General features: G+C 67.4%; 51 protein-coding genes and 1 pseudogene (2 of these 52 only partly in view). 35 read left to right on the forward strand and 17 right to left on the reverse strand.

Features of this window, described 5'->3' with window-relative positions:
* On the reverse strand, positions 1 to 784 hold the 5' end (the start) of the coding sequence (locus tag FHR56_RS04760; RefSeq protein WP_160947815.1) for a 3-hydroxyacyl-CoA dehydrogenase/enoyl-CoA hydratase family protein. 1,589 nt of this gene lie to the left of the window's left edge; the window shows 784 of its 2,373 coding nt (coding positions 1-784); its start codon is at positions 782 to 784; the stop codon falls past the left edge of the window.
* A 34-nt stretch (positions 785 to 818) separates the two neighbouring features.
* Positions 819 to 1,451, reverse strand: coding sequence for a TetR family transcriptional regulator (locus FHR56_RS04765; RefSeq protein ID WP_160947814.1), 633 nt, complete (start codon positions 1,449 to 1,451; stop codon positions 819 to 821).
* A gap of 214 nt (positions 1,452 to 1,665) precedes the next feature.
* On the opposite strand from FHR56_RS04765, the gene ndk reads away from it, so the two are divergent.
* The 11 genes from ndk (at position 1,666) to FHR56_RS04820 (ending at position 13,988) form a co-directional block, all read left to right on the forward strand.
* The gene (gene ndk, locus FHR56_RS04770) at positions 1,666 to 2,091 is read left to right on the forward strand and encodes a nucleoside-diphosphate kinase (protein WP_002812972.1); all 426 of its coding nucleotides are present in this window, start codon (positions 1,666 to 1,668) and stop codon (positions 2,089 to 2,091) included.
* 35 nt (positions 2,092 to 2,126) lie between these two features.
* Positions 2,127 to 3,308, forward strand: a complete 1,182-nt coding sequence (gene rlmN, locus FHR56_RS04775; protein ID WP_160947870.1) for a 23S rRNA (adenine(2503)-C(2))-methyltransferase RlmN — start codon at positions 2,127 to 2,129, stop codon at positions 3,306 to 3,308.
* Complete coding sequence (gene pilW, locus FHR56_RS04780; RefSeq protein WP_160947813.1) at positions 3,295 to 4,113, forward strand: type IV pilus biogenesis/stability protein PilW; 819 nt, start codon at positions 3,295 to 3,297, stop codon at positions 4,111 to 4,113. Before rlmN ends, pilW begins: the two co-directional genes overlap by 14 nt.
* Positions 4,110 to 4,985, forward strand: coding sequence for a RodZ domain-containing protein (locus FHR56_RS04785; protein WP_160947812.1), 876 nt, complete (start codon positions 4,110 to 4,112; stop codon positions 4,983 to 4,985). Before pilW ends, FHR56_RS04785 begins: the two co-directional genes overlap by 4 nt.
* A gap of 64 nt (positions 4,986 to 5,049) precedes the next feature.
* Entirely contained in the window at positions 5,050 to 5,688 is a 639-nt protein-coding gene (locus tag FHR56_RS04790) for a tetratricopeptide repeat protein (protein WP_160947811.1), read from the forward strand.
* Positions 5,688 to 7,043, forward strand: coding sequence for an outer membrane protein assembly factor BamB (gene bamB, locus FHR56_RS04795; protein ID WP_160947810.1), 1,356 nt, complete (start codon positions 5,688 to 5,690; stop codon positions 7,041 to 7,043). The genes FHR56_RS04790 and bamB overlap by 1 nt, the downstream gene beginning before the upstream one ends.
* Positions 7,044 to 7,061: 18 nt before the next feature.
* The gene (gene der / locus FHR56_RS04800; RefSeq protein WP_160947809.1) at positions 7,062 to 8,459 is read left to right on the forward strand and encodes a ribosome biogenesis GTPase Der; all 1,398 of its coding nucleotides are present in this window, start codon (positions 7,062 to 7,064) and stop codon (positions 8,457 to 8,459) included.
* A 7-nt stretch (positions 8,460 to 8,466) separates the two neighbouring features.
* On the forward strand, positions 8,467 to 9,072 hold the full coding sequence (locus FHR56_RS04805; protein WP_160947808.1) for a molybdenum cofactor guanylyltransferase: 606 nt from the start codon (positions 8,467 to 8,469) through the stop codon (positions 9,070 to 9,072).
* The gene (gene glp / locus FHR56_RS04810; RefSeq protein WP_160947807.1) at positions 9,069 to 10,286 is read left to right on the forward strand and encodes a gephyrin-like molybdotransferase Glp; all 1,218 of its coding nucleotides are present in this window, start codon (positions 9,069 to 9,071) and stop codon (positions 10,284 to 10,286) included. Before FHR56_RS04805 ends, glp begins: the two co-directional genes overlap by 4 nt.
* A 51-nt stretch (positions 10,287 to 10,337) precedes the next feature.
* Positions 10,338 to 11,474 (forward strand): molybdopterin-synthase adenylyltransferase MoeB, encoded by a 1,137-nt coding sequence (moeB, locus tag FHR56_RS04815; protein ID WP_160947806.1) that lies wholly within the window; start codon positions 10,338 to 10,340, stop codon positions 11,472 to 11,474.
* Positions 11,475 to 12,137: 663 nt separating this feature from the next.
* Positions 12,138 to 13,988 (forward strand): monovalent cation:proton antiporter-2 (CPA2) family protein, encoded by a 1,851-nt coding sequence (locus FHR56_RS04820; RefSeq protein WP_160947805.1) that lies wholly within the window; start codon positions 12,138 to 12,140, stop codon positions 13,986 to 13,988.
* A 288-nt stretch (positions 13,989 to 14,276) separates the two neighbouring features.
* Here FHR56_RS04820 and FHR56_RS04825 read toward each other — a convergent pair whose 3' ends face one another.
* Positions 14,277 to 15,050 (reverse strand): alpha/beta fold hydrolase, encoded by a 774-nt coding sequence (locus FHR56_RS04825; RefSeq protein WP_160947804.1) that lies wholly within the window; start codon positions 15,048 to 15,050, stop codon positions 14,277 to 14,279.
* Positions 15,051 to 15,052: 2 nt separating this feature from the next.
* The gene (locus FHR56_RS04830) at positions 15,053 to 15,349 is read right to left on the reverse strand and encodes a DUF1244 domain-containing protein (RefSeq protein ID WP_017913743.1); all 297 of its coding nucleotides are present in this window, start codon (positions 15,347 to 15,349) and stop codon (positions 15,053 to 15,055) included.
* A 50-nt stretch (positions 15,350 to 15,399) separates the two neighbouring features.
* Here FHR56_RS04830 and folD point away from each other — a divergent pair, with 50 nt between their 5' ends.
* The 6 genes from folD to FHR56_RS04860 all read left to right on the forward strand — a co-directional run bounded on the left by folD (position 15,400) and on the right by FHR56_RS04860 (position 24,690).
* Complete coding sequence (folD, locus tag FHR56_RS04835) at positions 15,400 to 16,311, forward strand: bifunctional methylenetetrahydrofolate dehydrogenase/methenyltetrahydrofolate cyclohydrolase FolD (RefSeq protein ID WP_160947803.1); 912 nt, start codon at positions 15,400 to 15,402, stop codon at positions 16,309 to 16,311.
* 284 nt (positions 16,312 to 16,595) lie between these two features.
* Entirely contained in the window at positions 16,596 to 18,053 is a 1,458-nt protein-coding gene (gene guaB / locus FHR56_RS04840) for an IMP dehydrogenase (protein ID WP_160947802.1), read from the forward strand.
* Between the two features lie 126 nt (positions 18,054 to 18,179).
* Positions 18,180 to 19,745: a glutamine-hydrolyzing GMP synthase gene (gene guaA, locus FHR56_RS04845; RefSeq protein ID WP_160947801.1), complete on the forward strand. Its 1,566-nt coding sequence runs from the start codon at positions 18,180 to 18,182 to the stop codon at positions 19,743 to 19,745.
* Between the two features lie 511 nt (positions 19,746 to 20,256).
* Entirely contained in the window at positions 20,257 to 20,778 is a 522-nt protein-coding gene (locus FHR56_RS04850) for a hypothetical protein (protein ID WP_160947800.1), read from the forward strand.
* A gap of 61 nt (positions 20,779 to 20,839) precedes the next feature.
* Complete coding sequence (locus tag FHR56_RS04855) at positions 20,840 to 23,941, forward strand: N-6 DNA methylase (protein WP_221441926.1); 3,102 nt, start codon at positions 20,840 to 20,842, stop codon at positions 23,939 to 23,941.
* Positions 23,938 to 24,690 (forward strand): Fis family transcriptional regulator, encoded by a 753-nt coding sequence (locus tag FHR56_RS04860; RefSeq protein ID WP_160947798.1) that lies wholly within the window; start codon positions 23,938 to 23,940, stop codon positions 24,688 to 24,690. Before FHR56_RS04855 ends, FHR56_RS04860 begins: the two co-directional genes overlap by 4 nt.
* A gap of 696 nt (positions 24,691 to 25,386) precedes the next feature.
* Here the strand turns inward: FHR56_RS04860 and FHR56_RS04865 are convergent.
* Positions 25,387 to 27,822 (reverse strand): DUF2309 domain-containing protein, encoded by a 2,436-nt coding sequence (locus FHR56_RS04865; RefSeq protein WP_184502421.1) that lies wholly within the window; start codon positions 27,820 to 27,822, stop codon positions 25,387 to 25,389.
* Positions 27,813 to 29,417 (reverse strand): proton-conducting transporter membrane subunit, encoded by a 1,605-nt coding sequence (locus FHR56_RS04870; RefSeq protein ID WP_160947289.1) that lies wholly within the window; start codon positions 29,415 to 29,417, stop codon positions 27,813 to 27,815. The genes FHR56_RS04865 and FHR56_RS04870 overlap by 10 nt, the downstream gene beginning before the upstream one ends.
* A gap of 107 nt (positions 29,418 to 29,524) precedes the next feature.
* Between FHR56_RS04870 and FHR56_RS04875 the strand changes: the two genes are divergently transcribed.
* The 3 genes from FHR56_RS04875 (at position 29,525) to FHR56_RS04885 (ending at position 32,767) form a co-directional block, all read left to right on the forward strand.
* Complete coding sequence (locus FHR56_RS04875) at positions 29,525 to 30,415, forward strand: LysR family transcriptional regulator (protein ID WP_160947288.1); 891 nt, start codon at positions 29,525 to 29,527, stop codon at positions 30,413 to 30,415.
* Between the two features lie 167 nt (positions 30,416 to 30,582).
* Positions 30,583 to 31,038 carry a helix-turn-helix domain-containing protein gene (locus FHR56_RS04880; protein WP_184502422.1) on the forward strand — a complete coding sequence of 152 codons (456 nt, stop codon included), beginning with the start codon at positions 30,583 to 30,585 and terminating at the stop codon, positions 31,036 to 31,038.
* A 43-nt stretch (positions 31,039 to 31,081) separates the two neighbouring features.
* Positions 31,082 to 32,767, forward strand: a complete 1,686-nt coding sequence (locus tag FHR56_RS04885) for an FAD-dependent monooxygenase (protein WP_160947287.1) — start codon at positions 31,082 to 31,084, stop codon at positions 32,765 to 32,767.
* A gap of 69 nt (positions 32,768 to 32,836) precedes the next feature.
* Here FHR56_RS04885 and FHR56_RS04890 read toward each other — a convergent pair whose 3' ends face one another.
* Together FHR56_RS04890 and FHR56_RS04895 are read right to left on the reverse strand one after the other, a co-directional pair.
* A complete protein-coding gene (locus FHR56_RS04890; protein ID WP_019796255.1) occupies positions 32,837 to 33,292 on the reverse strand; it encodes an acetyltransferase in 456 nt (151 codons plus the stop codon).
* 278 nt (positions 33,293 to 33,570) lie between these two features.
* Complete coding sequence (locus tag FHR56_RS04895; protein WP_160947286.1) at positions 33,571 to 34,347, reverse strand: class I SAM-dependent methyltransferase; 777 nt, start codon at positions 34,345 to 34,347, stop codon at positions 33,571 to 33,573.
* Between the two features lie 110 nt (positions 34,348 to 34,457).
* Between FHR56_RS04895 and FHR56_RS04900 the strand changes: the two genes are divergently transcribed.
* Positions 34,458 to 35,345, forward strand: coding sequence for a LysR family transcriptional regulator (locus FHR56_RS04900; protein ID WP_184502423.1), 888 nt, complete (start codon positions 34,458 to 34,460; stop codon positions 35,343 to 35,345).
* Between the two features lie 98 nt (positions 35,346 to 35,443).
* Here the strand turns inward: FHR56_RS04900 and FHR56_RS04905 are convergent, their stop codons facing one another.
* A complete protein-coding gene (locus tag FHR56_RS04905; RefSeq protein ID WP_160947284.1) occupies positions 35,444 to 35,710 on the reverse strand; it encodes a hypothetical protein in 267 nt (88 codons plus the stop codon).
* A 329-nt stretch (positions 35,711 to 36,039) separates the two neighbouring features.
* On the opposite strand from FHR56_RS04905, the gene FHR56_RS20575 reads away from it, so the two are divergent.
* Complete coding sequence (locus tag FHR56_RS20575; RefSeq protein ID WP_237473205.1) at positions 36,040 to 36,276, forward strand: hypothetical protein; 237 nt, start codon at positions 36,040 to 36,042, stop codon at positions 36,274 to 36,276.
* Between the two features lie 72 nt (positions 36,277 to 36,348).
* Here FHR56_RS20575 and FHR56_RS04915 read toward each other — a convergent pair.
* Positions 36,349 to 36,831, reverse strand: a pseudogene (locus tag FHR56_RS04915) (zinc-binding dehydrogenase); the annotation flags it as partial.
* A 14-nt stretch (positions 36,832 to 36,845) separates the two neighbouring features.
* Here FHR56_RS04915 and FHR56_RS04920 point away from each other — a divergent pair.
* The 3 genes from FHR56_RS04920 (at position 36,846) to FHR56_RS04925 (ending at position 40,154) form a co-directional block, all read left to right on the forward strand.
* A complete protein-coding gene (locus FHR56_RS04920) occupies positions 36,846 to 37,268 on the forward strand; it encodes a glycine betaine ABC transporter substrate-binding protein (RefSeq protein ID WP_202406981.1) in 423 nt (140 codons plus the stop codon).
* A complete protein-coding gene (locus tag FHR56_RS20480; RefSeq protein ID WP_202406980.1) occupies positions 37,268 to 37,459 on the forward strand; it encodes a glycine betaine ABC transporter substrate-binding protein in 192 nt (63 codons plus the stop codon). Before FHR56_RS04920 ends, FHR56_RS20480 begins: the two co-directional genes overlap by 1 nt.
* Before the next feature lie 568 nt (positions 37,460 to 38,027).
* On the forward strand, positions 38,028 to 40,154 hold the full coding sequence (locus FHR56_RS04925) for an ATP-binding protein (RefSeq protein WP_260400242.1): 2,127 nt from the start codon (positions 38,028 to 38,030) through the stop codon (positions 40,152 to 40,154).
* Between the two features lie 167 nt (positions 40,155 to 40,321).
* On the opposite strand, the gene FHR56_RS04930 is transcribed toward FHR56_RS04925, so the two are convergent.
* Together FHR56_RS04930 and FHR56_RS04935 are read right to left on the reverse strand one after the other, a co-directional pair.
* Positions 40,322 to 41,230 (reverse strand): NAD(P)/FAD-dependent oxidoreductase, encoded by a 909-nt coding sequence (locus tag FHR56_RS04930; RefSeq protein ID WP_160947282.1) that lies wholly within the window; start codon positions 41,228 to 41,230, stop codon positions 40,322 to 40,324.
* A gap of 2 nt (positions 41,231 to 41,232) precedes the next feature.
* Complete coding sequence (locus FHR56_RS04935; protein WP_160947281.1) at positions 41,233 to 41,676, reverse strand: Rrf2 family transcriptional regulator; 444 nt, start codon at positions 41,674 to 41,676, stop codon at positions 41,233 to 41,235.
* A 316-nt stretch (positions 41,677 to 41,992) separates the two neighbouring features.
* On the opposite strand from FHR56_RS04935, the gene FHR56_RS04940 reads away from it, so the two are divergent.
* Positions 41,993 to 42,412, forward strand: a complete 420-nt coding sequence (locus FHR56_RS04940; protein ID WP_160947280.1) for a hypothetical protein — start codon at positions 41,993 to 41,995, stop codon at positions 42,410 to 42,412.
* On the opposite strand, the gene FHR56_RS04945 is transcribed toward FHR56_RS04940, so the two are convergent.
* On the reverse strand, positions 42,334 to 43,911 hold the full coding sequence (locus tag FHR56_RS04945) for an MASE1 domain-containing protein (RefSeq protein WP_237473201.1): 1,578 nt from the start codon (positions 43,909 to 43,911) through the stop codon (positions 42,334 to 42,336). The two genes, FHR56_RS04940 and FHR56_RS04945, sit on opposite strands and share 79 nt — an antisense overlap.
* A gap of 370 nt (positions 43,912 to 44,281) precedes the next feature.
* Here FHR56_RS04945 and FHR56_RS04950 point away from each other — a divergent pair, with 370 nt between their 5' ends.
* Positions 44,282 to 44,647, forward strand: coding sequence for a nuclear transport factor 2 family protein (locus FHR56_RS04950; RefSeq protein WP_160947279.1), 366 nt, complete (start codon positions 44,282 to 44,284; stop codon positions 44,645 to 44,647).
* A gap of 84 nt (positions 44,648 to 44,731) precedes the next feature.
* Here FHR56_RS04950 and FHR56_RS04955 read toward each other — a convergent pair whose 3' ends face one another.
* Positions 44,732 to 46,081, reverse strand: a complete 1,350-nt coding sequence (locus FHR56_RS04955) for an Nramp family divalent metal transporter (RefSeq protein ID WP_160947278.1) — start codon at positions 46,079 to 46,081, stop codon at positions 44,732 to 44,734.
* A gap of 149 nt (positions 46,082 to 46,230) precedes the next feature.
* Here FHR56_RS04955 and mntR point away from each other — a divergent pair, with 149 nt between their 5' ends.
* The 3 genes from mntR (at position 46,231) to orn (ending at position 47,865) form a co-directional block, all read left to right on the forward strand.
* Positions 46,231 to 46,695, forward strand: coding sequence for a manganese-binding transcriptional regulator MntR (mntR, locus tag FHR56_RS04960; RefSeq protein ID WP_019798789.1), 465 nt, complete (start codon positions 46,231 to 46,233; stop codon positions 46,693 to 46,695).
* Positions 46,692 to 47,192, forward strand: a complete 501-nt coding sequence (tadA, locus tag FHR56_RS04965; RefSeq protein ID WP_160947277.1) for a tRNA adenosine(34) deaminase TadA — start codon at positions 46,692 to 46,694, stop codon at positions 47,190 to 47,192. Before mntR ends, tadA begins: the two co-directional genes overlap by 4 nt.
* A gap of 100 nt (positions 47,193 to 47,292) precedes the next feature.
* Entirely contained in the window at positions 47,293 to 47,865 is a 573-nt protein-coding gene (gene orn / locus FHR56_RS04970) for an oligoribonuclease (RefSeq protein WP_043092079.1), read from the forward strand.
* Positions 47,866 to 47,961: 96 nt separating this feature from the next.
* On the opposite strand, the gene FHR56_RS04975 is transcribed toward orn, so the two are convergent.
* The gene (locus FHR56_RS04975; RefSeq protein WP_160947304.1) at positions 47,962 to 48,924 is read right to left on the reverse strand and encodes a mechanosensitive ion channel family protein; all 963 of its coding nucleotides are present in this window, start codon (positions 48,922 to 48,924) and stop codon (positions 47,962 to 47,964) included.
* Complete coding sequence (gene ppsA, locus FHR56_RS04980) at positions 48,924 to 51,299, reverse strand: phosphoenolpyruvate synthase (protein ID WP_160947276.1); 2,376 nt, start codon at positions 51,297 to 51,299, stop codon at positions 48,924 to 48,926. The genes FHR56_RS04975 and ppsA overlap by 1 nt, the downstream gene beginning before the upstream one ends.
* 145 nt (positions 51,300 to 51,444) lie before the next feature.
* Between ppsA and FHR56_RS04985 the strand changes: the two genes are divergently transcribed.
* The 3 genes from FHR56_RS04985 to FHR56_RS04995 all read left to right on the forward strand — a co-directional run bounded on the left by FHR56_RS04985 (position 51,445) and on the right by FHR56_RS04995 (position 53,468).
* Positions 51,445 to 52,266 (forward strand): pyruvate, water dikinase regulatory protein, encoded by an 822-nt coding sequence (locus FHR56_RS04985; protein ID WP_160947275.1) that lies wholly within the window; start codon positions 51,445 to 51,447, stop codon positions 52,264 to 52,266.
* Positions 52,267 to 52,403: 137 nt separating this feature from the next.
* Positions 52,404 to 52,910 carry a DUF1249 domain-containing protein gene (locus FHR56_RS04990; protein WP_160947274.1) on the forward strand — a complete coding sequence of 169 codons (507 nt, stop codon included), beginning with the start codon at positions 52,404 to 52,406 and terminating at the stop codon, positions 52,908 to 52,910.
* A gap of 69 nt (positions 52,911 to 52,979) precedes the next feature.
* Positions 52,980 to 53,468 (forward strand): 8-oxo-dGTP diphosphatase, encoded by a 489-nt coding sequence (locus tag FHR56_RS04995; RefSeq protein WP_160947273.1) that lies wholly within the window; start codon positions 52,980 to 52,982, stop codon positions 53,466 to 53,468.
* 478 nt (positions 53,469 to 53,946) lie between these two features.
* On the opposite strand, the gene FHR56_RS05000 is transcribed toward FHR56_RS04995, so the two are convergent.
* A complete protein-coding gene (locus FHR56_RS05000; protein ID WP_160947272.1) occupies positions 53,947 to 54,705 on the reverse strand; it encodes a 3-hydroxybutyrate dehydrogenase in 759 nt (252 codons plus the stop codon).
* Positions 54,706 to 54,848: 143 nt separating this feature from the next.
* Between FHR56_RS05000 and FHR56_RS05005 the strand changes: the two genes are divergently transcribed.
* Both FHR56_RS05005 and phaE read left to right on the forward strand, forming a co-directional pair.
* Positions 54,849 to 55,463 carry a CDP-alcohol phosphatidyltransferase family protein gene (locus FHR56_RS05005; protein ID WP_017909499.1) on the forward strand — a complete coding sequence of 205 codons (615 nt, stop codon included), beginning with the start codon at positions 54,849 to 54,851 and terminating at the stop codon, positions 55,461 to 55,463.
* Positions 55,464 to 55,508: 45 nt separating this feature from the next.
* Positions 55,509 to 56,343, forward strand: the 5' portion of a protein-coding gene (gene phaE / locus FHR56_RS05010; RefSeq protein ID WP_160947271.1) for a class III poly(R)-hydroxyalkanoic acid synthase subunit PhaE. It continues 284 nt past the right edge of the window; the window shows 835 of its 1,119 coding nt (coding positions 1-835); it begins with the start codon at positions 55,509 to 55,511; its stop codon lies off the right edge, out of view.

Below are 56,343 nucleotides of genomic sequence, written 5' to 3' on the forward strand. Positions count from 1 at the left end.
TCGGCAGGGTGTCGCCCATGGTCTTGATCACGTGGGCCATGGTGTCCAGGCCGACCACGTCGGAGGTGCGGTAGGTGGCCGACTTCGGACGGCCGACCAGCGGGCCGGTGAGGCCGTCGACCTCGTCGAAGCCCAGGCCGAACTGCTCGGTGTGGTGGATGGTGGACAGGATCGAGAACACGCCGATGCGGTTGCCGATGAAGTTCGGGGTGTCCTTGGCGTAGACCACGCCCTTGCCCAGGGTGGTGACCAGGAAGCTCTCCAGGCCTTCCAGCACCGCCGGCTCGGTGTGCTTGGCCGGGATCAGCTCGGCCAGGTGCATGTAGCGCGGCGGGTTGAAGAAGTGCACGCCGCAGAAGCGGTGGCGCAGTTGCTCCGGCAGCACGTCGGACAGGGCGTTGATGCCCAGGCCGGAGGTGTTGGAGGCCAGCACCGCGTGGTCGGCCACGAACGGCGCGATCTTCTTGTACAGGTCCTGTTTCCAGTCCATGCGCTCGGCGATGGCTTCGATGATCAGGTCGCAGCCGCGCAGCTGCTCCAGGCCGGAGTCGTAGTTGGCCGGGGTGATGGCCTCGGCCAGCGCGGTGCTGGCCAGCGGCGCCGGGCTGAGCTTGGTCAGGTTGGCGATCGCCTTGAGCACCACGCCATCGGCGGGGCCTTCCTTGGCGGGAAGATCGAACAGCACGGTGTCGACGCCGGCGTTGGTCAGGTGCGCAGCGATCTGCGCGCCCATCACGCCCGCGCCCAGGACGGCGGCACGGCGGACTAGCAGGGGATTGGACATAGCGATCAGCCTCTGTGGGTCAACGTTTGCGGGATCAGGGAGCCGAGTGGGCGAGGAAGCCGGCTTCGGCGAAACGGATGAGTTCGCGGGCGGCGTGGGCGCGATGCGCGCTCTCGCTGACGCCGGCGGGGCGCTTGATCAGGCCGAAGTCGGCCATGGCGTAGGTCAGGGCGCCGGCCAGGAAATCCAGGCGCCAGTACAGCTCCTGCTTGCTCAGTCCTGGAACGCAGGCGGCAATGGCCTTGCCGAACTCGCGCAACACGTGGCCGTAGTGGTCGGACAGGAACTGGCGCAGGCTGTCGTTGTTCTCGGCATAGGCGCGGGCGATCACCCGCACGAAGGCGCCGCCGCTCTGCCGCTCCTGGGCCATGGCCAGGGCCGGCTCGACGAAGGCGGCCAGCACCGGGCCGAGCTGGCCGGGATGTTGCCGCTGCGCGGCCTCCAACTGCGCCATGCGCGCGGCGGTCATTTCGTCCATGCGCCGCCGGAACACCTCGTTGACCAGGTTTTCCTTGGACCCGAAGTGGTAGTTGACCGCAGCGATGTTGACGTCGGCCTGGCTGGTGACCTGGCGCAGCGAGGTGCCGGAAAAGCCGTGCTGCGCGAACAGGTCCTCGGCCGCGCTGAGGATGCGGTCCTTGGTCGAGAAGTGCGCTTGCTTTGCCATGCGGCCGCCAGAATCAATCAAACGATTGTTTGAGTCTAGGCCTGGCCGGCAGTGGCGTCATGCTGCTGTGCAGCACGATTCAGCCTGGCCGTGCAAAGCCGGCGCCGATTGGATAGAATTGTCCATCGCAATTCTGGCTAAGCCCGCGTTTTGACGCGGGTTTTTTTCATGTTAACCTCGGGCCTTCAGTGGCCCGCCCAACGGAGAACTTCCCATGGCGCTGGAGCGCACCCTGTCCATCATCAAGCCCGATGCCGTCGCCAAGAACGTCATCGGCGAAATCTACTCGCGCTTCGAGAAGGCCGGCCTGAAGGTCGTGGCCGCCAAGTACAAGCAGCTGTCGCGCCGCGAGGCCGAGGGCTTCTACGCCGTGCACCGCGAGCGTCCGTTCTTCAACGCGCTGGTCGAGTTCATGATCTCCGGCCCGGTGATGATCCAGGCGCTGGAAGGCGAGAACGCCGTGGCCGCGCACCGCGACCTGCTGGGCGCCACCAACCCGAAGGACGCTGCGCCGGGCACCATCCGCGCCGACTTCGCCGATTCGATCGACGCCAACGCCGCGCACGGCTCGGATTCGGTCGAGAACGCTGCCAACGAAGTGGCGTATTTCTTCGCCGCCACCGAAGTGGTTTCGCGCTAAGCGAGGTCGTCGTGAACGAGGTCGTCCATCCTCCCTTGGCCATCGCCGATCCCGTGCGGACCGGCGCGGCGGCCAAGCAGAATCTGCTCGACCTCGATCGCGAGGGCCTGGAGCGTTTCTTCGCCGAGACCCTCGGCGAAGCGCGCTACCGTGCCCACCAGGTGATGAAGTGGATCCATCATCGCTACGTCACCGACTTCGACCAGATGACCGACCTCGGCAAGGCGCTGCGCGCCAAGCTGCAGCAGCATGCCGAGGTCGTCGTCCCCAACATCGTGTTCGACAAACCTTCCGCCGACGGCACCCACAAGTGGCTGCTGGCGATGGGCGTGGACGGCAAGAACGCGATCGAGACCGTGTACATCCCCGACAAGACCCGCGGCACGCTGTGCGTGTCCTCGCAGGTCGGCTGCGGTCTCAACTGCACCTTCTGCTCCACCGCCACCCAGGGCTTCAACCGCAACCTGTCCACCGCCGAGATCATCGGCCAGGTGTGGGTGGCGGCGCGGCACCTGGGCAACGTGCCGCACCAGATGCGCCGTCTCACCAACGTGGTGATGATGGGCATGGGCGAGCCGCTGATGAATTTCGACAACGTCGTGCGCGCGATGAGCGTGATGCGCGACGACCTGGGCTATGGCCTGGCCAACAAGCGCGTGACCCTGTCCACCTCGGGCCTGGTGCCGCAGATCGACCGCCTGTCCAGCGAGAGCGACGTGTCGCTGGCGGTGTCGCTGCATGCGCCCAACGATGCGCTGCGCGAGACCCTGGTCCCGCTCAACAAGAAGTACCCGATCGCCGAACTGATGGCCGCCTGCGCGCGCTACCTGCGCGCCAACAAGCGCCGCGAGTCGGTGACCTTCGAATACACCCTGATGAAGGGGATCAACGACCAGCCCGAGCACGCGCGGCAGCTGGCGCGGCTGATGCGCCAGTTCGACAACGCGGTGCAGTCGGCCAACGCCGGCAAGGTCAACCTGATCCCGTTCAATCCGTTCCCCGGCACGCGCTACGAGCGCTCCGGCGAGACCGAGATCCGCGCGTTCCAGAAGATCCTGCTGGACGCGCAGGTGCTGACCATGGTGCGGCGCACGCGTGGCGACGACATCGATGCGGCCTGCGGGCAGCTCAAGGGGCAGGTCATGGACCGCACCCGCCGCCAGGCCGAGTTCAAGCGCGAATTGCAGACGCGGGCGGATCGGGATGCGGCGGCGTAGCCAACGGCGTTCCCTCGCGGTGGTGGCGATCGCAGTGCTGGCCTTGCCGGGCTGCAACTGGATCGCCGCCAAGACCGGTACGGTGCGCACCGCCGAGCAGGTGCAGCCGCATTATTCCTTCCGCGACAACCGTGCGGTGAAGGCGCGTGTCGCCTTGCAGGAGCAACTGGGCCTCGCGGCCAATGGGCTCGCCTCCAACGACCTGGACGCGGCGCAGACGCACGCGCGCAAGGCGCTTTCGTTGGACGCCGATTCGGTGGACGCCTTGACCGTGCTGGCAGTGGTCGCCGATCGCCGTGGCGATGCTGCGACCGCCGGCGGCTACTACCGCAAGGCCGCCGAGCTGGCGCCGAGCAATGGCGCGACCTTGAACAACTACGGCGCCTGGCTGTGCGCGAACGGTTCGCCGGCCGAGTCGCTGACCTGGTTCGACCGCGCGCTCGCGCTGCAGGACTACGCCACGCCGGCCTCGGCCCTGGCCAACGCCGGCGGCTGCGCGCTGCAGGTCGGCCAGCGCGAGCGCGGCGTGCGCGACCTGCGCAAGGCGCTGGACCTGGATCCGGACAACGCGTACGCGCTCGAGGCGATGGCCCGCAACGAGGTCGCGCAAGGGCGCTTTTTCGAGGCGCGGGCCTTCTCCGAACGGCGCCTGGCGGCTGCGCCTGCCACCGCTTCCGTGTTACAACTTGCTATTCAGATTGAGCAAAGGCTGGGCGACAAGGCTGCCGCCGGCCGTTACCAACAGCGGTTGCGCAAGGAGTTTCCCGACGCCGCGACCACGACACCCGGGGCTAGTGCATTGTGATCAGTGATTCCAATCCGAACGCTTTCGATGGCGCCAAAGGCTGCGGGCAACAGCTCCGCGAAGCGCGCGAAGCGGCGGGCCTGAGCATCGACGACGTCGGCAGCCGACTGCGCATGCCGGTGCATGTGGTGCAGGCACTCGAGTCGGAGCAGTGGCAGCGCCTCGGCGCGCCGGTGTTCGTCCGCGGGCAGCTGCGCAGCTATGCGCGCCTGCTCGGCGTCGATCTGGAGCCGTTGCTGCAGACCGCGCAGATCGCGCCGGTGCAGCCGGTCGAATTGATCAGCCACACGCATACCCCGCCGCTGCGGCGCATGCTCGAGAACGCCACCCGGCGCATGGTCTACGTGGTGATCACCGCCGGACTGGCGGTGCCGGTGTGGTACGCCACCCGCAGCCATTTCGCCGACGACAGCGGTCCCAGCACCGCGTCGCTGGACGTGGTGCCGGGCGCGCCGGGCAGCACCGCCGCCGCGACCGCAACGCCTGTCGCCGGTAACCCCGCGCCGGCACCGGCCGCGCCGGCGGCCGCCGCACGGCCGGCACCGAACGCTGCGCCGTACATCGCCTCGCTGACGCCGATGCCGCGTCCGGCGGCGGAGCCGGAGAAGAACAGCCTGAGCCTGTCGTTCCAGGGCGACAGCTGGGTGCAGATCCTCGCACCCGACGGCACGCCGGTGGAGAAGGCGTTGCTGAAGGCCGGCGAGAGCCGCACCTATGCGCCGGGCCAGGTCGGGCGCGTGGTGCTGGGCAATGCCTCCGCGGTCCAGGTTCAGCATGCCGGGAGTACCGTGGACCTGACCCCGTTCAGGCGCGCGAACGTGGCGCGCTTTGCGGTATCCTCTGACGGTTCCGTGGTGCCCGCCTCCGAGTGACGGCGGCGCGGTTCCTCACTTTCCACATTTCATGTCCCGTCGCAGCGGCGGGGCGAGAGTACGCATGGCGATTGACGACCTGCTCGACGAGCACGAACAAAGCGAACGCGTCCGCACTTGGCTCAGGAAGAACGGCGCCGGCCTGATCGGCGGCATCGTGCTGGGCCTCGGCGCGATCATCGGCTGGCAGTGGTGGACCAAGCAGCGGTCCAACGACCTGGCCCAGGCCAATGCCCGCTACGAAGCGGTGCTCAAGAGCATCCAGGCCAATCAGCTGGACAAGGCCGCCAAGGACATGGCGGAACTGCAGAAGGGCTCGGCCAACATCTATGCCGAACTGGCGGCGCTGCGCCTGGCCAAGGCGCAGGTCGATGCCGGCAAGTCCGATGCCGCGCTGAGCACGCTGCGCGCGCTCAAGGCCGACGGCGAAATGAAGGTGCTGGTCGACCACCGCGTGGCCCGGCTGCTGATTTCCGGCGGCAAGCCGCAGGACGCGCTGCCCCTGGTGGCCTCGGCCACCGACGCGCAAGGCCTGGAAATTCGCGGCGATGCGCTGATCGCGCAGGGCAAGCGCGACGCGGCGCGCGATGCGTACAGCAAGGCGCTGACCAGCCTGGACGTGGCCTCGCCGCAGCGGCGCGTGGTCGAAACGAAATTGATGGATGCGGGCGGCAGCGTGCCGAATGCCGCGGAGCCGATCTGATGAAGGTAGTCATGTTCAAGCGTGTCGCCACCGTGGCCCTGCTGGGTCTGGCGCTGTCCGGCTGCACCACCGTCAAGGGCTGGTTCGCCGGCAAGGATGCGGCCGCCAAGAAAGCCGCCGAGCCGGCCGAACTGGTGAAATTCACCCCGTCGGTGAAGGTGGTGAAGCTGTGGTCCACCGACGCCGGCAAGGGCGAGCGCCGCATCGGCGTGCGCCAGCATCCGGTGGTGGCCGACGGCAAGGTGTATGCGGCCGCGACCTCCGGCACGGTCTACGCACTGGATCTGCAGACCGGCAAGACCCTCTGGGAATACGACGCCAAACAGGCGCGCAAGCAGCAGCTGTCGCAGGTCGAGGACCAGCCGAAGAGCCAGGTCGAGAGCGAGTCCGGCAAGAACCTGTCCAAGGACGAGCGCGCCGCCTACAAGCAGCGCCTGCGCAACGAGAAGCAGCAGGCCAAGGAGCGCAAGCGGCTCGAGAAGAAGCGTCCGCTGCCGCGCTTTGCCGGCGGTCCGGGCGTGGGCGACGGCCTGGTGGTGGTCGGTGCGCTGGACGGCGAGGTGATCGCGCTCGATGCCGCCAACGGCACCGAGAAGTGGCGCGCCAAGGTGCCCAACGAAGTCATCGCCGCGCCGGTGATCGCGCAGAACATGGTGTTCGTGCGCAGCAACGACGGCCGCACCACCGCCTTCGATGCGGCCACCGGTCAGCAGCGCTGGTTCAATGCGCAGGAACTGCCGAGCCTGACCGTGCGCGGCAACGCGCCGGTGGTGGCGGGTCCGGGCGTGCTGTTCATCGGCAACGACGACGGCACCCTGGCCGCGCTGGCGATGCAGGATGGCCGCGTGCTGTGGGAGCAGACCATCGGCGTGCCGGAAGGCCGTACCGAACTGGAGCGCATGTCCGACGTCGACGGCGCGCCGGTGCTCGACGGCACCACGCTGTACGCGACCAGCTTCAAGAACGAGACCGTGGCGCTGGAAGGTCCCAGCGGCCGCCCGCTGTGGAACCGCGATCATGGCGGCGCCGGCGGCGTCGGCGTCAGCTCCGGCAACGTGGTGGTGGCCGACAACGCCGGCACCGTGTGGGCGCTGGACAAGGCCTCCGGATCGGCGATGTGGTCGCAGCCGGGGCTGGCGCGTCGCTCGCTGACCGGCGTGGCGATCCAGGGCGATTACGCCGTGGTCGGCGACTACAAGGGCTATCTGCACTGGCTGCGGCTCGACAACGGCGAGTTTGCCGCGCGCGAGCGGGTCGGACGCCAGCCGCTGGTGGCGCAGCCGGTGGTCGCGGACGGAATCCTGCTGATGCAGAACACGAAAGGCGACCTGACCGCGTTCCGGTTGGGTCAATAACAAGAGAAGGATGTCGCGATGCTGCCGCTGGTCGCCCTGGTTGGACGGCCGAATGTCGGCAAGTCCACGCTGTTCAACGCGCTGACGCGCAGCCGTGACGCGCTGGTCCACGACCAGCCCGGCGTCACCCGCGATCGCCACTACGGAGTGTGCCGGCTGGCGCCGGACACCCCGTTCGTGATCGTCGATACCGGCGGCATCTCCGGCGAAGAGGAAGGCCTGGCTGGCGCCACCGCCGAGCAGGCGCGCGCCGCGGCCGGCGAGGCCGACCTGATCCTGTTCGTGGTCGACGGCCGCGAGGGGTCGTCCGCACTCGACGACGAGATCCTGGCCTGGCTGCGCAAGCTGGCGCGGCCGACCCTGCTGCTGATCAACAAGATCGACGGCACCGACGAGGACCAGGTGCGTGCCGAGTTCGCGCGCTACGGCCTCGGCGACGCCATCGCGGTTTCCGCGGCGCACCGCCACGGGATCGACGACCTGCTCGACGAGGTCCTGGAGCGGCTGCCGGAAGAGGGTGCCGGCGAGACCCTGGACACCGATCCGGCGCGCATGCGCATCGCCTTCGTCGGCCGCCCGAACGTCGGCAAGTCGACCCTGGTCAATCGCCTGCTGGGCGAGGAGCGCATGATCGCCTCCGAAGTGCCCGGCACCACCCGCGACTCGATCGCGGTGGACCTGGAGCGCGACGGCCGCCTCTACCGGCTGATCGACACCGCCGGCCTGCGGCGTCGCGGCCGCGTCGAAGAAGCGGTGGAGAAGTTCAGCGCGTTCAAGACGCTGCAGGCGATCGAGCAGTGTCAGGTGGCGGTGCTGATGCTCGATGCCGGCGAAGGCGTGACCGACCAGGACGCGACCGTGCTCGGTGCGATCCTCGACGCCGGTCGCGCCTTGGTGGTGGCGATCAACAAGTGGGACGGGCAGAGCGACTACCAGCGCGCCCAGGCCGAGGATCTGCTGTCGCGCAAGCTCGGGTTCGTCAGCTGGGCCGAGGCGGTGCGCATTTCCGCCAAGCATGGCTCGGGCATGCGCGAGTTGTTCCAGGCGATCCATCGCGCGCACGCCTCGGCGGTGCGCGAGTTCAGCACCAGCGAAGTCAACCAGGCGCTGGAAATCGCCTACGAGAGCAATCCGCCGCCGAGCATCCGCGGCCACGTCTCCAAGCTGCGCTACGTGCATCCGGGCGGCAGCAATCCGCCGACCTTCATCGTCCACGGCACGCGCCTGAAGGTGCTGCCGGAATCGTACAAGCGCTACCTGGAGAACTTCTTCCGCAAGCGCTTCAAGTTGGTCGGCACGCCGGTGCGCTTCATGTTCCGCGAAGGCGCCAACCCGTACGAAGGCAAGAAGAACGTGCTGACCGAGCGTCAGATCGCCAAGAAGCGGCGCCTGATGAAGCACGTCCGCGGCAAGTAGCCGCACGATGGACCCGCAGCGCGCGATCACCCTCGGCATTCTCGCCGGCGGCCGCGCGCAACGCCTGGGCGGATGCGACAAGGCCTGGCTGCAACGCGACGGGCAGGCGCAGGTGCAATGGCTGGTGCAGGCGTTGGCGCCGCAGGTGGCCGCAGTGCTGGTCAGCGCCAACCGCAGCCTGTCGCGCTATGCCGGCATCGGCCTGCAGGCGCTGCCGGACCGTGTCGCGGCGCCGGCCGAGGCCGAACGTTCGCTGGGACCGATCGCCGGGCTGGACGCGCTTGCCGCCGCCTGCGCCACGCCGTGGCTGCTGACCGTGCCGGTCGACCTGTGCCGGTTGCCGCCGGAGCTTCCGATCGTGCTGGCCGCGGCCGCTGCGGACCGCGATGGCGCCTGGGTCGAGGATGCCGCCGGCGCGCAGCCGCTGGTGGCGCTGTATCGGGTGTCCGCGCTGCGCCCGGCGCTGGAAGAGGCGCTGGCGGCCGCCCGCTATGCGCCACGCGCGGTGCAGCAGCGCCTGCGAATGACGCCCGTGCCGTTGCCGGAACTGGTGCTGGGCAATCTGAACACACCGCAGGACCTGGCCGCAGCGGGTATCCTGCCGCCACCATGACCGACTATCCCTCCCGGATCGCCTACACCGACGCGTTGGCGATCGTCGCTGCCGCCGCGCGTGCCCGCCCCGTCAACAGCGAGCGCCTGGCGGCGTCGCGCGCCGACGGCCGCATCCTGCTGGAACCGCTGGAGGCGCCGATCGACCTGCCGCCGTTCGCCAACAGCGCGATGGACGGCTTCGCGCTGCGCCATGCCGACCTGGCCCCGGGGGCGCCGACCGACTTGCGCCTGGCCGGCGAGCAGTTCGCCGGCGCCGATCGGCAGCAGGCACTGGCACCCGGCGAATGCCTGCGGGTGACCACCGGCGCGCCACTGCCGGCCGGTGCGGATACGGTGGTGATCAAGGAGAACGTGCACGAGCACGACGGCCTCGTGCAGATTCCGGATGGGATCGCCGCTGGCGCGCATGTGCGTGCGCGCGGCGAGGATGTGCGCGCCGGCGAGCGCGTGCTCGAGGCCGGCATGCTGCTGACGCCCTCGCGGATCGGCCTGGCCGCGGCCCTGGGCATGGACCAACTGACCGTGGCGGCGCGGCCGACCGTGGCGGTCTTCGCCACCGGCGACGAACTGGTCGAGCCGGGCCTGCCGTTGCAGCCGGGCCAGATCTACAACAGCAACCGCGACATGCTGATGGCGCAGCTGCGCCTGCTCGGCCTGGCGCCGACCGCCTGGCCGACGCTGCCGGACGATCCGCAGCGCATCCAGGCCATGCTCGCCGATGCGGCCTCCGCGTTCGACGTGGTGCTGACCTGCGGCGGCGTCTCCGCCGGCGAGAAGGACTACCTGCCGCGGCTGCTGGCCGAGCACGGCCGCATCCTGTTCTGGAAGGTGCGCATGCGCCCGGGCATGCCGCTGCTGTTCGGCGAGTGGGATCGCGCCCTGTTCCTTGGCCTGCCGGGCAATCCGGTGTCGGTGCTGGCGACCTTCCTGGCGATCGGGCGGCCCTTGCTGGATGCGCTGCAGCGGCGCAGCGAGCCGCACCGGGCCTGGCGCGCACGGCTGGCGTCCGGCTGGGACAAACGCCACGACCGGCTGGAGTTCCTGCGCGGGCGCATGCGCTGCGATGCGCACGGCCAACTGTGGGCGGAACCGAATCCTGCGGACGGCTCGCATCGCCTGCGCGGCGCCGCCGACAGCGACGTGCTGCTGCGCTTGGAGGAGGGCGCGCGCCAGTTCCAGGCCGGCGACGTGGTCGAGGTGGTGCCGTACTGAGCGGCGCGGCGGGCGGCGGACGCGGGCCCGGTTTGCGTCGATAATGCGCGCATGGGCATTCGAGAACTGACCCCGGCACAGGCGCAGGCGCGGCAGGCGCAGGGTGCGCGCTTGCTCGACATCCGCGAGGAACACGAGCGCGCCACCGGCATGGCCGCCGGCGCGCAGGGCGTGGCCCGCGCGCAGTTGCAGGCCGACCCGGCCGCCTATCTCGGCACCGGGACCGAGGTGCTGCTGATCTGCCAGAGCGGCAAGCGCTCGCACGACACCGCGGTGTTCCTGGAACAGGCCGGCTACCCGCAGGTCGCCTCGGTGCTGGGCGGCACCACGCGCTGGCAGCGCGAGGGCTTGCCGCTGCAGCGGCCGGCGCTGGCGCCGGAGCAGGAGGACTTCTTCGACCGCTATTCGCGGCATCTGCGCCTGCCCGAAGTCGGGGTCGAGGGCCAGCGCCGGCTGCAGGCCGCGCGCGTGCTGCTGGTCGGTGCCGGCGGCCTGGGCTCGCCGGCCGGTTTCTACCTGGCCGCGGCCGGGGTGGGGCAGTTGCGCATCGCCGACGACGACGTGGTCGAGCGCAGCAACCTGCAGCGGCAGATCCTGCACGGCGACGCGCGGATCGGTCAGGCCAAGGTGGACTCGGCCGCGGCAAGCCTGGGCGCCCTGAATCCGGGCGTGCGGGTGGAGGCGGTGCGCGAGCGGGTCACCGCCGACAACGTCGAGCGGCTGCTGCAGGACGTGGACGTGGTGCTGGACGGCTCGGACAATTTCCCCGCGCGCTACCTGCTCAACGATGCCTGCGTGAAGCTGGGCAAGCCGTTGGTGTACGGCGCGGTGCAGCGCTTCGAGGGCCAGGTCAGCGTGTTCGACGCCGGCCGCCGGCGTGGGCAGGCACCGTGCTACCGCTGCCTGTTCCCGGAGCCGCCGCCGCCGGAGTTCGCACCGAACTGCGCCGATGCGGGCGTCCTCGGCGTGCTGCCCGGCATCGTCGGCCTGCTGCAGGCCAACGAAGTCTTGAAGCTGCTGCTGGACATCGGCGAACCGCTGCGCGGCCGCCTGCTGCATTTCGACGCGCTGGCGATGCGCTTCCGCGAAACCCGCCTGTCCGCCGATCCTCAGTGCCCGCTGTGCGCGCCGGACCGGCCGTTTCCAGGCTATATCGACTATGCACAGTTCTGTGGCGCTGAGTCTTAGCTGTCATTAGGTGTCGCTGTTCGCGGCGGCATCCGTACCCTCATCCGCCCCTGCGTGGCACCTTCTCCCGGTGGGAGAAGGGAGATGCGGTCTCGATGGCGGAAGCAGTGTCGCGCCGCTCAAGCCCCTCTCCCTGCGGGAGAGGGGTTGGGGTGAGGGTACGGCGCGCAGCGACTCGCGATGCAAGGCTGCGCTGGCTTTCGTTGTACGCAGCGGCACCCGTACCCTCATCCGCCCCTTCGGGGCACCTTCTCCCGGTGGGAGAAGGTAGGTGCGGTCTCGATGGCTGAAGCAGTGTCGCGCTGCTCAAGCCCCTCTCCCATCGGGAGAGGGGTTGGGGTGAGGGTACGGCGCGAAGCGACTCGCGATGCCAGCCTGCGCTGGCCTTCGTCGTACGCCGCGGCACCCGTACCCTCATCCGCCCCTTCGGGGCACCTTCTCCCGGTGGGAGAAGGGAGGAGGGGTCTCGATGGCTGAAGCAGCGTCGCGCACGCTCAAGCCCCTCTCCCTGCGGGAGAGGGGTTGGGGTGAGGGTACGGCGCGAAGCGCGCGACCGCCTGCATGTCTCACAAGAAGCGCCTTGCGCGCAGCACGCAGTGCGCCGCGTCTCATGTCGTATCCCGCTCCATGGGGATGCTGCGGCCTTGTGCGTAGAATCGGCGCATGACCAGTGCAGCCGACAGCAGCGAATTGATCAAGGTGGTGGCGCTGCTCGGCGCGGCCGTGGTGGCGGTGCCGGTGTTTCGCCGGCTCGGCCTGGGATCGGTGCTCGGCTATCTCGCCGCCGGCCTGGCGATCGGGCCGTTCGGCCTGGGCTGGTTCTCCGATCCGCAGGCGATCCTGCACGTCGCCGAATTGGGCGTGGTCATGTTCCTGTTCGTGATCGGCCTGGAAATGCGGCCCTCGCACCTGTGGAGCCTGCGCAAGCAGATCTTCGGCCTGGGTACCGCGCAGATCATCGTCTGCGCGAGCGTGCTGACCGGGGTCGGCCTGGCCTTCGGCTTTCCTCTGCCGGTGGCCTTCATCGCCGCCTCCGGCTTTGTGCTGACCTCCACCGCGGTGGTGATGCAACTGCTCGGCGAGCGCGGCGACATCGCCTTGCCGGCGGGGCAGAAGATCGTCGCGATCCTGCTGTTCGAAGACCTGTTGATCGTGCCGCTGCTGGCCATGGTGGCGTGGATGGCGCCGGTGCCGGCGGACGCGTCTGCGCCGTCGCGCTGGATCGGCATTGGTATCGGCGCCGCGGCGATCGTCGGCCTGCTGGCGGCCGGGCGCTGGCTGCTCAACCCGCTGTTCCGGCTGCTGGCCGCCGCCAAGGCGCGTGAGGTGATGACCGCGGCCGCTCTGCTGGTGGTGCTGGGCGCGGCGCTGCTGATGCAACTCGGTGGGCTGTCGATGGCGATGGGGGCGTTCCTGGCCGGCGTGCTGCTGTCCGAATCGACCTTTCGCCACCAGATCGAAGCCGACATCGAACCGTTCCGCGGCATCCTGCTGGGGCTGTTCTTCCTCGGTGTCGGCATGGCGCTGAACCTGGCGGTGGTGGCGGCCAACTGGACGCTGATCGTCAGTGGCGTGCTCGCCTTCATGGCCGCCAAGGCGGCTTGCATCTATCTGGTGGCGCGGCTCACCGGCAGCGGCCATGCGCAGGCGCTGGATCGCGGCGTGCTGATGGCGCAGGGCGGCGAGTTCGCCTTCGTGTTGTTTGCCGCCGCCGGCGGCGCCGGCGTCATCGATGCGCAGATCAACGCCAACCTGACCGCCATCGTGGTGCTGTCGATGGCGCTGACCCCGCTGTTCGTGCTGCTGTACCGGCGGTGGGCGCCGGTGGAGGCTCCGTCGATGGAGGGCGTGGATGCGGCCGACGGCCTCACCGGAAGCGTGCTCATCATCGGTTTCGGCCGCTTCGGCCAGGTCGCCAGCCAGTCGCTGCTGGCGCGCGACGTGGACGTGACCATCATCGACAACGACATCGAGATGATCCAGAGCGCGGCCAAGTTCGGCTTCAAGATCTACTACGGCGACGGCACCCGCCTGGACGTGCTGCACGCTTCCGGTGCGCACAGCGCCCGCGCCATCGCCGTGTGCGTCGACAACCGCGAGGCGGCCAACCGCATCGTCGAGCTGGCCAGGCACGAATTCCCGCAGGCCAAGCTGCTGGTGCGCTCCTACGATCGCGAACACGCGCTGGAGCTGATCGCCGCCGGCGTCGACTACCACATCCGCGAGACCTTCGAATCGGCGGTGGAATTCGGCCAAGCCGCGCTGATCGAACTTGGCATGGACGAGAGCGAGGCGCGCTCCATTGCGCGCGAGATCCGCCGCCGCGATGCCGAGCGGCTGGAACTGGAGGTCGCCGCCGGCGACGTGCGTGCTGGCAGGGGCCTGATGTACGGCAACATCACCCCAGTGGTGCCGACCCCGACCCCGTTCACCCCGCCGCGGCGCGAGAGCCGCACGCTGAATCCCGAAGGCGTGCCGGTGACCGAGCCGGCGCAGGAACCTGACGGCACATAGCCGCACCCGTTGGTGGGGAGGTGTAGGAGCGGCTTCAGCCGCGACCGTGCGTTCCAGGAACGCCTGTTCGCGGCTAATACCGCTCCTACGGCACGCGCCCAGCTTCAGCGCAAGAACGCTTGTAGTGCCTGCACGTAGCCGGGTCGTTGCCGACGTCGTTTGATGGAGCCAGCGCAGGAGCGTGACGGCACATGGCCGCACAGTTGTAGGAGCGGCTTCAGCCGCGACCGTGCCTTCCTGGGAGCGCCTGGTCGCGGCTAAAGCCGCTCCTACGAGAGGCGCACAGCCTCAGCGCAAGAACGCCTGCAGCGCCTCCATGTAGGCGGGATCGTCGCTGATGTCGTTGTGGTCGGCCTGCGCGAAGGCGACCATGGTCGGGTGCTGCGGCAGGGCCTCGAGCAGGGCGTCGGTGCTGGACGGCGGCACCACCTGATCGCGGCCGGCGCGCAGGATCAGCAGGGGACCGCGATAGACGCGCAAGGCCCGCGCAGAATCGTAGCGATCGCGCAGCAGCCAGCGCACCGGCGCCCACGGGTAGTGCGCCTGCGCCGCCGACACCAGGCTGTCGAACGGCGTCACCAGCGCCAACCGCGATACCGCACGGCGCGCGGCCAGCTGACTGGCCACGCCGCTGCCCAGGCTGCGGCCCAGTACCGCGATCTGTGCCTGCGGCTGCATGGCGCGCACGTGGTCGTACAGCGCCACGGCATCGCCGACCAGTGCGGTCTCGCTGGGTGTGCCGTCGCTGGCGCCGTAGCCGCGGTAGGCGAGCAGGTAGACGCTGTGGTCGGGCAGGGCGGCCTGCAGCTGCGCGCGGGCGGAGCGCAGATCCTCGGCATTGCCGCCGAAGTACAGCAGCACCTTGTCGCGGCCGGGATGGACCTGCCAGCCGCGCAGTTGCACGTCCGCGCCACGCCGCAGCGTGAAATCGGTCTGCGCCGCTGTCACCCGCGTGCCTTGCGGGAAGTACAGCAGGTCGCGCTGGCCCAGGTAGAGCAGGGCACAGACCACCACATAGGCCGCGGCGAGAATGGCCGCCGCGATCGCGGTGTAACGCAGCATCGCTAACCGTGCTTGCGCTGCGCCTCGGCGAAGGCGGCCAGTTGCTCAGGCGTGGCCTCGGCCTGGTGCTGTGCCTTCCAGTCGGCGAACGGCATGCCGTAGACGCGCTCGCGCGCCTGCTCCTTGCTGAGATCTTCGCCTTCGGCGGCCGCTGCCTCGCGGTACCAGTCGGCCAGGCAGTTGCGGCAGAACCCGGCCAGGATCATCAGGTCGATGTTCTGCACGTCGGGGCGGTCCTGGTTGAGGTGCTGCAGCAGGCGGCGGAAGGCGGCGGCCTCGATGCGGGTGGTGTCGGTCATGGCGGAATCGGGGACAATGGACATCCCCGACTCTACACCCGCCCGCCCCGATGACCGATTCCGCGCCCGCTTTCTCCGTCCCGGCCCGCATCCTCGACGGGCGGCGCATCGCCGACGACCTGCTCGACCAGCTCAAGGCGCGGGTCGACGCACGGCTGACGGCCGGGCAGTCGCGGCCCGGGCTGGCGGTGGTGCTGGTGGGCGGCGATCCGGCCTCCACGGTGTACGTGCGCAACAAGCGCCGCGCGGCCGAGAAGGTCGGCATCGAGGCGTTCGACTACGACCTGCCGGCCGGCACCAGCGAAGCCGACCTGCTGGCGCTGATCGACCGGCTCAATGCCGATCCCAAGATCCACGGCATCCTGGTGCAGTTGCCGCTGCCGGGCATCCCCGATGCCAGCCGGCTGATCCACCGCATCGATCCGCGCAAGGACGTGGACGGTTTCCATCCGGAGAATGTCGGCCACCTGGCGCTGCGCGAATTCGGTCTGCGCCCGTGCACGCCGCGCGGCATCGTCACCCTGCTGGCGCACACCGATCAGCCGGTGCGCGGGCGCAACGCCACCATCGTCGGCGTCAGCAACCACGTCGGCCGGCCGATGGCGCTGGAGCTGCTGATCGCCGGCTGCACGGTCAGCTGTTGCCACAAGTTCACCCCGCCGGAGGTGCTGCAGGCGCGGGTGCGCGACGCCGACATCCTGGTGGTGGCGGTGGGCCGGCCGGGGCTGATCCCGGGTGAGTGGGTCAAGCCCGGCGCGGTGGTGATCGACGTCGGCATCAACCGCCTGGACGACGGCCGCCTGGTCGGCGACGTCGGCTTCGACGCGGCGGCGCAGCGCGCCAGTTGGATCACCCCGGTGCCGGGCGGGGTGGGGCCGATGACCGTGGCCACGCTGATGCAGAACACCATCGAGGCCGCTGAGGCGGCGGGGAGTCGGGATTCGGGAGTGGGGATTCGTTGAGGGCTGCGCGTGATTGGGGAGTCGGGATTCGAGATTCGTTAAAGGCAGTGGCCGGGATTGGGGATTCGGGATTCGGGATTCGGGATTCGTTAAAGGCAACAGCAAAGCGCATGCCCGGCTTGTCCGGGGCGAATCGCGGCCGGCGGGCCGTCAAAATCGGCCATTTGACAGCCAAGCAAACGGTCGACTGCGCAGGGGCCGTCTTGACGAATCCCCACTCCCGACTCCCAAATCCCCGCCCCAATGCGTTAAAATGCCGCGCTTCCCCACACTCGGGTCCGCCGATGCTGCGCATCCAGGCTGAAGCTCTCACCTACGACGACGTCTCGCTCGTCCCCGCCCATTCGACCGTCCTGCCCAAGGACGTCAGCCTGGAAACCCGGCTGACCCGCGACCTGCGCCTGAAACTGCCGATCCTCTCGGCCGCGATGGACACGGTCACCGAGCACCGCCTGGCGGTGGCCATGGCCCAGCTCGGCGGCATCGGCATCATCCACAAGAACCTGACCCCGGCGCAGCAGGCCGCCGAAGTGGCCAAGGTCAAGAAGTTCGAGGCCGGCGTCATCACCGAGCCGTTCACGGTCGGTCCGGAGACCACCATCGGCGAGGTGCTGAAACTCACCCGCGCCCGCAACATCTCCGGCGTGCCGGTGGTGGACGGCAGCGAGCTGGTCGGCATCGTCACCAGCCGCGACATGCGCTTCGAGAAGAAGCTCGACGATCCGGTCCGCCACATCATGACCAAGAAGGATCGCCTGGTCACCGTGCGCGAAGGCGCCAGCGACGAGGAGGTGCTGCAGCTGCTGCACCGCCACCGCATCGAGAAGATCCTGGTGGTCAACGACGGCTTCGAGCTGCGCGGCCTGATCACGGTCAAGGACATCCAGAAGAAGACCGACAACCCCAACGCCGCCAAGGATGCCGCCACGCGGCTGCTGGTCGGCGCCGCGGTGGGCGTCGGCGGCGATACCGAACAGCGCGTGGAACTGCTGGCTGCGGCCGGCGTGGACGTGGTCATCGTCGATACCGCGCATGGTCATTCGCAGGGCGTGATCGAGCGCGTGGCCTGGGTCAAGAAGACCTATCCGCAGCTGCAGGTGATCGGCGGCAACATCGTCACCGGCGACGCCGCGCTGGCGCTGATGGACGCTGGTGCCGACGCGGTCAAGGTCGGCGTGGGCCCCGGCTCGATCTGCACCACGCGCGTGGTCGCCGGCGTCGGCGTGCCGCAGATCACCGCGATCGACATGGTCGCCGAGGCACTGCAGGACCGCATCCCGCTGATCGCCGACGGTGGCATCCGCTACTCCGGCGACATCGGCAAGGCGCTGGTCGCCGGCGCCTCCACGGTGATGGTCGGCGGCTTGTTCGCCGGCACCGAGGAAGCCCCGGGCGAGGTCGAACTGTTCCAGGGCCGCAGCTACAAGAGCTACCGCGGCATGGGCAGCCTGGGCGCGATGGAGAAGGGCAGCAAGGACCGTTACTTCCAGGACGCCTCCGACGCCGACAAGCTGGTGCCGGAAGGCATCGAAGGCCGCGTGCCGTACCGCGGCCCGCTCAGCGGCATCATCCACCAGCTGATCGGCGGCCTGCGCGCGACCATGGGCTACGTGGGCTGCGCCACCATCGAGGACATGCGCACCAAGCCCAAGTTCGTCACCATCACCGGTGCCGGCCAGCGCGAGAGTCACGTCCACGACGTGCAGATCACCAAGGAACCGCCGAACTACCGCATGGGCTGATGCCCATGCGCGGGAGTGGGGACTCGCGACTGGGGATTCGTCGCCCGCCGCGTCTCCAGCGGCCGTGTGCAGCGCGGCCCCCCGCTGTTGCGAATCCCGACTCCCGAATCCCCAATCCCGGCCCCAATGACCAACATCCACAGCGACAAGATCCTCATCCTCGATTTCGGTGCGCAGTACACGCAGTTGATCGCGCGGCGCATTCGCGAACTGGGCGTGTATTGCGAGATCTGGGCGTGGGACCACGATCCGGCCGAGATCGCCGGCTTCGGCGCCAAGGGCATCATCCTCTCCGGCGGCCCGGAATCGACCACGCTGCCGGGTGCGCCGGCTGCGCCGCAGGAAGTGTTCGACAGCGGCCTGCCGATCTTCGGCATCTGCTACGGCATGCAGACCCTGGCCGCGCAGCTTGGTGGCGCCACCGAGGCGGCGGATCAGCGCGAGTTCGGCCATGCCGAAGTCGAGGTGGTGGCCGCCGACGCGTTGTTCTCCGGGCTGACCGATCACGCAGGCGCCTCGCGCTTGAACGTGTGGATGAGCCACGGCGACCACGTGTCGCAGGTGCCGCCGGGCTTCACCATCACCGCCGTCACCGACCGCATTCCGGTCGCGGCCATGGCCAACGAAGCCAAGCGCTGGTACGGCGTGCAGTTCCATCCGGAAGTCACCCACACCCTGCAGGGCCAGACCCTGCTGCGCCGTTTCGTGGTCGACGTGTGCGGCTGCGCCACGCTGTGGACCGCGGCCAATATCATCGACGACCAGATCGCCCGCGTGCGCGCCCAGGTCGGCGACGACGAGGTCATCCTCGGCCTGTCCGGCGGCGTGGATTCGTCGGTGGTCGCCGCACTGCTGCACAAGGCGATCGGCGACAAGCTGACCTGCGTGTTCGTCGACACCGGCCTGCTGCGCTGGCAGGAAGGCGACCAGGTGATGGCGATGTTCGCCGAGCACATGGGCGTCAAGGTCATCCGCGTCAACGCCGCCGACCGCTACTTCCAGGCGCTGGCCGGCGTCAGCGACCCGGAAGCCAAGCGCAAGATCATCGGCAACCTGTTCGTGGAGATCTTCGACGAAGAGTCGAACAAGCTCCGCAACGCCAAGTGGCTGGCGCAGGGCACCATCTACCCCGACGTGATCGAGTCGGCCGGCAGCAAGACCGGCAAGGCCCACGTCATCAAGAGCCATCACAACGTCGGCGGCCTGCCCGAGCACATGAAGCTGGGCTTGGTCGAGCCGCTGCGCGAACTGTTCAAGGACGAAGTGCGGCGCCTGGGCGTCGAACTCGGCCTGCCGCGCAGCATGGTCTACCGCCATCCGTTCCCCGGCCCCGGGCTGGGCGTGCGCATCCTCGGCGAAGTGAAGCGCGAGTACGCCGAACTGCTGGCCAAGGCAGATGCCATCTTCATCGAGGAACTGCGCAAGGCCGACCTGTACGACAAGACCAGCCAGGCCTTCGCCGTGTTCCTGCCGGTGAAGTCGGTCGGCGTGGTCGGCGACGCCCGCGCCTACGAGTGGGTGATCGCGCTGCGCGCGGTGGAGACCATCGACTTCATGACCGCGCACTGGGCGCACCTGCCGTACGACTTCCTCGGCACGGTGAGCAACCGCATCATCAACGAACTGCGGGGGGTGTCGCGGGTGGTGTACGACATCTCGGGCAAGCCGCCGGCGACGATCGAGTGGGAGTGAGTTGACGTCCTTCGCGGACTATCGCCAGCTGTCGAAAAATTCACGAAGGCCTGGGCGAACGCGTGCAGATCAATTATGCCCAGGACGAAGTGCCCACTGCCATGATCGTGAGACCCGGGGCGCAAAAGCAGTTGCCGATCGGGTCCGCAGCCGGAACGCCGGTGGTGTTTGTAGATTCCCAAAGCCCGCCCTGACACTTGCGGCTCGCAGCTTCCCCGCACTCGCCGAAGCACTCCACTTCGCCTGCGGTGGGCCTAATTTCCAGCTTTGCGTTGCTATGTTCGGCAGCTTTGCTCGGTCCCGCACTCTCAGAGCGCTTCACTCGAAATTGACCAACGCCCGTATCCAGAGAAGATCCTTGGAAGCTTGCTTTCGGTGAGGCCGGGGGAGGCGTGGCAACAATCGACGTCTCGCGGGTAATGAAATGAACGTGAAGGTCGGGTGGGGCACCCGATCTTGGGCGCAGATCGGGTATAGTACCCGACCTACAACCCTGCCGAAGGAGCCTGTGATGCGCCTAGTGCCGACCCCAGTCGCCTCGCAGCTCACTGGTCTTTCAACAGAACAGCTGCGCGAGTGGACCAGTCGTCGTGCACTTGTGCCGGCCGATGTGCGGCCACGGCAGAAGGGCTCGCCTGCACAATTTAGTTGGCAGACTGTTCTTGTCTTGCGACTGGCTTTGCTGCTGCGTCACCAGTTCGGTGTCGAGCTTCAATTTCACAAAGAAAACTTCACAAGGCTGCGCAAGGTGTTGCACTCAACATCCTTTATCGCCCTATGGGGGCGGCGCCTAGCGCTGACGTGGCAAGGTGAGTTGTCGCTGCTTGACGATCAGACGTCTCTGCCGGTCGGAGATACCATTCTGATTCATCTTGACCCGCATCTAGCCATCATCAGGGACGGATTCGCGTTACCTGACGCAGCAGCGGCGACGGCGGCGGGACAGCTGGATCTGTTCTCTCTCTCTCCAGTGCGAGCAGTAACGCGATCGTTGAAGGCGGCCAATGCTCGTAAGCAGAGGCGCTCGGCATGAGTTTCCAACATGTCGGCCGTCGGATACTTCTGCCCGGACTCGCATGGTTGGGGGTGTAACGATGGTCTCTGTGCAGCAATGGCTCGACAGGCTCGGCTATTTGGCCGACCCCGCAGCGCTTCATGTGCGCGGAGCGAAAGTTCCGGCCGAGCACCCGTATGCTATGGAGATATCGGGTCTTTTGAAGCCAAATGGAGCAATCCGGGCGCAGGCTGTTTTCGATGTCGAAGGCGTGCCGACCGTGGTGTTTGTGGGCGAAGAAGGACCCTTGTCTCCGCAGAAGCTCGATGATGTGCGCAAGCGCATCTGGAATCAGAACCTTGCAACGGTTGTGATTGAGCTGAAGGGCGCAGAGGCGATTGCCCTGCCAGCGCGAAAGCTTCAGGCCGAACAACGGCTGCGACTAGATGACGCGAGACCTGATGGGCCGTTTTCCGCCTTGGATGTCGCAACGGCCAACTTGTCGCGCAGATTGCCGAAGTGGTTCGACGTCAAGGCGCGAGTCGATCGTAAACTGTTAGCCAATTTGTCGGTGACAGTGAGTAAGCTCGCTGGCGAGGGACTTCGTGGCAACGGATCCATCGCCACGCGCAGGCGGTTGGCTGAACTGCTCATGGGGCAAGTATTATTCATTTCGTACCTAGAGCATCGCGAGATCGTCGGGGCGACGTACCGCGAGCGTCGCCGCGTGACCGCGCTCCACGAATTGGTCGCAACAATGGATCGCGAGGGTGTTCGTAATCTGGTGGATCGTTTGCGAAGGGACTTCAACGGCGACTTCATGGGAGATGATCGGCATGACCCCTGGATGGCACTAGCTGACCAGGGCTTTACGCTGCTGAATCAATTTCTTAGCCGTACTGACATGGAAAGCGGGCAGGGTGATTTCTGGAACTATGATTTCAGCTACATCCCAGTGGAGCTGCTTTCCGGTTTGTATGAGAAATTTCTTACGCCCGAGCAGCAGGCAAAAGAGGGGGCGTATTACACACCCCGCAATCTGGCAATGCTTGCAGTTGACCAGGCCTTATTGGCGTCTCCGGATCCCCTGGCAGAGATCATCTTCGACGGGGCGTGCGGTTCTGGCATCCTACTCACCACTGCTTACCGTCGCCTTATCGCTCTGTCAGAAGCAAAGAGGGGGGGGCGACTTGGATTCGCCGAGCGCGGTGAATTATTGGTGCACAGCATTTTTGGTGCTGATGTCAATTTTATGGCATGCCGTGTCACGGCTTTCAGTCTTTATCTGTCGCTGTTGGAAGGACTCGATCCAAAGGATATCCTTGAGGCTCAGGAACGTGATGGTACCAAGCTGCCTTCCTTGAGCGATACCAACTTGGCTCATGGCAAAGTGCGAGGGGATTTCTTTCGTAACTCTCACGCGTTTCATAGTCGCCGCTTCACATTGATCATCTCTAACCCGCCATGGGCCGAGCCTGAAGGGGACGCGCGCACTTCAGCCGACGACTGGGCGAAGCGGGCGAGCGTGCCTTTCGCTCGGCGGCAGATAGCGGGCGCATACGTTTTGCGGGCCCGCGAGTTCCTGTCGGAGGGCGGTCGCGTGTGCCTCATTCTGCCGATCGGCCAGTTCCTTGGCGCTTCAGCTTCAAATGCTAATTTCGTGGCCCACACCTTACGCAACTACCGCCCGTTGCGACTGATCAACTTCGGTGATCTTCAAGGTCTGCTGTTTCCTACGGCAGAGAACACCTGCCATGTCTTCATTGGAGAGCGTCGCGGTGGCGAGCTCGGCAATCACGTTCCATTCGACGAAACTTTCGACTACCTGGTTCCCAAAGCCGATTTGAGTCTCGCCCTGGGCAGGTTGACGATGCAGTCTGCCGATCGCCACACACTGCAGACTCGTGCAGTGGCGGAGGACCCGCAGCTGCTGGTTGCGATGATGTGGGGTGACGCAAATGATTTGGCTATCTGGACTAGGCTGACTCTGCGAGGGACTTTTGCCGATTTCTGGCGCGGCCCCAAAGAGTTCCGCCGCTGGGTGTACCGTAAAGGCATTCACTTACAGGACAAGAGCCGTGAGGCTGTTGACGCTGGTGTGCTTCGTGGAAGGAAGCATGTACCGATCGCTGCCTTGCGGTTGGGCTCGCCGGTCCTGCACCCCGAGTTGCTTGCCGAGTGGCCTGTGCAACACAAAACCGTCGTAGGCTTGGGGCCGGAAATCCTAAAGGTCTTCGACGGGCCGCGCGTGTTATTCCCGGATGGCTTTTCCAAGGATGAACAGAACGTTCGGGCTGTGTACTTTGAAGGTCCCGCTTCGTTCACTCATAGCATTGGTGTAATTGCGGGGCCTAAGGAAGACGCAGCGTTATTGCAGTTCGTCGCGGTCTACCTACGCTCGACGCTAGCACGCTATTTCCTAATGTTGCGCGGTTGGAAGATGCTTTGCGAGCGCAACGGTGTGCATTTGAGCGACGTAGAAACCTTCCCCTTTTTCGCTCCCGATGCCGCTCCTGATCCTAAGGCGGCTTACGCTGCATTGCGCACGGTTCGAATTCGGATGAACGAGCTTGCCTCGCTCTCGGATCTGGAGCAGGTGCCTCGATATGAAGCGTTGCGTGGTGAACTCGACCACGCGATATTTACGTATTTTGGACTCACGGCTGAAGAACAATTGCTGGTTCGAGAAACCGTGGACGTCTTAATGCCCTCAGTGCGGCCGCGTAGTTTCAAGAGTTTGGATACCCCGGCACAGCATCGTGTTAAGGCTGACGATTTTAATATCTATGCCAATGCACTCGCGGAAGCATTAACGGCTTGGCGTACAAAAACACGCGGCCAAGGGAAGTTTGGGATTGATGTCATTGCTAGCGATCCCCGGCGCGCTGGGCCTTCAGGCATTGTGCGCGTTTCCTATATGCAGAGACCCACCGATGAGCCGGAGGTCAGCGCCAAGATTAACGATGAACTGGTGCTCGCAACGTTAGCCGAACTTCAGCGTCTCGGGCTGCGCTTGATCCAGTCTGGCGATTTCCTGCACCTTATACCAGATGTGCATCTGTGGATCGACGAGTCCCTATACCTTGTGCGCCCTCTTGCCCGGCGGAATTGGACCCGTAGACAGGCTCACCGGGATGCTGAACACATTGTGCGCAATGTGCAAGCGCAATCCTCTGGAAAGAAGAGAGTGGAGATGACATGACGTCAGTGACCGCCCCATTAGAGTCTCCCCCTGCGGCTTGGCTTGCGGCTTTTCCTATCCAGCCGGCCACCGAAGCCGTGGAGGCCTTGCGACAGGGGTGGATGGAACTGGCACAAAGGCCGCGGCCAGAATTCAATCCAAAGACCAAAGAAGATGCGCTCACAAAACGCTTGAAGGTCTATGTGGAGAATCATGTTGCTCGACAGCGTGGACTGCTTGGCATGTGGGCCGCGGAAGATATCATCGGTGATTTTGATCCAGTAACGGGCGCGATGATCGAGGAACGCAGAACAGATATCGTGTATGGATGGAACGACGCTTTACAAGGCATTAAGCTTGTGTTTGAGTTCAAGCGCTTGGGTCGCCAGAAAAAGCATCGCGACCATTATCTAAAAAAAGAAGGCCTCGGCCGGTTTGTAACAGGTATATATAGTCGCCGCCAAGCAGTGGCGGCCATGGTAGGAGTTCTACTCGATCCGGAAATTGAGGTGGTGCCCCCAATCCGGACTGCCCTGGAGGATGAGGGCTTGGCGAAGACATTGCGTTTGCGCAAAACAGCAGCTGGTCTTACCTATTCGCGGCCGTCCACGCTTTTTGCTTACGCCGATTTTGATACCGAGCATGAGCGTGAAGCAGCGCTTGCGCCAACGCACGGAACAATCCGAGTCTCGCACTTTTTCTTTAGCTTTGGTTACCCGACTACCACGTTGAAGCGGAAGACCGCTTCCTCCATCGGCGTGCCCAATTAATGTGCTCACATGGGGAAAGACTCCCTGAGATACGTGAGCCAGGGTGGTTTCGGGGTGGTTCGGAGTGCGTGCAATGAGGGTTCTGGAGAAGAACTGCAGGGTCGTTCAGGTGTGCGCTCTCTGGAAAGCGGTGAGACTCGGGTCATTCCATTTGATAACCACCAGCGAAATCACTGGAACGATCCATGGAGGACAATGCCATCACGTTGCCTCAGGGGGCTGGCGCATCCGAGGTTGGGAGGGCCGTCGAGGCCGCCTTCATTGGCGACCTATCATCCTGAAAAAAAGAATCCCCGTTTCCTGACTTCAGAGTACTTCACCCGTGACGACGTGGACGCCGTCGTAGGCGGTCGGCAGGGTCTACGCTATCCTAGATGCCGATTGACTATGGGTTGCCAGTACCATCGGGTCCTGAAATGCCTCTGTCTTCCGTACCAGACAAAGCTCTTCTCGGGCGACGGTAAGCGCGACGGTAATGGCCATGTCGATCAACACCAAATCCTTAACCACGAGGACTTGCGAGTGCCGTTGATGATCGAGTGGGAGTGACGTCCGGTTCTTTCGAGGCGATCGTCCTCTATCGGAAATGCCGCACCGATGATTTGATCGGTGCGGCATTTCTCTGGGCCAGCAAAGAAGCCAGACTAGCCCTCGCGCGTTTGCCGTTTTAGTGCCGAGTAGGTGGTGAAGGCTGCTTCAAGTGAGCCCCGCCGCGGCGGCGCGCTTTGAGACGGCAGCGTTGAAGCGCGCTTCCCAGCTTAGATCGCCGGTGTAGCGCCACGCCATCCGCCCTTCATCATCCAGCGCGAAAAGATGCAGCCACCGGTTGTCGAACAGCGCGCGCACCTGCGGATGGCGTTCGAGAATGTTGCTGATCGCCTCGGTCGGTGCCTCGATCAGTACGGAGAGCCGCAGCGGTTCGTGGATCAGCCGTTCGCCGTCGTGCACCGACTGCCACGGCAACCCACCGCGCAGCAGGCCGCCATTGCCTTCGACCACGCCGATGCCGCCGGTGACGTTGTGCAGCAGCTTGTTGCCTGCGCCGAAGACCTCGGGCGCGACGGTCGAGCCGTAGTACTGCAGGCTGATCCAGCTGGCGACCAGGACCGGGGCGGTCAGGATCAGCTCCAGCACGCCGAAGCCCTCGTCGCGCCGCCAGTCGTAGTCGTGGAGGAAGGTGCGTCCCGCCAGGTCGCGTCCCGCCGTGCGCGAGCGCGGCGCGGCGATGAAGGCCTGGCAACCGGCCAGTGCCCACTCGGGGCGCAGTTCGGCCCAGTCGCGGGCGCGATGCGCGATGTCCTGGCTGTGCTGCGCGCGCGGCAGGCGCAGTGCGCGCTCGCCGCGCGTCAGCGCGCCGGCGTTGTGCAGCCAACGCGCCGCCTGCTCGAGATCGGTGGCATGCGCGGGCGCGGGATGGTCAGCGCTGTAGAGCGTGACCGCATCGGTCGTGGTGTCGTGCAATGCACCCACGAACAGCGTGTCGGCGGGAATGGCGATGCCGCGCTCGGCGAGACCGACGCGCACCTCGGGGTCGTTGAGCAGTCTAGCGAGCAGCCGCGCGTTCACTTCGCCCGAGTAGCCGCCGCAGGCGCCGCAATGCAGGGCGCTGGCATGCGGGTTGTTCACCACGTTTGCCCCATGGCTGGCGATCACCACGAGACGGGCGAAGCCGCTGGTGAGCGACATCGCCTTGAGGATGCGCGTGGCCATGGTCAGCCGCGTGTCGAGGTCGAGCGCGTCCGCCGGGCGCGGCGCGGGATCGTTCGGCGCTGGGTGCCGCGTCAGTCCCAATCCATCGCGCAGCAGCTTGGCGACGTAGATCGGACCGGTGGCCTCGACGAAGGCGAACGAGGAAATGGCGGCCAGCTTGAAGCGCCCCCAGGCGCGCTTCGCACGCGCCGCGATCCGCGCGGCGAGGTCCGCCTCGGCCACCGAGGACGTGGCCTCTCCCGCGCAGGTGTGCACCCCCGGCGTCAGCAGCACTGGAAGGCGCGCTTCGACTACGTCCGAGGCGAACCGCCGATGGCCGATACCCAGCCCGAAGAAGCCGGCGAACCCGATCGTCTGGATGCCCGCATCGAGGCTTTCCAGTGCGCGGCGGAACACTTCCGATCGCACGTCGATGCAGAAGGCCATCTGCAATGTCATCCGGGCAGGGGCGACCGGGGCCGGGGCGGGCGCTGCAAGCACGCTGCCGAGCCGCCGCTGCGCAGCCCGTTCGGCCGCTTCCTGCAGGATGCTGTCGACGACGTCGTCCGAAGTCGCCGCCACCGGCATGGCGTAAGCGGCGATGGCGGTTCGCCACGCGGGCGCGATCGCCGCACCGAACTTGCCCAGCAGGGCGGCTTCCCAACTGATGCGGATGGCGAGCAGATCGGTGACGCAGGCATCGGTTCCGCCGCTCAGCTCCGCTTGCCAGAGCCGATGGCGGGCGACCTGGCTCCAGCCGCCCAGCGTGGTCAGCAGTCGGTGGAAATAGCCGTCCAGCGCCTCGGGCGAGAGGCCGAGGCGGGCGACTCCCTCGACGATCGCCTCTTCGGCAGTCGCTGGCGCGTCCGCCACCTGTTGTGCGAATCGGGTGAGCCCGGCGATTTCCGGCGTCAGATCGTGGGTCGCGACGAGGCGCCATGCGCTGTAGGCGCCGCCTGACTGCCCGGCGACCCACAGCGCCTGGCCCTGATCGAAATAGGCGGCGGCCCAGTGCCCGATGCGCTCTTCGACGATGCCCGGCCAGTCGATCGCCGAAACGTCGCGGGCCAAGTCGGCGACGGTCGGAATTGCCTGCGGGGCAGGGTGCATGGCATCGACGGCGAGTTTGAGCGCGGACACCGTCGGCGGGCGCAGCGCCGTCGGCGCGTTGTGCCAGGCCGCCTGCAGATCCTCCTCGGCGATGTCGCCGGACTGCAGCCGCTGCGCATACCAGGGGCGCGGCATGGCCACGGCGATGCCGGCGGCGCGCCGTAGCCGTGCCGCCGCGATCGGCAGCGGTTCGCCGGCCTGGCCGAGGAAGGGATTGACCGCCACGCTCGAGGCCAGCGGCCACAGCGGGGGAATGGCGCGTGCCGCACGCGCGGCGGCGGCGATGATCGCAGCGTGGGATAGGGGCGACGCGTCGGTCGTGGTCATCGGCATGGGGGTGTCCTGGCAGTTGAGGGGCACGGGGTCTTGCGGACGGACCAGCCGCCGAGCAGGCGATCGAGCGTGGCGTTGGCATACAGGCCGTTGGAGAGATGCACGCGCAGTCCGGCGGCGGCCGGGTGCGTCGCCCACAGCGGGAACAGCGCCTGCGCCACCGCCACCAGGCCGAAGCTCAGCACCGCCAGCGCCATCAGCGTCCACTCCAGCCGGCCCGGTGCCGGCGTCGCCGGCAGCACGCCGGTGGTCAGCCATTCGGCGGCGGTCTGCAGCGCGAAATAGCCGACCGCAGCGGCGCTGGCGTAGAGCGCGGTCTTGCGGGTGAGCGGGCGCGGCGCGGCATCGGCCAGGCCCTGGGCCAGCAGATAGGCGACACCGAAGATCAGGATGGCGCCCAGGGCCAGCGCCTGCGGCGACTTGTGCCCGAAGCCGAAGGCGAACCCGAAGGCGGCGCCGATCCCGATGTAGATCGCCAGCGCGATCAGAAAGGCGCGGCCCACCGCCGCCCCGTTGGGCACGGCAACCGGCCCGGGCCGGCGAATGGATGCCACTTGCTCGACGGCACCGCCGGAGGCCAGGAAGGCATGTGCCTTGTACAGCGAGTGCGCGACGATGTGCAGCAGCGCCAGCGGAAACAGCGCCAGCCCGCACTGCAGGATCATGAAACCCATCTGCGCGACCGTCGACCAGGCCAGCGAGGTCTTGACCGCGGGCTGGGTCAACATCACCAGCGCCCCGAACAGCGCGGTGAACCCGCCCAGCATCGCCAGCACGGCCAGCACGCCGGGGGCGGCCAGCATCAGGTCGGCGAAGCGGATCAGCAGGAAGCCGCCGCCGTTGACCACGCCAGCGTGCAGCAGCGCCGACACCGGCGTGGGCGCCTCCATCATCTCGGTGAGCCAGCCATGGGTGGGGAACTGCGCCGATTTCAGCACTGCGGCCAGCGCGAGCAGGGCGGCGGCGGCCGTCAGCAACCAATCGTGCTGGCCGCTGCGCGCCAGCGTGTTGATCGTGGCGATATCGGTGGTGCCCAGGCTCTTCCAGACAAGCAGCGCCGCTGAGATCAGGGCGATGGCGCCGATGCTGGAGAACAGGCGCTTCTTGCGCGCGGCGCGCCGCGCCGCCACGCGGTCGGGGTAGAACAGCAGCAGGCGATTGAGCGCGACGCTGGTCGCGATCCAGGCCACCACGACCTGGACCAGGTTGCCCGCCTGCACCAGCAGCAGCACCGCGGCGAGTGCGATACACAGCCAGCCGGTGAAATAGCCTTGTCGCGCCTCGCCGTCGAGATAGGTGCGGGTGTAGCGCACCACGATCCAGCCGACGAAGGCGACCAGCAGCAGCATCGTGGCGCTCACCGCGTCGAGCCGGACCGAGAGGCCGATGCCGCTCCAGCCAATCACGCCGCTGTCGCCGGCGCCGCGCGCGATCAGCAGCGCCAGCGAGGCGATGGCGACGATCAGCGCGCCGAGCGCGGCGCCCTCGGCGAAGACCGGCACCAGGCGGGGGCGTCGGCCGCTGCGAACGAAGCCGAACACGGCGGCGACCAGCAGCAGGAACGGTGCAGAGAGCGGCAGCAGATAGAGCGACAAGGCAATCCCCTCGGATCGGGCACGGTGGCGGGCGGCGCCACGATAGCGATCGGTGGGATCCAACAAAAATTCATTGTTTTCACGATATCGTTCGCTATTATCGAACGATGGCCACCCTGAACTACAACCACCTGCGCTACTTCTGGGCCGTGGCCCACGACGGCAATCTGACCCGCACCGCCGAACGGCTCCACCTCACCCAATCGGCCCTGTCGGTGCAGATCCGCAAGCTCGAGGAGCGCCTCGGCCATGCGCTGTTCGAGCGGCGCGGGCGGCAACTGCACTTGACCGAGGCCGGGCAGATCGTGCTCGACCATGCCGACGCGATCTTCGCCACCGGCGATGAACTGCTGGGCACGCTGCGGCAGACCGGTGTCGCGCGGCAGGCGCTGCGGGTCGGCTCGCTGGCCACGCTGTCGCGCAACTTCCAGCTGGAGTTCCTGCGGCCGCTGCTCGGCCGTCCCGACATCGACCTGATCCTGCGCTCGGGCAGTGGCGGCGAACTGCTGCGGGCGCTGGAAGCGCTCAATCTCGACGTCGTCCTGCTGAATCAGGCGCCCCCTGGCGACGCGCTGACGCCGTTCGTCACCCACCGGCTCGCCGAGCGCCCGGTCAGCCTGGTGGGCACGCCGGACCGGCTGGGCCATGCCGCCAGCGTCGCCGATCGCCTTCGAACCCACCCCATCATCCTGCCGACGGTGGACAACAGCGTGCGTGCGGGATTCGACGCCCTGGCCGATCGCCTGGGCGTGCGCCCGCAGATCGTGGCGGAAGTGGAGGACATGGCGATGATGCGGTTGCTGGCGCGCGAGGACATCGGCCTGGCCGTGCTCCCGCCGATCGTGGTCAAGGACGAGATCGCCGCGGGCGTGCTGGTGGAAGGCGACCAATTGCCGGACATCGTGGAGACCTTCCACGCCGTCACCATGTCGCGGCGCTTCCCCAATCCCCTGGTGCGGCTGCTGCTGCAGCCGACGGCTGCGCAAGCAGGCATGTAGCGCCCTATCCGTCGCCCTAAGGGGCTTAGGCGGTTAACCCGAGTAGGACTCAGCAGTAGTTGCCGAAGATCGGCCGCCACGCCGCGGCAGTGCGCGTGCGTCGGTCGAGAAACGAAGTCGCTGGCTGTGTAGATTGACAATATGCTGTCAAATAGACAGGATGATGCATGACTTCCGAGAACCTTCCCCTGCTGGTTCGCGAACTGGTCCTCGCGGTGTTCGCCACCAATGGCCGCCTGGTCGACATGGGCAACCGCCTGGTGCGCCCGATCGGGCTGACCACCGCCTGGTGGCAGGTGCTCGGCGCGCTCGGGTACTCGCCGGTGCCGCTTCCGGTGGCGCATATCGCCCGCAACATGGGGCTGACCCGGCAGGCGGTCCAGCGCGTCGTGGAGCTGCTGGCCGCACACGGGTTCGTGGTGTTCGAAGCCAATCCGCATCATGCGCGCGCCAAGCTCGTGGTGTTGACGCCGGCAGGGCGCGCGGCCCTGGGCGCCGCCGAGGCCGCGGTCGCGGCGCTCGACCAGCAACTGATCGAACGCTTGGGCGCCGAGCGCGTCAGCACGGCCATCGCAGTGCTCGTGGAAATGCGCGATGCACTCGACCAGTCCTTGGCGGGATAAGGCAGAGGCCGATACCGCAACGCGTCCATCACCAGGAGAGACCATGGAGCCTGCTTCGCACATCGATGGGTCCGAGACGGACGTCATCATCATCGGCGGCGGACCGGTCGGCCTGACCACCGCCTGCGCGTTGGCCCACCACGGAGTGCGATTCCGCATCTTCGAGCAGCGCACGCAGCCCAAGCCGCATTCTCGCGCCAACAATCTGTGGGCGCGCCCGCAGGAATTGCTGGCGAGCATCGGTATCCGCGATGCCCTGGCGGAGCGGGCGCATCGGATCACCCACATCCACACGCTGTTGAACGGCAAGACGGTGGATCCGATCGACATCGCGCAGGTCGACAGTCCCTATCCGGAGGTGCTCTACAGCGGACAGGATGTCATCGAGAACACGCTGGCGCAGCGGATCGCAGCCGGCGGTGCCGCGCTGGAACGCGGGCGCAAGGTGGTCGAGGTCGAGCAGGATGCCGATGGCGTCACCGTGGCGATCGCGACGGTGGACGACGCTGGCGCGGAAATCGCGGGCATCCCCCTCGAACGACTGCGCTGCCGCTATCTGGTCGGTGCGGACGGGGCCGAAGGCTTCGTGCGCAAGCGGATCGGCGCGGACTTCGCGACGGAAAAACTGCCGCACTGCATCAATCGACAACTTGATGCCAAGCTGCGCTGGCGGCGTTCCACTGATTTCGATCACCTCTGGTTCTTCTATTACCCCAAGGGCTTCTGCGGCGTGCTGCCGGTGTGGGAGGGCTACCACCGGCTGTTCTTCCTGTCCGACGACGCGGGCATTCCCGATCGCGATCCGACGCTGGAGGAACTGCAGGCCATCGCGCGCGAGGTCACCGAGGACGAGACGCTGGAGCTCAGCGATCCGATCTGGATCACCCACAGCCGCTTCCAGCACGGCGTGACCCCGCGTTACGCCGACGGACGCATCTTCCTGGTAGGCGATGCCGGCCATCTCACGCTGCCCGCGGGCGGCCAGGGCATGAACGCCGGGCTGCAGGATGCGGTCGGTCTTTCGTGGCGATTGGCAATGGCCTTGCATGGCAAGGCCGCGCCGGTGCTGCTGGAATCCTACGGCGTGGAGCGCGGCGGCGAGCACAGCCGTCTGGACGCCCAGCAGGAAAAAGGCTTCAAGAACAGCGTGTACCGGGGCGCGATCAAGGACGCGGCCATGGGGATCGCAGCCAGTTTCCTGCCCAACATCGGCGCGCTGATTCAGGGCACCGACGATCTCCAGCAACTTTCCGTCGCCTATCCCGACAGTCCGTTGAACGAGGACCACCTCAACGGACTGCGAGAGGTCGTGCATCGGCGCGTTCCCCATCCCGGCGACCGCGCACCGGATGCGGCCGTCATCGCCCAGGATCTGTCCTCGACGACGTTGTTCGCGCATCTGTACAACCCCGACGGCGTGACCTGGGGCTGGACCTTGTTGCTGTTCGATGCCCGTCGGCAGGACGCCCTGGTTGCGATGCGTGATGCACTGGCGCAGTTGCATGCGTGGGAGTGGATCCGGCCCCGCTTGATCCTCGGCGGGGCGGTGCCGCAGGCTGGCGATGCCACGGCGCTGTTCGATCTGGATGGGCTGGCGCACGGCGCCTATGGGATCGAGCGTCAACCTGCGATGGTGCTGGTCCGGCCCGATGGCCATATCGCCTTCCGTGGCCCGCTCGACGCGCCGGACCTGCTGCGCGCGTACTGCGCCAGGATCTTTGGCGGTTAGGGCGAGCGTGCAGGTCTGCCGCAGTTGGTGGCCCCGCGGCATGGCGCGGGGACGATGCCAGAGGGTGTTTTAAGGCGCATATTCCAGGTGGATGAGCGGATAGGGCTTGCCCTGGTGGTCGTGCGGGGACCGCCCTGTGCGCCTGAAGCCCATCCTTTCGTAGAAGCCGACAGCCTGATGGTTCTGTTCGTTGACGTCGGTGGTCATGCGCGGATGCAGCGCGAGGCCGTGCCGCACCAGCGCGGCGCCGACACCGGTGCCACGAGACGCGGGGTCGACGAACAACGCCTGCATATGCCCGTCTTCGATGAGCATCAGCGCCAGTGGACGGTCGTGCGCATCCACGGCAAACCACAGCGGCGCGCTGGGCAGGAATTCGCGCACCATCGTCTGGATGGCAAGGCGATCCTGCGCCGACAGGAAGTCGTGTGTCGCATCGACCGCCTCCTGCCAGATCTGGACTGCGCGTGCTCCCTCATCGGGACGAGCGCGCCGGATCGCGATCGTGGTGTTGTCGGTTTTCATGTCTCGTTGCGTTTCAGGAGTGACCGTCGAAGCGTTGCCGTGCTTGGATGGCGCATTTCAGGGGATCGACCCGAGCACGTGGATCGACACATCGGAGTCGCCGAATTCGGTCTCGACGTGGAGGCATGGCACCGGCACGATGCCGAAGCCCTGCGGCGGCTTCGATCAGTATGGCATGCAGATCGCCGCGGGCGCCGATGGCCTGCCTGGCCATCGCAGCGCCTGTCTCCGCGCCGCTGACGAGGCGAGCGCCGTGCGTGGTGGCGCATGCACGCGCATCAGGCGGGTCGTGCTACCCAGAGGGTCCAGCGGTCTTGCTCGACGATTTCCCCATGCGCAGGCCATCGGCGACGGAGGTCGTCGATCAAGGACTGCAGTTCGTCATCGCTCAGTTCGTGCAGGATCGAGCGACCCGTGCGTGCCGCCAGGTCGAGGGCCAGCGATTCGACGCTAGCGTAGCGTTTGCGTGTTTCCCACAGCGAATGCTCGGCGATGTCGGTGAAGCCGGCAGCGTGCATGGCCGCCGCGACGGTCGCGTGCGTAGGCCGACGGCCGGCCTCGATGGCACGAAGCCGCGGAAACAGGTCGAAGAAGTAGCCGCGCAGGTGCGTGCTGGATCCAGGCAGGTCGACGTCCTCGGGTGTGCGGTCCTGCACGAGCAGGCGGCCACCGGGCGCCAGCAGGCGACGCGCTTCGGCAAAGCACGCCACGTAGTCCGGCAGGTGGTGAATCAATGCGCGCTGGAACACCACGTCGCAGCTCGCCGTGGGCAGCCCCGTCGCGGTGGCGGTGCCTTGCACGAAGCAGACGTTGTCCACGCCCGTGCCTCGCTCGCGGCTCGCAGCCACCATCTCCGCGGAGAAATCCACACCCGTGACCTGGGCGGCACCCAGCGCATGCCAGGCCAGCGCGTAAAGTCCGCCGCCGCAGCCGACGTCGGCAATTCGCTTGCCGACAGGTTCGACAAGGGCGTGCACGGCGTCCATCCAGGCGGGATCGACGTCCCTGCCGGAGTAGGTGTATCGGTTCTGGTGTGCGTGGAAATCAATGGGCATTGGCAGTGGTCCATGGCGGGATGCACGGCCTGCGATGCTAGATAGGGATAATGGGAATGTAAAATATCTGCTTGCTACCATGAGCAGATATTTTGAATATCATTGGCGCCATGGAATTGCGCCATCTCCGTTATTTCGTCGCCGTGGCAGCCGCGCAGAGCGTCACCAGGGCGGCGGCACATCTGGGCATTCAGCAGCCGCCGCTCAGCCAGCAGATCCGCGACCTGGAGCGCGAACTGGGTGTCGAACTGTTCCAGCGGACACCGCGCAGCGTGCGCCTCAACGATGCAGGGCGCGTGTTCCTGGCGGATGCGCAGGCCATTCTGGCCGCGGCCGACGACGCCGTCGTTCGCGTCCGGTGTGCGGCGCAGGGGCAGTTGGGTCGACTGGTGATGGGCTACACCAGTTCGGCTGCGCTGCATCCGCTGGTACCGCGGATCCTGCGGGTGTTTCGCGAACGCCATTCCCAAGTGGCGTTGGACGTACGCGAAAATGCTACCGACAGCCTGTTTCGTGCGGTGAGGGCCGAAGAGATGGACGCGGCATTCGTGCGCGCTCCCGCCGAGCGCTTTGCGCCGCTGCACGCCGTCACCCTGTGCGAAGAAGCAGTGGTGGTCGCGCTGCCACGTGGACACCGGCTGGGCGCGGCAACCGGTGCGTTGGCGCTGGAAGACCTGGCGATGGAGGAGTTCGTGCTGTATCGCAGCCCGGACGGGCCGGGCATCCTGGACGTGCTGTCCGCTGCGTGCCACCGTGCCGGTTTCGCGCCGCGCGCTGTGGCGAGCGTGCCGCGTCTGCTGTCCGCTGCCGCCATGGTGGCGGCAGGGCAGGGCATTGCGATCGTGCCGATGGCGCTGCAGTCGCTGCATCGCGAGAGCGTGGTGTACCGCCAGCTGGATCCGGCATCCGCGTTCACCATCCCGTTGACCTTGATCTGGCGCGATGCGCCATCCGGCTCGCCGTTGGCGCGTTTGGTGGCCTTGGCGAAGGACGCATGAGCCGGCGCGGCGTATCCCGTCCCGCTGTGCGTCGGTAGTCGCCTGCCTGGCTCGGCAGCGTATCGCCCGGCGGGCGGCCGCGAGCGCCTTCGACGGCATCAGCCGTGGCTGGGCATCGGCGCCCCTACCGCTTCGCGAATGGCGGCCGGCGCCGTCGACCAGGCGCCTGCATGGAACGGCGGCTTCGGGTCGTACTGGATCTTCAGCTGTGCCTTCATCGCTTCCGCATCCCCGCGCAGGTGGCCGATGAGCGCCAGCGTCATGTCCAGGCCGGCCGAGACGCCCGCGGAGGTCCAGTACTTGTCGCTGACCACCCAGCGCTCGTCCACATAGGTGGCGCCCTGGTCGTTCAGCATGTTCTGCAAGGCCCCAGTGCGTGGTGGCGCGGCGGCCGCGCAGCCCGGCGCGGCCCAGGATCAGGGCGCCGGTGCAGACACTTGCGGTGATTCGCGATGTCCTGTCGATCCGCCGGATCCAGCCCATGACGTCGGCATCGTTGGAAACGTCGCGCACGCCCATGCCGCCGCCCGGGATGAGCAGGACGTCGGCCGTGTCGATGTCCTGGATCAGCGCATTCGCCTGATAGGTCACCATGCCACTGTCGCTGCGGTAGGGATCGCGGGTCTTGGCCGCGAGCACCAGGTCGATGCCCGGTACCCGATGGAGCAGTTCGTAGGGGCCGATCCAGTCGAGCATGGTGGTGCCCGGGAACAGCAGGATCACCACCTTCGTCGGCGCCGCGGAGCCCGGCGGCGTCGCGCTGTCAGGATGCGTCTTCGATGGCAAGCTCGCCGGCGTGGACGCCGCGGCCATCACGCGGGGGCTGACCAACAATGCGCCCAGGCCGAACAGCCCCAACTGGCTGACATACCGGCGCATCGGGTTGTGGTCCATGGGGTCTCCAGAGTTGGGCATGCTGTTCTCCTCTTGATGGCGGTAGGTGGTCGCTGGGCCGTCGGTTGCCGACGGGGACTGACAGGGGGGGCGGCGCCGTGCAGGCTGCTCAGAAGCCCTCGAGCACGATCTTGCCGCGGGCGCGATGCGTCTCGATCCATTCGTGCGCGCGCCGCAGATTGGCGGCATTTACCGTGCCGAAGTGTCCGGCCAGCGTGGTGCGCAGCACGCCGGCATCGATCAGCGATCCGACGCGGGTCAGCAGTTCGTGCTGGCGGATCTGGTCCGGCGTGGCGTGCATCGAACGCGTGAACATGAATTCCCAATGCAGCGACACGCTCTTGGTTTTCAGCTTGCGGACGTCGATGTGATCGGGATCGTCGATGAGCGCGACGTGCCCCTGCGGGTTGATCGCGGCGACGATCTCGTCGAAATGGCGGTCGCTCTGGTTCAGGCTCGCGACGTAGTCGACGCCGGCGAAGCCGATGCGCCGCAGTTCTTCGGATAGCGGTTTGGTGTGGTCGATCACGTGGTGCGCGCCGAGGTCGCCGACCCATTTGGCGGTTTCCGGACGCGACACGGTGCCGATCACGGGGCGCGGCCGACATGTTGTGCAGCGCATGGCTGCCCGACAGCCACGGCGTCTATTTCGCTCCGATGGCGAGCAGGTTCGAGAAGGTCGCCGTTCTCTACCGCCCCTACGCGTACTGGGGCGTGCCGGACGACGTGCCGCAGGCCCTGGTGTCCTCGATCGAGGATCTGCGCAAGCCGGAGGTGGCTGCGCGCATGCACAAGCGCATCCAGGGCATCGGCGCGGGCGCGGGCATCAGCCGGTTCTCGCGCACGGCGATGACGCAGTATGGCCTCGCAGAGGCCGGTTACCACTTCGAGAACGGCACGCTGGACGACTGCGTGGCGGCGTACGAACATGCGGTGCAGCACGGCCGTTGGGTCGTGCTGCCGTTGTGGAAGCCGCAGTTCCTGCATGAGCAATACGCGATTCGACCACTGCAGGATCCGCTGGGGTGATGGGCGGCGCCGACGAGGCGACACTGGTGGCGCGCCACGAGGTGATGCACCGGTTGCCTGCGGAGGCAGCGTCGGCATTGCGCAGCACCTCCCTCGGCAATGACGCCGTTTCGCGGCTGGATTATCTCGTCTCGCGCGATCGGGTGGATCCGTTGGAGGCCGCTCGTCGCTGGTTGTACATTACCGGCTAGCCACGTCCCTTCGTTCTGCCAGGAAGGCGTCTCCACGCAGGCGCGTTGCATTGCGTCTCGCTCGTGCAGCAGGGCGAAGGTGCGCGCAACCCTCGAGCACCAGGTGGAGGCCGATGGAGCTCCACTGAACCCCTCGTCACGATCCGCTTGCCGCATGACCTTGCTGCGTGGGTACCGTCAGGGCGGCGGCTGGCGCTGACGTGGAGCGGCGCGCCGCGTGTCCTGCGGTATGCAGATCGCACGGCGCCGGGCAGTGCAGGGCTGGACCTCGCATAAGGAGGGTCGGCACCGGTGCTGGCGCGGAGGTCGGGCGCCAAGTGCCTGCGTTTCGAGACGTTTCGAGACGTTTCGACGCAGCTTCGGCTGCAGACCTTGATGCATGTCGCACGCGCTTCACGCGGCACCTATGCCAACATGGCTTTTCGCCGGACCGTGGAAGCCGTGCTTTCAGCGGATCTCGGTTTCATTCAAGACGAACCGTCTTCAGTGTTATTTATTAACACCGCTGCGGCCATGTAAATAGGTGCACGTGTACCGAGAACTGGCACAGGCCCAGCGCGATGCGCAATTGGATGCGGAGCAGCGCAAAGCGCTGCTCATGATCGCGTCTGGCGCGCCCATGGCCGAGTGCCTGGATGCGCTCACCGATGCCGTCGGCCGCCTCGTGCCCGATGCCCGTGCCTGCGTGCTGTTGGCGAGCCAGGACCGCCGCACGATGGGCGACGGTTACTCGTCGCACTTTCCACCTGCGTTCGCCGCGGCCATCCGCGGCTTGCCGATCGGGGAGGCGCTCATCGGCACCTGCGGGACCGCCATCCACGAAGGGCGTCCGGTCGAATGCGAGGACGTGGAGCACTCGCCGCAGTGGGCCGCGCCCTGGCGCGCGCTTTGCCTGGAAAACGGCATTCTGGCGTGCTATTCGCATCCGGCCATCGGGCAGGGCGGCAAGGCGGTCGGATCGTTCTTTCTGTGTCTTGCGGAAGCGCGGCAGGCCACTGCGTGGGAGCGCAAGGTCGCCGAATTCGGCGCACTGGCGACCAGCATCGTGGTGGAGCGGGAACGGGCGGCCGCGCATCTGCGCAAGGAGATGGCCGCACTCGCCCGGCTGCAGGAATTGAGCGCCGAACTGGTCGGGCCAGGGGAGTTCGAGCCGCTGCTGCAGAAGATCCTGGCGGCGGCCGCCGACATCTCGGGCACCGACAAGGGCAACATCCAGATTTTCGATCCGATCAGGAAAACGTTACGGATCGTCGTGCACCAGGGCCTGGGGGCGCGGCTGGTCGAGCATTTCCGCGAGGACGGGTGGGACGCCAGTTGCGGGGAGGCGGCGAAGCAGGTGCAGCGTCTGGTGGTGGCCGATGTGGAGAAGCTGGAGGGCCTGCAGGGCACGCTGGGCCTGGAGATCGTGATGGAGGACCAGATCCGCTCCATCCAGTGCACGCCGTTGCTCAGCCGCGATGGGCGGCTGCTGGGCATGCTCAACAACCACTACCGTTGGCCGGGCGGCCCCGACCCGGACGCGCTGCGCTACATCGACCTGCTCGCGCGGCAGGCGGCCGAACTGGTGGAGCGCCATCAGATCGAGACGGAGCTGGCGAAGGAGCGGCAACGCAAGGACGAGTTCCTGGCCATGCTCGCGCACGAACTGCGCAACCCGTTGGCGCCGTTGCGCAACATGCTGGAAGTGCTCAAGCGCTCGCACGGCAACGAAGCGCTGTCGCGGAAGGCGCAGGAGGTCATGGAGCGGCAGGTGCGGCACCTGGTGCGGCTGGTGGACGACCTGCTCGACGTCAACCGCATCAAGCAGGGCAAGCTGGAGCTGCGGCGCGAGCCGCTGCTGCTGGCCGAGGTGATCCAGCAGGCGGTCGAGGTCTGTCGTCCTGCGCTGGACCAGCAGCGGCATCGGTTGCGCGTGGTGTTGCCGCAGGCACCGCTGCCGCTGCAGGGAGACTCGGTCCGTCTGACCCAGGTGTTCGGAAACCTGCTCACCAATGCGTGCAAGTACACGCCTCCCGGGGGAGACATCGAAGTCCGGGTGGAAGCGATCGAGGGCAGCGTCGAGGTCGTGGTCGAGGACAACGGCTCCGGCATTCCGCCGGACAAGATCGACGCCATCTTCGAACTGTTCACCCAGGTGGACCGCACGCTGGAGCGTGCGCAAGGCGGACTCGGCATCGGCCTGATGCTGGTCAGGCAACTGGTCGAGATGCACGGCGGCACCGTCGAAGCGCGCAGCGAGGGAGCCGGCAAGGGCAGCGCCTTCGTCGTGCGGCTTCCCGCCGACGCCGCGCCGGCCGCGGCGTCGGGCACCGCGGATGCCAGGTCGTCACACATCGCGCGCCGGATCCTGGTGGTCGACGACAACGCGGATATCGCGCTGGCGCTGGCCGCGCTGCTGGAACTGGACGGGCATGACGTGCGCACGGCCGGAGGCGGCGAGGAAGCGCTGGCGATGGGCGCACGCATGCGCCCGGAGGTGATCCTGATGGACATCGGCATGCCCGGCATGGACGGCCACGAAGCGTGCCGCCGCATCCGCGAATGCGACTGGGGCAGGGACATCACCATCGTCGCGTTGACCGGCTGGGGACAGGATGGCGATCGGCAGGATTCGGCGCGCGCCGGGTTCGACGCGCATCTGGTCAAGCCGGTGGGATTTGCCGAATTGCACGGCCTGTTCGCCGGGCTCGGCTGACCTGGCCAGGGTCGGCACACGCGCACGTCGCGCCTGGTGCGCTGTGGCCCGTGCGGTGATGCGCAGCCCGGCCAAGCGACCACACGTGGCATGACCGCGTCCGCGCGGTTTGCTCGGCGTAGCCCGCTAGGGCCACGGAATCCGAGAGGGCGTCATCTTGTGCGCGCTTATGCTGGCGGCGCGGCGAAGGTCTCCGGCCATACCAGCGAGCGGTGAACCTGGGAGCCTGCCATGGCGCCGCTGGCGACGGCCAGTGACAGCGAATGCGGCGCTTTCGCCACGTCGCCGCACGCGAAGACACCGGCCACCGAGGTCCTGTGCTCGGCATCGATGCGGACCTGGATGCCCATTGGCGTCTCTTCCAGCAGGCAGCCCATGGCCTCGGCCAGGGGGCCGGACGGGGCGGTGCGCGGGGCCGTGAACAGGCCGGCGAAGACCAGCCGGCGACCGTCGGCCAGGACCACGTCGGCGTGCCCCTCGATCCTGTCGATGGCCGCCTCCTCGATCGTCACGCCGCGGCCGGTCAGGCGGTCCCTGGCTGCCTCGTCCAGCTGCAGCGCGCCGTTGACGAGCAAGGTCACATGGCCCCATTCGGTGAGCAGTTCGGCCTGGTGTGCGGACAGCGCGCCGGCGCCGACGATGCCGATGCGGCCCTGATCCAGCTCGTAGCCGTGGCAGTACGGGCAGTGGAACACGGCCGTGCCCCAGCGTTCGGCAAGACCGGCGACGGCCGGAAGCTGATCGGCCACGCCGGTGGCCAGCAGGATGCGACGGCCCTGGTGCGTGCCGCCATCGGAGGTGGTCACGCTGAAGGCGTCCAGGGAGCCGGTGGCGGTCAGGGCGTGTGCGTCCAGCCAGGCCAGCGTCGGATAGGCGTCGAGTTGCTGGCGCGCGGTCGCCGCGATGACGTCCGGCGGCACGCCGTCCTGGCCGAGGAAGCCATGTGCATGGCGGGCGGTGCGATTGCGGCGCTGGCCCGCATCGATCACCAGCACGGAGCGGCGTGCCCGCAGCAATTGCAGGGCGGCGGCCATGCCTGCATAGCTGCCGCCGATGATGATGGTGTCGTGGTGCATGCTCAACTCCTGGTACGTCGTGCTGCCGCATGCCGGCGCGCGAAGTCCGCGGCCAGGTCGGCAAGGGTGATCTCCGAAAACCGCTTCAACAGCAACGCCTCGGCCTCTGCGAACGTGCCTTCGAGTGCGGCATTCACCGCTTGCTCCACCAGACATTCCGGGGCTTCGTGACGATTGCCGATGGCGAACAGGGCGGGTTCACCCAGCGCCTCGTGCAACTGGCGCAAGGTGACCGCGGCCAGGTCGGCGTGGATGCGCCATCCGCCGGCATGCCCGCGGTCCGAGGTCACGATGCCGGCGCCGCGCAAGTACCCCATGGTCCGCCGGACCACGACGGGGTTGGTCCCCAGGCACTGGGCCAGGGCGTCGGAGGTCATGGGGCCATCGTGCTCGGCCATGTGCAGCAGGGCATGCAGGACAGAAGACAGGCGGCTGTCGCGTTTCATGTAACTAATGATGTTTCGAAAGCTGTGGCGGGTCAAGTGCGACCTGGGTGCCGGCGCTGCGATCGCGATCAACGGATGTGCCGTGGAACATTTGCGCACCTGTCGCCCGTAAGGCGCGCCGAGTGCAACCGGATTCGCCGCGATCGCGACATGGCGTTATTCGGTGGCATGGCGCTTGTTCACCGAGGAATGGCCACGACCTGGTTTCGCGTCATCGCCACCGTGGTGTTTGTCGACCGCTTCCCGGCCCGGACCACGTACCTTGATCCAGCCTGAGATGCAGGCGGAATTCCCCGGGTGGGAAAGGATCGATGGAATGGAAACGAAGGCGAAGGGCTTGGCAATCGTGGTCGCGGCGGGACTGGCGCTGTCCTTTCAGGCGCAGGCGCAGTCGTGCTGCCCCTCCGGCGGGCACGGGGTTGTGGGCAAGGGCTTGGGGGAAAGCGTGCCCAAGGCGCTGAATCTCGCTACGGATTCGGCCTGGCGCGTCTATGAGTTCTCGCGCGATGGCGTGAACTACCTGCAGATCAACGACGCCAGCGGTGTGGTGCGCGCCGCGGTCGGCCGCATCGGCAAGACGCTGTGGGTGCTGCCGATGGGCAGCGACGTGGCGCGCGTCTCGCTGACGGCGGCGCCACTGGTGCCGGGCCGCGTGGTCTATCGGACGTCGGAAGTCGTGGTGCGGCTGCGCAGCCATGCCAGCGGCGACGCATGGGAGATCACGCCGGCAGAGTGAGCCCGGGGGGACGCGCTTTCGGACACCAGAAAGCTGAAGCTCAACGCATGGCGGCGCCGGCAGGTGCCGCCATGCGCCTGCAGGCGGACCGCCAGTTCGCGGTCCGGCGCCTCCGGGCGGCGGCGCAGCGCGCTCAGCATCGCCGCATCGGCGGTGATGCGGATGGCGATGCCTTGCCGGCCCCTCGCACGCCATACCCGCGCCTGCAGCAGGTGGGTGTGGGCCACGGGCAGCGTCTCGATGGCGTCGAGGATGCAGCGATAGGCCACCAGCTGCAGGCCCAGCGACAGCCGCTGCGGATCGCCATGCAGGCGGCAGCGGAACTCCGTCGCGCACAGGTTGGCGAAGGTCGGCGAGCGCAGGGTGGGATACAGCCCATGCGTCTCGATCCCGAGCGGATACAGCGCGGTGACGTATTCGTCCAGCAGTTGCGCCTGGATCACGCCGGTGCGGGTCATCTGCATGGCGGCGGCGTAATGGCCGCGCGCGCGCAGGTCTTCCACCACGTCGCGGCGCAGCTTGTTGATCTGGGTGCGGAGGTCGGTGTAGTCGACCACCCGCCGGCGCAGCGTGCGTTCGGCCGACAGGTACCCGGCCTGCGCGAAGGCCAGCGCCTGCTCGCGCATGCGCCCGTCGTCGCGCATGTGCCGGCAGGCCGCGGAGATGCGCGATCCGAACGCGAACATCACCGTGGCGGTGGCCGCGAGCAGGATCTGCACCACGAACGCGTCGGCGTCGTGCATGCCGGGTGCGACGGCCCTGGGCATGGACAGCGCCACGGCCACGTTCGCCAGCACCACGCCGAGCGCCGCGCCCCGCCAGCCATGGCGCAGCGTCAGCACGATCGCCGGGACCACCAGCAGCACCAGCAGCACCTGCCGCAGCACGGCATCGTCGACGGCGGCGATCGACGCCGACAGCACGACCGCAGCGGCGATCGATGCCAGGCCCTCGCGCAGCAGCGAGGCCTGCATCTGCGCAGGCTCGTCGCGGCGCAGCCACAGCAACGCGGGCAGCACGAACATCAAGGTGCCCAGGTAATCGCCCAGCCAGTAGCGCAGCAGCACATCCAGCGGCGCCGGCCCCGTCGGACCGCCCAGTGCGGTGTTGATCGCGATGTTGCAGAGCGTGCTCCACAGCGCGGTCGCCAGCGTCAGCGGCAGCAGCCAGTGATCGTGGCGCGCCAGATCCGGAATGCGCTGACGCATCAGGACCGGCAGCAGCGATACCGCCGGCATCAGCAGGAACGGACTCAGATACGCCCAGGCGGCACTCGCGCCCCAGGTCTCGCTCATGGGAATGCGCAGGGTCAGCAGCGCGGCGGCATCGCCGGCCAGCAACCACGGCCAGCGCCGCGCGGGCAGGAACAGCAGGCTGGCGACGCGCACGCCTGCCGGCAGATACCACTGGTCCACGGAGCAGCGCCAGGCCAGCAGGAACGCGGCACAGTAGGCAGCGCTCAGTAGAACGCCTCTGGCGATATCTCGTCCTGCGGCCATCCCCGCCATCCGTGGTGTGTCGCCGCTACTGTATAAGCCGGATCGGCGTCGAGGGTAGACAGTTGGTCGTGGGACGACAGTGTGAGATGCGTCGCACGTGGTCGACGGATGCAGGTGGATGCGTGTTCGTGTTTCCGCGTCTGCATCCGCGCGTTCGCGATCACGACAGCCCGTTCGCTCATTGCGATGGCGCGTCAGTGCCTCTCTGGCAGGGCTCCACACTTGCACACGGCTTCTGCATCGTATCGTCGCAACGCTTGCGTGCGTTTCGGTCGCTCGCGCGGCGATGCAGGCGCCGCGTGGACGCAGGCGCGACACCGGCGACGCTAGGCTCGCGCCATCTCGATAGTTCCCAGAGGAGATCATCCCGATGACCGAGGCGAACCAGCACATCCTGCAGGCCGCGAATGCCGCCCTCGCCGCAGGCGATCACGAAGGCTTTCTCGTTCACTGCACCGAAGATACGACCTGGCACTTCATCGGCGAGCGGACACTCCGAGGCAAGCAGGCGGTGAGGGAGTGGATGGCCGAGGCCTACCGGCAGCCACCGCAGTTCGACGTCCGCAAATTCATCGTCGGCGATGGCCACGTCGTGGCCATCGGCCAGATCGCGCTCGCTACCGGCGACGCCGGGACGTCGCTGTTCTCCTACTGCGACGTCTGGCGATTTCGCGATGGGCAGATGGCGGAACTGGAGGCGTACGTGGTGCCGCTGTCTGCAGCGCAGGACGATTAGCCGCGAGCGCGCATCCGGCCTCTGGCATCCATTCTTATCGCGCCGTCGCGTGCGCGTCTGCGCACGGCGCGACGCCAGGATCGCTCAGTGCAACAAGGTGTCCGCCAGCAGCTTCAGGTTCAGTACCACGATCAGCGCGGCGATCGCCCAGGCCAGCCAGGCCAGCCCACGGCGCACCACCAGCGGGCCCATGCGTTGCTTGTCGGTGACGAAACGCACCAGCGGGATCACCGCGAACGGCAACTGCATCGACAGCACCACCTGGCTCAGCACCAGCAGCTTGGCCGTGCCCTGCTCGCCGTACAGCGAGGTCACCGCGACTACCGGCACGATCGCCAGGCCGCGGGTCAGCAGGCGCCGCGCCCATGGCGGCAGGCGCAGGTGCAGGAAGCCTTCCATCACGATCTGCCCGGCAAGCGTGGCCGTAACGGTGGAATTGATGCCGGAGGCCAGCAGCGCCACCGCGAACAGGGTCGAGGCCAGGCCGACGCCGAGCATCGGCGCCAGCAGTTCGTGTGCCTGTTCGATTTCCTCCACGTCGGTGCGGCCGTGCGCATGGAATACCGCGGCGGCGAGGATCAGGATCGCAGCATTGACGAACAGTGCCAGGCTCAGCGCGATGGTGCTGTCGGTCAATGCCCAGCGCAGCGCCGAACGGCGGCCCTGGTCGGTGCGTTCGTAGGCACGGGTCTGCACGATCGAGGAATGCAGGTACAGGTTGTGCGGCATCACCGTCGCGCCGATGATGCCGATCGCCAGGTACAGCGCGGCCGGATCGGTCACCACCTGCGCGCGTGGGATGAAGCCGGCCAGCACCTCGCGCAGCGGCGGCGCGGCCAGCACGATCTGCACCAGGAAGCAGGCGAAGATCACCGTCAGCAGGGCGATCACGAACGCTTCCAGCGCGCGGAAGCCGCGGCGCATCAGGAACAGCACCAGCAGCGCGTCGATCGAGGTGATGATCGCGCCGGCGGTCAGTGGAATGCCGAACAGCAGCTTCAGCGCGATCGCGGTCCCGATCACCTCGGCCAGGTCGCAGGCGATGATGGCGGCCTCGCAGGCCAGCCACAGCAGGAAGTTCACCGGCTTGGAATAGTGCGCGCGGCAGGCCTGGGCCAGATCCAGGCCGGTGGCGATGCCCAGGCGCGCAGCCAGGCCCTGCAGCACGATCGCCATCAGGTTGGACAGCAGGATCACCGACAGCAGCAGGTAGCCGAAGTGCGAGCCGCCGGCGATGTCGGTCGCCCAGTTGCCCGGGTCCATGTAGCCGACCGAGACCATGTAGCCGGGCCCGAGGAAGGCCAGGAAGCGGCGCCAGCCCAGGCCGGTGCGCGGCACGGCGACGCTGGCGTGCATCGCCCCCAGGCTGGGGCGCGGCTCGCCACGGCTGGCGTGTTCGGCGGCGGAGCTTGGCAGGGGCAGGGGGGCGGCCATGGCAACGACGGGGTGAGGCGGGGTGCGAACGAGTATATAGCAGGTGCTATATGGATTAGCATTGGCAATTCAAATCGCTGCGATAGCCCGGATTTCGGCCAGAATAGGCGGGTGGCCGGCGGGCGCCGGCACCGGACAAGGGCGTTGCAATGCAGAAAAGCGGGAAGTCGATGGCGCCGACGGCGGTGCTGCTCGACGCCGAGGTGCAGGTCGAAAGCTTCCGCCAGGTGCGTGAAGCGCACCGCCTGGAGCTGATCGAGGACTACGTGGAGTTGATTTCCGACCTGCTCGCCGATGGCGGCGAAGCGCGGCAGGTGGATATCGCCGCGCGCCTGGGCGTGGCCCAGCCGACCGTGGCCAAGATGCTCAAGCGCCTGGTCAAGGGTGGCTGGGTGGTGCAGCGTCCGTATCGTGGCGTGTTCCTGACCGCCGAGGGCGAGGCGTTGGCCGCCGCCAGCCGGCAGCGCCACCAGACCGTGGAGCAGTTCCTGCTGGCCCTGGGGATCGATCCCGACACCGCGCGCCGCGACGCCGAGGGCATCGAGCACCATGTCAGCGAAGCGACGCTGGCGGTGTTCGCCGAGTTCGTGCGCAAGCACAGCGCGCCGCGATGAGCCTCGGCGAGGACGTGCAACAGGCGCGCGACGAGCACTGGATGCGCCACGCGCTGGCCCTGGCCGAACGCGCCGAGCGCGACTTCGACGAGATCCCGGTCGGCGCAGTGCTGGTCTCGGCCGACGACACGGTGTTGGGCGAGGGCTGGAACCTCAACATCGCCGAGCACGACCCCAGCGCGCATGCCGAGATCGTCGCGCTGCGCCAGGCCGGCCGCCGGCTCGGCAACCACCGCCTGGTCGGCAGCCGCCTGTACGTGACCCTGGAGCCGTGCGCGATGTGCGCGATGGCGGTGGTGCACGCGCGGGTGGCGGAACTGATCTATGCCGCCACCGATCCCAAGACCGGCGCCTGCGGCAGCGTGTTCGACCTGCTCGCCGACCCGCGCCACAACCACCGCGTGCAGGTCCGCAGCGGGGTGCTGGCGGCGGCGGCCAGCACGCGGTTGACCAACTACTTCCGCGCCAAGCGCGGCAAGCCGCCACTCGGCGCGTGAGCGCCACGCCCCTGCCGGTCGCGCAGCCCGCGCGGTATCATTGACGCTTGATACGACACTCCCGCGCCGGCATCGCCGCCGCGAACGACAGGACGGTGATATGGCGCAAGCGCACGTGGCGAACGATCGGCTGATCTGGATCGATCTGGAAATGACCGGCTTGGATACCGATCGCGATTCGATCATCGAAATCGCCACGGTGGTGACCGACGCCCAACTCAACGTGTTGGCCGAAGGACCGGAGTTCGCCATTGCCCATCCGCTGCAGACGCTGGAGGCGATGGACGAGTGGAACCGCAACCAGCATCGCCACTCCGGCCTGTGGCAGCGCGTGCTCGACAGCCGGGTCACGCTGGCCCAGGCCGAGGCCGAGACCATGGCGTTCCTGACCCAGTGGTGCAAGCCCGGCACCTCGCCGATGTGCGGCAACTCGATCTGCCAGGACCGGCGCTTCCTGCACCGGCAGATGCCGCGGCTGGAGCGTTTCTTCCATTACCGCAACCTGGACGTGTCGACGCTGAAGGAACTGGCGCGGCGCTGGGCGCCGACGGTGTCGGCCGGACTGACCAAGACCTCCTCGCATACCGCGCTCAGCGACGTGCACGACTCCATCGACGAACTGCGCTACTACCGTCCGTTCATGGGCAGGCTGGGCGGGCAGGGCGAGGGCTGACCCGCGCTCCGGGCCTTCGCGCCGCTGCGGGGCACATGCGGGAGGCCGCCCGACGCGCGTCGGGCGGATGCAGGGAATACCGAGTGATGCCGCCGCTCAGCGCGCCAGCGGCGGTCCCGGCTTGGTCTCGCCGTCGTCGGTGACGCCCTTGGTCAACAACTCCGCGATCGGGCGGCCGTCGGCATCGTGGTGGTACACGTGCAGGTCGCGCTGCGGATACGGAATGCTGAGCCCGTTCTCCAGCAACTGGTTGCGGATCTGCTCCAGCGTGGTGCTCTTGGCCGCGCCGAAATCGCCATTCTTGGCGTAGCCGAACAGCATCAGGTCCACCGTGCTTTCGCCCAGGTTGGTGACCTGCACGAACGGAGCGGGGGTTTTCAGGATGTTCGGATTGTCCTGGGCGATCTTCAGCAACAGTTCCTGCGCCTTCTTCAGGTCGTCGCCGTAGCCGACGCCGACGGTGATCTCCAGGCGCCGGTTGGGTAGGGTGCTGTAGTTGACGATCGGCGCGGTGGTGATGGTGCTGTTGGGCAGGGTCACCATGCGCTCGTCGAAGGTGCGGATGCGGGTCTGGAAGATCCGGATCTCGTCGACCACGCCTTCCTGGCCGGCCACCACGACGTGGTCGCCGTCGCGCATCGGCCGCAGCACGATCAGCATCACCCCGGAGGCGATGTTGGACAGCGAGTCCTTCAGCGCCAGGCCCACGGCGAGGCCGGCGGCGCCGAGCACGGCGAACAGCGAGGTCGGCGGCACACCGATCTTCTGCAGCGCGGTGACCAGCACCAGGACCAGCATCAGCGCGTAAGCGACGTTGCGCAGGAAGTTGCTGAGCGTGGTCTCCACCCGCGCGCGCAGCAGGACGCGCTGCAACCACAGACTCAGACGCTTGGCGATCCACATTCCGATCACCAGGATCAGGATCGCCACGCCCCAGTTGAGCGCGTACTGCGACCAGTCCAGCGTGCGCCAGTCGAACGGGCGCGTGGCCGGCGTCGCCGGAGCGGCGGCCGTGGCGGCCGCCGTCAGTGCCGTCAGCCACGACTGCGCCATCGCCATCATCCCTTGCTCTTCAGCTTGGCCAGACGCAGCCAGGTATCGACCACGGTGTCCGGGTTCAGCGAGACCGACTCGATGCCTTCCTGCATCAGCCATTCGGCCAGGTCCGGGTGATCCGACGGACCCTGGCCGCAGATGCCCACGTACTTGCCCTTGGCGCGCGCGGCCTTGATCGCCATCGACAGCATCTTCTTGACCGCCGGATTACGCTCGTCGAACAGGTGCGCCACGATCGAGGAATCGCGGTCCAGACCGAGCGTCAGCTGGGTCAGGTCGTTGGAGCCGATCGAGAAGCCGTCGAAGATCTCCAGGAATTCCTCGGCCAACAGCGCGTTCGACGGCACCTCGCACATCATGATGATCTTCAGGCCGTTCTCGCCCTGGCGCAGGCCGTTGCTGGCCAGCACCTCGACGACCTTGCGGCCTTCCTCGAGGGTGCGCACGAACGGGATCATGACCCACATGTTGTCCAGGCCCATCTCGTTGCGGACCTTGAGCACGGCCTTGCATTCCAGTGCGAACGCGGCGGCGAAGCTCGGATCGACGTAGCGGCTGGCGCCGCGGAAGCCGATCATCGGGTTCTCTTCGTGCGGCTCGTAGTTGCTGCCGCCGATCAGGTTGGCGTACTCGTTGGACTTGAAGTCCGACAGGCGCACGATCACCGGGTGCGGCGCCACCGACGCGGTCAGCGTGGCGATGCCTTCGGCCAGGCGGTTGACGTAGAAGCTCACCGGGTCGGCGTAGCCGGCGATCTTCTCGTCGATCTTCTTCTTGGTCGCCGCGTCCTGCTTGGCGTACTCCAGCAGCGCGTTGGGATGGATGCCGATGTGCGCGGCGATGATCATCTCCAGGCGCGCCAGGCCGATGCCGGCGTTGGGCAACTGGCCGAAGTCGAACGCGCGCTCCGGGTTGGCCACGTTCATCATGATCTTCAGCGGCGCCGGCGGCATGTTGCCGAGATCGGTGGTGGTGCGCTCGAACGGCAGGCGCCCGCCGTAGATGTAGCCGGTATCGCCTTCGGCGCAGCTGACCGTCACTTCCTTGCCGTCCTCGACCAGCTCCATCGCATTGCCGGTGCCGACCACTGCCGGCACGCCCAGTTCGCGGGCGATAATCGCCGCGTGGCAAGTACGGCCGCCGCGGTTGGTGACGATCGCCGAGGCGCGCTTCATCACCGGCTCCCAGTCGGGATCGGTCATGTCCGCGACCAGCACGTCGCCAGGCTGCACCCGGTTCATGTCCTCCAGGCTGCGCACCACGCGGGCGACGCCGGCGCCGATCTTCTGGCCGATGGCGCGGCCTTCGGCGATCACCTCGCCGCGCTGCTGCAGCGCGAAGCGTTCGATCTGGGTCGCGTGGCCGCGCGACTTCACCGTCTCCGGGCGCGCCTGCACGATGAACAGCTTGCCGCTGACGCCATCCTTCGCCCACTCGATGTCCATCGGCCGCTGGTAGTGCTGCTCGATCACCAGTGCCTGCTTGGCCAGTTCCTGCACGTCCTCGTCGCTGATCGAGAAGGTGTTGCGCAGCTGCGCCGGTGTGTCCTCGATGCGCACGCGCTCGCCCGGCACGTCCGAATACACCATGCGGATCAGCTTGCTGCCCAGCGAGCGGCGCAGGATCGCCGGCTTGCCGGCCTTGAGGGTGGGCTTGTAGACGTAGAACTCGTCCGGATTGACCGCGCCCTGCACGACCATTTCGCCGAGGCCGAAGCTGGAGGTAACGAACACCACGTCGCGGAAACCGGACTCGGTGTCCAGGGTGAACAGCACGCCGGACGCGCCGACGCCCGAGCGCACCATCAGCTGCACGCCGGCCGAGAGGAACACGTCCTCGTGCTTGAAGCCGTGATGCACGCGGTAGGCGATGGCGCGATCGTTGTAGAGGCTGGCGAAGACTTCCTTGACCTTGTGCACCACGTCGTCGGCGCCGGTCACGTTGAGGAAGGTCTCCTGCTGGCCGGCGAAGCTGGCATCGGGCAGGTCTTCGGCGGTGGCCGAGGAGCGCACCGCCACGGCGATGTCGCCGCCGCCGTTCTCGTTGCACAGCTGCGCGTAGGCGTCGCGGATCGCTTGGTCCAGTTCCGGCTGCAGCGGCGCGTCGATCACCCAGCCGCGGATCTCCTTGCCGGCCGCAGTGAGCGCGCCCACGTCTTCCACGTCCAGCGTGGCCAGCTTGTCGAAGATGCGCTGGTACAGATCGTTGTGGGCGACGAAGGCCTTGAACGCTTCGGCGGTGGTGGCGAAGCCGCCCGGCACGGAGACGCCGAGGCCCGCCAGGTTGCCGATCATTTCGCCGAGGGAGGAATTCTTGCCACCGACGCGGGCCAGGTCGGCCAGGCGCAGCTCATGCAACCACAGGATGTTCTCGTTCAAGCGCGATGCTCCGTTAGGCCATCGCCCGAGGCGGGCTGAATGGCCGCGTCCGTGAGGGAAGAAGCCGATATGATGCAGTGCGTACCCGAGCCGGCACAAGCGAAGCGGGCGTATCCGTTGGGTTTCAGCCAGGAGAATGCAGGCAATGTCGACGATCAGACCGGTGTTCTACGTGTCCGATGGAACCGGTATCACCGCTGAAACCATTGGGCATAGCCTGCTCACCCAGTTCAGCGGTTTCAGCTTCGTCACCGACCGCATGTCGTTCGTAGACGATCCGGAAAAAGCCCGCGATGCGGCGCAACGCATCCATGCCGCGGGCGAGCGGTACCAGGTTCGGCCGATCGTGGTCAACTCCTGCGTCGATCCGCAGTTGAGTATGCTGCTGGCCGAAAGCGGTGCGTTGATGCTCGACGTGTTCGCGCCCTTCATCGAGCCGCTGGAGCGCGAATTGAACGCGCCGCGGCACTCGCGAGTGGGGCAGGCGCACGGCCTGGTCGATTTCGAGACCTACCACCGCCGCATCAACGCGATGAACTTCGCGCTGGCGCACGACGACGGCATCGCGCTCACCTACGACGAGGCCGACGTGATCCTGGTGGCCGTCTCGCGCGCGGGCAAGACGCCGACCTGCATCTACCTGGCGCTGCACTACGGCGTACGCGCGGCCAACTATCCGTTGACCGACGAGGACCTGGAGAGCGATCGGCTGCCGCCGCGGCTGCGGCCTTACCGCAACAAGCTGTTCGGGCTGACCATCGATCCGGAGCGGCTGCAGCAGATCCGCCAGGAGCGGCGGCCGAATTCGCGTTACTCCAATGCGGAGACCTGCCGACGCGAAGTGGCGGCGGCCGAAACCATGTTCCGCATGGAACGGATTCCGACGCTGAGCACCACGCATACCTCGATCGAGGAGATTTCCAGCAAGGTGCTGGCGACGCTGGGACTGCAGCGCGAGATGTTCTGAACGGGCAGGGCGACGGGCGGGGCCGCTCCCGGCGGCAATGGCATTTCCGCACGTCGCCGCACGGAGTTCCACGGTAGGCCCACGGCATCGATCCGTCAATGCTGCCGCCGGCGCGATCCAGCGTGTAGGATCGGTCCATGCAGCACGCCCTGACCCGCAGCGAACGCATCCCCCGGCTCAGCCGTTTCGGCTGGCTGATGGGGCTGTACGCCGAGAACTACCTGCACCTGAACCGTTTGTTCGTGCCGGCCGATCTGGCCGCCGGCAGCTACGTCTCCAGCATCGGCGACGGCCTGGACCTGCGCCTGGACGTGATCGAGCGCCATCGCTACACCGTCGAACTGCGCCTGACCTACGACCTGTGCGATCCGCTGACGGGCGAGCCGGACCCCTCGGCCTATGTGCGCCTGTACCTGGACGCGCGCCAGGCCGAGACCACCCATTGCTATGTCGGCCGCCGCTGGCAGGACGTGATGGGGCTGTACCCGCCGCCGGCGGAACTGATCAGCCACCGCATGCGCATGAACACCTTCCTCGGCAAATGGCTGGAATACCTGGCCGAGCGCGGCCATGGCGTGGCCACGCTGCGGCCGGCGCCGCCGCTGCCGCGCGCCTCGCAGGACGCGGCGACGCCCGCCGTCTAGCCTCCGGATAGACCAGGCGGCCGCGCGGATACGGCATACTGCGCGCCCGTTGCCACCTGCCGTCGCCGCATGCCTTACACCCCCATTGTCGCCACCTTGGGCTACGTGCTCTCGCCCGACCGCAGCCAGGTGCTGCTGGTCCACCGCAACGCCCGGCCCGGCGACCATCACCTGGGCAAGTACAACGGCCTGGGCGGCAAGCTGGAGGCAGACGAGGACGTGCTGGCCGGCATGCGCCGCGAGATCCTGGAGGAAGCCGGCATCACCTGCGAGGCGCTGCAGTTGCGCGGCACCATCAGTTGGCCGGGGTTCGGCAAGCACGGCGAGGACTGGCTGGGCTTCGTGTTCCTGATCGAGGCCTACAGCGGCGAACCGTTCGCCGAGAACGCCGAGGGCGCGCTGGCCTGGGTGCCGATCGCGCAGATGGACACGCTGCCGATGTGGGAGGGCGACCGCCACTTCCTGCCGCTGGTGTTCGATGGCGACCCGCGCCCGTTCCATGGGGTCATGCCGTACCGCGACGGACGCATGCAGTCCTGGCGCTATTCGCGGGTCTGACACTTAAAGCCCCTCTCCCGCCGGGAGAGGCGTTGGGGTGAGGGTACGGCGCGAAAGCGACCCGCGGGGTTTGGGTGGGGTGGGACAAGGGTGCGGCGCGAAAGCGATTCGCGGAGTTTTGTTGCGTCAGGCTCCGCCGTACCCTCATCCGGCCCTTCGGGCCACCTTCCCCCGACAGGAGAAGGAACAGCCTCATCTCTCTCGCCTCCGGCTTGTCCACAGCAGCTGTGGATCGTTCCTGCACAAGCCTGTGGGCAAGCGTGGCAAGTCGCTGAAATGCCTGCCCGATTTTGCCGGGTGGTGAAAATTTCAGCAGTCCGGGTCGCACTTCTCCACAGCCGGTGTGGATGAAATCGCACGAACGCTGTGGATAAGGGACCGGTGGCGTTGTGCCACAACGGCCGCCGCCGCGCTGGCGAAAAATTCGCCAGCGTCGATCGCGCGCCCGCGTCGTCGCACGTGCGTGCGCGTCGCAGCGCTACTGCGCGGTCCAGCCGCCGTCGATGGCGATGGTCTGCGCGGTGATGTTGCGTGCCGCCGGCGAGGCCAGGAATGCCACGCAGCCGGCCAGTTCGTCGTAGGCGATGAACACGCCCTTGGGCATCGGCTTGAGCATCACCTGGGCGATCACGTCGGCTTCGGAGATGCCGCGGGTGCGGGCCTGGTCGGCGATCTGCCTGTCCACCAGCGGCGTCTTCACGTAGCTGGGGCAGAGCGTGTTGATGGTGATGTCGGTATCGGCGGTCTCCAGTGCGATGACCTTGGAGAAGCCGACCAGGCCGTGCTTGGCGGCGACATAGGCACTCTTGTAGGGGCTGGCGACCAGCGAATGGATGCTGCCGATATTGACGATGCGGCCGAAGCCGCGTTCGCGCATGCCCGGCAGCACCGCCTGGGTCAGCCGCGCCACGCCGGTGAGCATCACCTCCACCAGCAGGCCCCACTTCTCCATCGGGAACTCCTGCAGCGGCGCCACGTGTTGCAGCCCGGCGTTGTTGACCAGCACGTCGACCGGCCGGCTCAGCGCGGCAAGCGCGGCCTGGATGCTGTCGGCGCTGGCCACGTCCAGCGCCACCGCTTCTGCCGAGCCGCCAACCTGGCGCAGCTGCGCGGCGACCGCCTCGGCGGCAGCCAGGTCGAGGTCGCTGACGACGATGTGGCGGCCGCCGGCCGCCAACTCGTGGGCGATGCCGGCGCCGATGCCGCTGGCGGCACCGGTGATCAGGACGGTCTGCATGGGGCAATACCTGCGCGAAAGTGGGGGCGATCAGCGTAGCAGCGCACCGCGCGCCCCGGCAGCGGGCCGCTCGCCAGTGCGGCGGCGCCACGCTACCCTGTGCCGTCGCTCGCCGCTCACGCCGGATCCGCCACGTTATGCCGATGAAACGCCACTTCTCCATGCTGCGCGAATTCCAGCTGGCCGACTGGTTCACCCTGGCCAATGCCTTCTGCGGCACCGGTGCGGTGTTCGCGGCAATGCGCTTCCTGCAGGACGGCCGCCGCAGCGACCTGCTGTTCGGCATGGCATTGATCCCGCTGGCGTTCGTGTTCGACGCGCTCGACGGCCGGGTGGCGCGGTGGCGCAAGTCGTCCTCGACGCTGGGCCGCGAGCTGGATTCGCTGGCCGACGTGATCTCCTTCGGCGTGGCCCCGGCCGCGCTGGCCTACGCCTGCGGCATGCAGGGCGGTTGGGACTGGCTGGTGCTGAGTTTCTTCGTCTGCTGCGGGGTCAGCCGCCTGGCCCGCTACAACGTCACCGCCGAGCAGATCGCCGGCGACGGCGACAAGGTGCCGTACTTCGAGGGCACGCCGATCCCGAGCAGCCTGGGGCTGGTCATCGTGCTGGCGATCGCCGCGCACCTGGGCCACATCGGCGACGCCTTGTGGTGGGGCGAGTGGCGGCTGGGACCGTGGCTGCTGCACCCGCTGGCGCTGCTGTTCGCGCTGTCCGGCTCGCTGATGATCAGCAAGACGCTGCGCATCCCCAAGCCCTGATCGCAGCGGGTTGCTATCATCGCGGGCCAGTTCGGGAGAGTGGCGATGAAGGCTAGCGGCGGCGGTGGCGCCGGCGATTTCGAGGCGATGACGCGGCAGTACTGGGAGGCCTGGAGCGCCGCGTTGCGCCAGGGCGCCCCGGCCCCCGCGTCCGCCGCGGCCGGCGACGGTACCGGCTCCTGGCGCGAGGCGATCGCGGCCTGGAGCCAGTGGCTGCCGCGCGGCAGCGCGCCGCAGGCCGAGGACGCAGTGGCGCAGTTCCAGCAGCATGCCGGCGACTGGCTCGGCGCGATGCAGCAGGTGGCCGCGCAGTTCGCCGGCCGCGACGCCAGCAGCGCCGACGTCGCCGAGGCCTGGAAACGCCAGGTGCAGGGCCAGCGCGAGCAGTTGCTGCAGTGGCTGCTGGGCGCGGTGCGCGGCACCGGCCAGGCCGGGATCGACCCCTGGTTGCAGCAGGCGGCGCAGTGGCTGCAGGGCCTGCAGCGCGACAGCGGGCCGTGGCTGCAGATGCCCGGGTTCGGCCCGGCGCGCAACCACCAGGCGCGCTGGCAGGCGCTGGCCAAGGCGCAGCAGGACTACCAGGCGCAGTTGCAGGCCTACCTGGGACTGCTGCAGGGCGCCATCGACCGCGCCTTCGGCCTGTTCGAGGAGAAGCTGCGCGCGCACGAGGATCCGGGCCGGCAACTGACCAACGCGCGGGCGATGTTCGATCTGTGGATCGATGCGGCCGAGGAGGCCTATGCGGCGGCCGCGCTGTCGCCGGAGTTCCGCCAGGTCTACGCCGACGTCGCCAATGCGCAGATGCGCCTGCGCGCCTTGCTGCAGCGCGAGACCGAGCAGGTCTGCGAGCAGGTGGGCCTGCCGACGCGCACGGAACTGG

Source organism: Xanthomonas sp. F10, assembly GCF_014206815.1.
GTDB classification, from domain to species: domain Bacteria; phylum Pseudomonadota; class Gammaproteobacteria; order Xanthomonadales; family Xanthomonadaceae; genus Xanthomonas_A; species Xanthomonas_A indica.

Coding starts and splice junctions, on each gene's coding strand:
- FHR56_RS04880 (WP_184502422.1), top strand. CDS start 30,583: ATGACTTCCGAGAACCTTCCCCTGCTGGTTCGCGAACTGGTCCTCGCG.
- orn (WP_043092079.1), top strand. CDS start 47,293: ATGGCGCAAGCGCACGTGGCGAACGATCGGCTGATCTGGATCGATCTG.
- FHR56_RS04875 (WP_160947288.1), top strand. CDS start 29,525: ATGGCCACCCTGAACTACAACCACCTGCGCTACTTCTGGGCCGTGGCC.
- FHR56_RS04995 (WP_160947273.1), top strand. CDS start 52,980: ATGCCTTACACCCCCATTGTCGCCACCTTGGGCTACGTGCTCTCGCCC.
- pilW (WP_160947813.1), top strand. CDS start 3,295: ATGCGGCGGCGTAGCCAACGGCGTTCCCTCGCGGTGGTGGCGATCGCA.
- FHR56_RS04790 (WP_160947811.1), top strand. CDS start 5,050: ATGGCGATTGACGACCTGCTCGACGAGCACGAACAAAGCGAACGCGTC.
- FHR56_RS04900 (WP_184502423.1), top strand. CDS start 34,458: ATGGAATTGCGCCATCTCCGTTATTTCGTCGCCGTGGCAGCCGCGCAG.
- der (WP_160947809.1), top strand. CDS start 7,062: ATGCTGCCGCTGGTCGCCCTGGTTGGACGGCCGAATGTCGGCAAGTCC.
- FHR56_RS04820 (WP_160947805.1), top strand. CDS start 12,138: ATGACCAGTGCAGCCGACAGCAGCGAATTGATCAAGGTGGTGGCGCTG.
- FHR56_RS20575 (WP_237473205.1), top strand. CDS start 36,040: ATGGTGGTGCCCGGGAACAGCAGGATCACCACCTTCGTCGGCGCCGCG.
- glp (WP_160947807.1), top strand. CDS start 9,069: ATGACCGACTATCCCTCCCGGATCGCCTACACCGACGCGTTGGCGATC.
- FHR56_RS04895 (WP_160947286.1), bottom strand. CDS start 34,347: ATGCCCATTGATTTCCACGCACACCAGAACCGATACACCTACTCCGGC.
- FHR56_RS20480 (WP_202406980.1), top strand. CDS start 37,268: ATGGGCGGCGCCGACGAGGCGACACTGGTGGCGCGCCACGAGGTGATG.
- FHR56_RS05000 (WP_160947272.1), bottom strand. CDS start 54,705: ATGCAGACCGTCCTGATCACCGGTGCCGCCAGCGGCATCGGCGCCGGC.
- FHR56_RS04935 (WP_160947281.1), bottom strand. CDS start 41,676: ATGAAACGCGACAGCCGCCTGTCTTCTGTCCTGCATGCCCTGCTGCAC.
- moeB (WP_160947806.1), top strand. CDS start 10,338: ATGGGCATTCGAGAACTGACCCCGGCACAGGCGCAGGCGCGGCAGGCG.
- FHR56_RS04865 (WP_184502421.1), bottom strand. CDS start 27,822: ATGCCGATGACCACGACCGACGCGTCGCCCCTATCCCACGCTGCGATC.
- guaA (WP_160947801.1), top strand. CDS start 18,180: ATGACCAACATCCACAGCGACAAGATCCTCATCCTCGATTTCGGTGCG.
- FHR56_RS04920 (WP_202406981.1), top strand. CDS start 36,846: ATGTTGTGCAGCGCATGGCTGCCCGACAGCCACGGCGTCTATTTCGCT.
- FHR56_RS04805 (WP_160947808.1), top strand. CDS start 8,467: ATGGACCCGCAGCGCGCGATCACCCTCGGCATTCTCGCCGGCGGCCGC.
- FHR56_RS04975 (WP_160947304.1), bottom strand. CDS start 48,924: ATGGCGATGGCGCAGTCGTGGCTGACGGCACTGACGGCGGCCGCCACG.
- FHR56_RS04930 (WP_160947282.1), bottom strand. CDS start 41,230: ATGCACCACGACACCATCATCATCGGCGGCAGCTATGCAGGCATGGCC.
- FHR56_RS04855 (WP_221441926.1), top strand. CDS start 20,840: ATGGTCTCTGTGCAGCAATGGCTCGACAGGCTCGGCTATTTGGCCGAC.
- FHR56_RS04850 (WP_160947800.1), top strand. CDS start 20,257: ATGCGCCTAGTGCCGACCCCAGTCGCCTCGCAGCTCACTGGTCTTTCA.
- FHR56_RS04830 (WP_017913743.1), bottom strand. CDS start 15,349: ATGACCGACACCACCCGCATCGAGGCCGCCGCCTTCCGCCGCCTGCTG.
- FHR56_RS04765 (WP_160947814.1), bottom strand. CDS start 1,451: ATGGCAAAGCAAGCGCACTTCTCGACCAAGGACCGCATCCTCAGCGCG.
- FHR56_RS04885 (WP_160947287.1), top strand. CDS start 31,082: ATGGAGCCTGCTTCGCACATCGATGGGTCCGAGACGGACGTCATCATC.
- FHR56_RS04955 (WP_160947278.1), bottom strand. CDS start 46,081: ATGGCCGCCCCCCTGCCCCTGCCAAGCTCCGCCGCCGAACACGCCAGC.
- guaB (WP_160947802.1), top strand. CDS start 16,596: ATGCTGCGCATCCAGGCTGAAGCTCTCACCTACGACGACGTCTCGCTC.
- tadA (WP_160947277.1), top strand. CDS start 46,692: ATGAGCCTCGGCGAGGACGTGCAACAGGCGCGCGACGAGCACTGGATG.
- FHR56_RS04940 (WP_160947280.1), top strand. CDS start 41,993: ATGGAAACGAAGGCGAAGGGCTTGGCAATCGTGGTCGCGGCGGGACTG.
- FHR56_RS04990 (WP_160947274.1), top strand. CDS start 52,404: ATGCAGCACGCCCTGACCCGCAGCGAACGCATCCCCCGGCTCAGCCGT.
- bamB (WP_160947810.1), top strand. CDS start 5,688: ATGAAGGTAGTCATGTTCAAGCGTGTCGCCACCGTGGCCCTGCTGGGT.
- mntR (WP_019798789.1), top strand. CDS start 46,231: ATGCAGAAAAGCGGGAAGTCGATGGCGCCGACGGCGGTGCTGCTCGAC.
- folD (WP_160947803.1), top strand. CDS start 15,400: ATGACCGATTCCGCGCCCGCTTTCTCCGTCCCGGCCCGCATCCTCGAC.
- FHR56_RS04825 (WP_160947804.1), bottom strand. CDS start 15,050: ATGCTGCGTTACACCGCGATCGCGGCGGCCATTCTCGCCGCGGCCTAT.
- FHR56_RS04860 (WP_160947798.1), top strand. CDS start 23,938: ATGACGTCAGTGACCGCCCCATTAGAGTCTCCCCCTGCGGCTTGGCTT.
- FHR56_RS04950 (WP_160947279.1), top strand. CDS start 44,282: ATGACCGAGGCGAACCAGCACATCCTGCAGGCCGCGAATGCCGCCCTC.
- FHR56_RS04890 (WP_019796255.1), bottom strand. CDS start 33,292: ATGAAAACCGACAACACCACGATCGCGATCCGGCGCGCTCGTCCCGAT.
- FHR56_RS05005 (WP_017909499.1), top strand. CDS start 54,849: ATGAAACGCCACTTCTCCATGCTGCGCGAATTCCAGCTGGCCGACTGG.
- FHR56_RS04985 (WP_160947275.1), top strand. CDS start 51,445: ATGTCGACGATCAGACCGGTGTTCTACGTGTCCGATGGAACCGGTATC.
- ndk (WP_002812972.1), top strand. CDS start 1,666: ATGGCGCTGGAGCGCACCCTGTCCATCATCAAGCCCGATGCCGTCGCC.
- FHR56_RS04945 (WP_237473201.1), bottom strand. CDS start 43,911: ATGGCCGCAGGACGAGATATCGCCAGAGGCGTTCTACTGAGCGCTGCC.